This is a genomic window from Aquimarina algiphila (assembly GCF_947494415.1).
Taxonomy (GTDB): domain Bacteria; phylum Bacteroidota; class Bacteroidia; order Flavobacteriales; family Flavobacteriaceae; genus Aquimarina; species Aquimarina algiphila.
The window spans coordinates 57,672-115,342 of sequence record NZ_CANLVC010000009.1; the positions used below are offsets into that span (position 1 = coordinate 57,672).

The following is a 57,671-nucleotide window of genomic DNA, read 5'->3' on the forward strand; positions in this document are numbered from 1 at the left end:
GTAAAACTAGCTTCACTACGTGAGATATTTAAAGGCGCTGGGGATATTACACAAAAACTTTTTGATACTTTAGTTCAAAACAAAAGAGTTGATTTATTAGGGGATGTAGCAAAGCAATATATCGTTTTGTTTGACCAATTAAATAATACTCAGGTAGCAAAAGTGACTACGGCTGTTCCTTTGGATAAAGGATTAAAGGCTAAAGTTTTAAGCAAAGTAAAAGAATTGACAGGTAACGAGGCGACAATAGAAAATATAATCGACGAAGCTATTATTGGTGGATTTATTCTAAGAGTTGGTGATTTACAATATAATGCTAGTATAGCAAATAAGCTTACGAATTTAAGAAGAGAATTAAGCAATTAATACATACGTTTTAAAATATAAATTTAATAATAAGAGAATGAGAGTTTGTACTCGTTCTCCTAAACTATTATAAAATGGCAGAAGTGAATCCTGCTGAAGTATCAGCAATATTAAAACAACAATTATCTGGATTTGAAGCATCAGCTTCATTAGAAGAGGTAGGAACAGTATTACAAGTAGGTGATGGTATCGCTCGTGTATACGGATTGTCTAATGCTCAATATGGAGAATTAGTAGAATTCGAATCAGGACTAGAAGGTATTGTACTTAACCTTGAGGAAGATAATGTTGGGGTAGTACTTTTAGGTTCTTCAACAGAAGTTAAAGAAGGGGTAACTGTAAAACGTACTCAGCGTATTGCATCTATCAATGTTGGAGAAGGAATCGTAGGTCGTGTAGTAGACACATTAGGTAATCCTATTGATGGTAAAGGTGCTATCGAAGGTGAAACTTTTGAAATGCCATTAGAGCGTAAAGCTCCTGGTGTAGTTTTTCGTCAACCGGTAAACGAACCACTTCAAACAGGGATCAAGTCTATTGATGCTATGGTGCCGATCGGAAGAGGACAACGTGAGTTGGTGATTGGTGACCGTCAAACTGGTAAGACAACAGTTTGTATTGATACTATCCTAAATCAAAAAGAATTTTATGATGCTGGTGAGCCAGTATATTGTATATATGTTGCTATTGGACAGAAAGCGTCTACAGTAGCGCTTATTGCTAAAGTACTAGAGGATAAAGGTGCATTGGCATATACAACTATCGTTGCTGCAAATGCTTCTGATCCTGCTCCTATGCAAGTATATGCTCCATTTGCAGGTGCTGCAATCGGAGAGTATTTCCGTGATACAGGACGTCCAGCTTTGATTATCTATGATGATTTATCTAAGCAGGCCGTAGCATACCGTGAGGTATCTTTGTTATTACGTCGTCCACCAGGTCGTGAGGCATATCCTGGAGATGTATTTTATCTTCACTCAAGATTATTAGAGCGTTCTGCAAAAGTAATTGCAGATGATAGTATTGCTAAAGATATGAATGACCTTCCTGATTCTTTAAAAGACAAAGTAAAAGGAGGCGGATCTTTAACGGCATTACCAATTATTGAAACTCAGGCAGGTGATGTATCAGCATATATCCCAACCAATGTAATTTCTATTACAGATGGCCAGATTTTCTTAACATCAGATTTATTTAACTCTGGGGTTCGTCCTGCAATTAATGTAGGTATCTCTGTATCTCGTGTGGGGGGATCTGCTCAGATTAAATCAATGAAAAAAGTTGCAGGTACGTTAAAACTGGATCAAGCACAGTTCCGTGAACTAGAAGCATTTGCTAAGTTTGGATCTGACCTTGATGCTGCTACCTTAAATGTAATTGAAAAAGGGAAGCGTAACGTAGAGATTCTTAAGCAAGCTCAAAATGATCCATATACTGTAGAAGATCAAATTGCGATCATCTATGCAGGTTCTAAAAACTTGTTAAGGGACGTACCTGTAAATAAAATAAAAGAATTCGAAAGTGATTTTATTGAGTATCTTAATGCAAAACATAGAGACACCTTAGACACTTTAAAGGCTGGAAAATTGACAGACGAAGTAACAGATGTATTACTTTCTGCTTGTAAAGAGATTTCAGCAAAATACAAAGCATAATTAAACGCTGAATAAAGAATTCTGAATTCATAAGTATAAAAAATGGCGAATTTAAAAGAATTACGTAGTAGAATCACCTCTGTATCATCAACGATGCAAATTACCAGTGCCATGAAAATGGTATCTGCTGCAAAGTTGAATAAAGCACAGATGGCGATTACTGCAATGCGTCCTTATTCTGATAAACTTACTGAGTTGTTGCAGAGTTTAAGCGCTTCTTTAGAAGGAGATAACGCTAGTACATATGCAGAACAACGTGAAGTAAATAAAGTGCTCATTGTGGCAATTGCTTCTAATCGTGGTTTAGCTGGAGCATTTAACTCTAATATCGTTAAAGGTGTAAGAGAGCTTTATGAGAATGAATATGCTGGTAAGCAAGTAGATTTTGTGACGATTGGTAAAAAAGTTAATGATGTAGTTTCTAAAACGCATACTGTAATTGCAAATAAAAGTGAGGTATATGATGATCTTACTTTTACTAATGTTGCAGCAATTGCTGAAGAATTAATGGAACATTTTACTAATGGTTCTTATGATAGAATCGTAATTGTATACAATAAATTTAGAAATGCTGCTTCTCAAGATGTTACTACAGAACAGTTTTTACCTATTGTGCCTGTAGCTGGTCAGGAAACTGCAAATTTGGATTATATTTTTGAGCCTTCTAAGGAAGAGATTGTAGAACAATTGATACCTAAGTCGCTTAAAACACAATTGTATAAAGCGTTACGTGATTCGTTTGCATCAGAGCATGGTGCGCGTATGACTGCAATGCATAAAGCGACTGATAATGCTACAGAGCTTAGAGATGCACTTAAATTGTCATATAACAAAGCAAGACAAGCTTCTATTACCAATGAAATCCTTGAGATTGTTGGTGGTGCAGAAGCATTGAATAACTAATACTATATTAAGTTTTTAGTATAATAATAAAGCCCACCCTTTTTTGGTGGGCTTTATTATTATACCTGTGACTGTATTTTATGATTTCCTTTTACGCAACCATTTGTATGTATTTAAGACTATTTAAATGAAAAGACTTAATACGTAATCAAAATGGTTAGCATGAAAAAACATAATAAATCAGCAATAATTAACCCTCAGCCAAAGACAACATCTCGATTAAAAAATAAGGTAGTTTTATTGATCATCTTTCAATGTTGTATGGTTTTTCTTCTTTCTTGTTCTAATGATGATGGCAGACCTTTACGTGGATCAATCATTTTAGGAGATGCAGGCATATCCGGTACAGTGTATTGTTCATTGGATTTGGATAAGAGTTCTGTACAAAATATAGATGAAATTAGGATCTATAATGGGAGTGAAGATAATGTGGCTAGTAGCGAAATCACTTGGGGGTTTTCTACGGAAGAAATAAATTTAAATACCGAATTTATTAAAGAAGAAAACTTAATAGATTTTGGAATCGAAATTATTAGTTTATCAGAAGATAGGAGGGTTTTTACTATTAAATATTTACAAGGATTCAATGGGATATTTTTGGGATATAAGGTTGTATCACAGAAAAAGGCTTGGTGCAATACCTCATTTTACCAAGAAAGTGCAATATAAATATCCAATATACCTTGATACCTGAAAAATTTGAAGACTTTATCCTTAAGCTTTACTTTGGGTATTATACTGCCGTTTTTCTATCTTTATCAAATGTTAAAATAATTTTGGCATTAAATTTGTCTTTAAATAAGATAAATAAAGAATACTATGAAAAACTTTGAAACATTATGCATTAAGGTATTGATGCTTTTGGTAGTAGTTACTTTTACACAATGTGCAAGTAGTCAAAAAATAGACATGAAAGCTTCTCTACAAATCAAAGACTCTTATTTTCAAGAAATTCCTTCGGGAATGGCTGATGGCCCCACCACCTTGTTCGTAAGTTTTGAAATTGAAAAAAACAATGAAGTTGAGCTTACTTATGCTTTTTTTAGAGGTAAAAAAATTGAATTGAAGAAGACGAATTCAAATCCAAATATATATGAAGGGAATTACGTGTATCCGGCTAAAATGCAAGACCTGATTATGAGCGGTGATTCTAAAGAAGAGTTTAAAAACCAATTACCAGAAATAGAAAGGAAAATCCCTTTCGAGCTTAAAGCAAATGAATGTATGCTTCAATACATCCAAAACAGAGAAGAAAAACTGTTCAAAATAGAGAACCTCAAACAAATAGTTTTAAAGAACTTTCCTATGTAAATTAGGCGATAAAAAATTGTACTTTTACGACTACAATTAGATTCACCAATTGAGCATATTTCAAAAACTTTTTAAGCAGACTTTTATCTATGGAGTAGCGACAGTGCTTCCTCGTATGTTGTCATTTTTATTAGTTCCATTATATACCGATGTATTGCCGACAAATGAATATGGAAAAGTTTCTATCATATTTTCATACTTCGTTTTATTCAATGTGATACTAGCCTATGGCATGGAGACTGCTTTTTTTCGTTTTTTTAATAAAGAATCAGATAAACAAAAAGTTGTTAGTACTTCGACAATATCTCTCTTGATATCTTCTTTTGGCTTTTTTGCATTAGCGCTGTTATTTAAGGACCAAATTGCGATGTTAACCGGGATAAAAGAAGATTATATTGTCTTAGTTATCTGGATACTCTTGTTAGATGCTTTAGTGATTATTCCTTTTGCTTGGCTAAGAGCAAATGAAAGACCGATGAAATATTCATTTATAAAGATTTTAAATGTATTTATTAATCTTGGATTGAATGTTTTTCTATTGATATATCTAAAAAAACTATCTGATGATTTTTCAAGCTTAAAAAGTATTGTCATTGATAATTATGAGATTAATTATATTTTCATTTCAAATTTGGTGGCAAGTGGATTAACACTTTTGTTATTGGTTCCTTTTTATATCAATCTTAAATACCGTTTTGATAAAGCATTATGGAAAAGGATGATGAAGTATTCACTTCCAATTTTAATAGCTGGAGTTGCATTTTCAATTAATGAAACATTTGATAGAATTATACTTGACTATTTGTTACCAGAAGATACTGCAGAACATGTTGTTGGAGTGTATTCGGCCTGTTATAAACTGGCATTATTTATGACGTTATTTTCAACAGCCTTTAGACTGGGAATAGAACCTTTTTTCTTTAACTATTCTGAAAATAAAAATGCTCGAGAAACGTATGCGAGAATTACAAAATACTTTGTGGCCTTTGGAGCCCTTATCTTATTAGGAGTGGTTATTTTTGTTCACATCTTAAAAGTGTTCATTATTAGAGACCAGGCATATTGGGAAGCTGTAAAAATTGTTCCTATAATAGTATTAGCTAATTTATGCCTTGGTATTTATCATAATCTTTCGGTATGGTATAAAATTACGGATCGAACTAAATTTGGCGCCTATATTTCTGTTGTAGGAGCAGGACTTACATTGCTTTTAAATTTTATTTTAATACCAAGGTATAGTTATCTTGGATCAGCAATAGCGACATTGGTTGCTTATGGTTCTATGATGTTATTATCATGGTATTTTGGAAGAAAATATTATCCAATCCCCTATAATTTAAAAAAGATAGGAATGTATCTTACGCTTTCTATCAGTTTTTCGATTCTTTCGTTTTACATTTTTGATAGTAATTATATGATTTCTATTCCATTGTTACTCGTGTTTTTAGTAATTTTGTACGCCTCAGAAAAGAGAGAGTTAAAACAAATTCTAAAAAAATAAACAACCTCTGGTTGAAAGTGTAAAGTACCTATGCAAATAAAAATTATTAACCGATCATCACATGATTTGCCTCATTATGAAACTATCGCTTCTGCAGGGATGGATTTGAGAGCCAATATAACAGAATCTATTACGTTACAACCTTTGGAGAGAACGATTGTAAAAACAGGATTGTTTATCGAGCTACCAGTAGGTTATGAAGCGCAGGTTCGACCTCGTAGCGGATTAGCAGCCAAAAAAGGAATTACTGTACTTAATGCACCAGGAACTATCGATGCTGATTATAGAGGAGAAGTAGGGGTGATTTTAGTAAACCTTTCTAACGAAAATTTTACCATCGAAAATGGAGAACGGGTTGCTCAAATGGTAATAGCCAAACATGAACGTGCAGAATGGCAGGTTGTAGAAGAACTTTCTGAGACATCAAGAGGTGAAGGCGGTTTTGGTAGTACTGGAGTTAAATAATTAAAAACTGTTTATTCTAGACGTTTTTAGTACTGATCTCTCGACTCTGTTCTAGATGACAGAATACAAAATGTATCGAGAATAGGTTTTTGAATTAAAGAAAATAGTTTAGCATATAGGTATATGTTATGTATGCCATAAGACAAAAAATAATAACATTAAAAAAATAATCAAGTGAAAATCATAGTACCCATGGCAGGAAGAGGCTCTAGACTAAGACCTCATACACTTACTGTTCCTAAGCCTTTAATTCCGGTAGCCGGGAAACCAATTGTACACAGATTAGTATCTGATATTGCTAAGGTTTTGGGAGAACCAATTGATGAAATTGCCTTTGTACTTGGTGATCCTGCTTTTTTTGGAGAGGATGTTGTATCGAGTTTAACTAAATTAGCAGAAGAACTGGGGGCAAAAGCATCTATTTACAGACAGGATCAACCTTTAGGAACCGGACATGCAATTATGTGTGCTGCAGCATCCCTCTCAGGCCCTGCAGTAATTGCATATGCAGATACACTAATTAGAGCAGATTTTAATCTCGATAAAGAGGCAGATGCTGTAATTTGGGTTAAACAGGTAGAACAACCTGAAGCATATGGGGTGGTAAAACTTAATGAAAACAAACATATTGTAGAACTGGTAGAAAAACCTCAGAAGTTTGTTTCGGATCAGGCAGTGATCGGAATTTATTATTTTAAAGATGTAGCAGTGCTAAAGAATGAACTGCAATATGTATTGGATAATAACATTATTAATGGAGGTGAATATCAGATTAATGATGGTATCAAAAGAATGATGAGTAATGGTAAAGTTTTTGTAACCGGACAAGTAGATGAGTGGATGGATTGCGGAAATAAAAATGTTACTGTAGAAACCAATACAAGGATGCTTGGGTTTTTACAGAATGATGGAGAGCAATTGGTCAGTGATCAGGTAGAACAGGAAAATTCTACCATTATTAGTCCATGTTATATAGGAGAAGGAGTAACCCTGAAAAATGCAACAATTGGACCGAACGTTTCAATAGGGAATGGATGTGTAATCGAGAATACAGCTATCAAAAATAGTTTGGTTCAAACCAAAACTGTCATAAAAAATGCTAACTTAGACAATGCTATGATAGGAAATAATGCTGTGTATGATGGAAACTTCACTACAGTAAGCATAGGAGACTATTCTATTTTGGAATAATTTGTGATGAAGTAAAAGTACTTCAGTAAATTTTATATGATTAATTATTGGAAACATATTTGTATTTTGAGTATACTCTTTGTATTAGGGTATAATGTTGGTTATACTCAGGATATAGAACCCAAACAAGAGATTAATATTGATGATTTGGGGAATGTTTCAGATGAGTTTCAAGAATCTTTTTTTGAAGCATTAAAGCAAAAAGCAATCACCAACTATGATAAGGCGATTGAAGCTTTAGAGAAATGTATTGCTATTGATCCAGAACCGAATTACCTGTATTTTGAACTGGGAAAAAATTATTTAGAGTTAAAGTTATACCAAAAGGCAGAAGATAATTTTAAGAAAGTAATAGAGGTAAAACCTAATGATAAATTTGTATTGGAACTATTGTTTCAAGTGTATTTTCAACAACGAAAATACAAAGAATCTACAGGAGTTGTAGAAAAGCTGGTTACTTTTAATTCTATGTTTAAAGAACAGTTAGCAAATCTTTATTTTCTTGAAAGACGTTATGATGAAGCTTTGGTTTTAATTGATGAGCTGGATGAAGAATATGGTGTTGATGGGTATAGAAGTAGATTACGAAAACGCATTTCTTCAAAAATAACAAACCCAAATAATCAAATCTCCAGATTAGAAAAGATGATAAAAGACAAGCCTAAGGTAGAACAAAACTATCTTAATCTTATCTATCTTTATAGTCAAAGTGGGGAAAAAGAAAAAGCATTTGAGGTTGCAACTTTATTATTAAAGAAAAAGCCAAAATCAGAATTGGTACATTTGGCATTGTATAAGTTTTATCTAGAAGGAAATAAAACAGAAGAAGCGATTCAATCTATGAAAATTGCACTAAAAAGCAATAAAATAGATATGGATTCTAAATTTAAAGTGGTCAATGATTTTCTTCTCTTCATTGATAAAAATCCACAGTATGCATCTCAATTAACCGATATTATTGCTTTGCTTTCTAATGGTCAGGAGAATGGAAAAGTATTTACAGAACTTGGAAATTATTACTTTAAAAAGGACGATAAAGAACAAGCACTTAATTTTTATGAACGAGGTATAAAAAGTAATGCTAATGATTTTTCGTTATTAAGAAGAATTCTACTTTTACAATTGGATCTAAAACGATACGAAAAAGCAATGAGTGGAAGTGAATTAGCTTTAGAGTTATTCCCTGCACAACCTATTTTCTATTTGGTAAATGGAGTATCTCTTATTCATCTTGAAAAAGCAGAAGAAGCGATCGAAATTCTCACTACAGGTATAGATTATGTAATAGATGATCTTAAAATGGAATCAGATTTTTATCAACAAATTAGTGCAGCATATCAAAAACTTGGAGATGCAACAAAAGCTTCAGAATATCAAGAAAAAGTAAATCAACTTCAGAAAAAATCATAAGAGTTAATGAACAGAATATTTTTTGGTCTATTGTTTTTTTCTTTGATTGCCCTCAATTCTTGTAAAGGTACCAAAAGTGTGACCGAATCAGGTGTAAAAAGATTAAGCGCAGAAAAAATCATTGCAAATCATTATAACCGATCTTTCAATTTTGAAACACTTAATACCAAGGTAAAGGTCAAATATGATGATGGGAAACAATCCTTTAGTCCTATCGCCACTTTACGTCTTGAAAAAGATAAAAGAATATGGGTTAGTGTAAAAATGTTAGGGATCACACTTGCAAAAGCATTAATTACACCAGAAAAAGTAAGTTATTATGAGAAAATCAATAGCACCTACTTCGAAGGAGATTTTAGGTTGTTAAGTGAATGGTTAGGAACAGACTTAGATTTTAAGAAAGTACAACAAATGCTTTTGGGACAAGCATTATTTAACTTAAGGGATGATAAGTATAAATCATCCATTATGAATCAATCCTATCAATTACAGCCTAAAACAGAATTAGCTTTATTCGAGCGATTGTTTTTAGTACGACCAGATACTTTTAAAATGGCTCAACAAAAACTTAAACAACCATCAGAAAATAGAGATTTAACAATCTATTATAAAACATATCAAAAGGTAGGAAATCAAGAATTTCCTAAAGAAATTCACATAGAAGCTTTACAAGATAAAGGGAAAACAACAATTGAAATAGAATATAAAACGGTAGATTACAATGCTAAGGTAAGTTTTCCGTTTAAAATACCATCAGGATACAAGCAAGTTACTATTCAATGAGATTTTTAAAAGTCATATTTTTTATTGGTTTATTATTGGTTTGTGGTCCCTTGTTTTCTCAAAGTACCAAGCAACAACAACTAGAAGAGGAACGTCAACGCTTAAGAGAAGAAATTGAGCAAATGAAACAATTGCGGGCTGATAATAAACTTAAAGAGCGCTCTGTTTTGGATGAAGTTGAAACGATCAATTCACAGATTAGTACACGTCAGAATTTGATTAAAATTACAAACCAGCAGGCAAACTTGTTGACTCGTGAGATTAATACAAATTTTAAGAAGATAGATGCATATCGCAAAGAGCTTAAGGCTCTTAAAAAAGATTATGCTAAGATGATTACCAAGTCATATAAAAGTAAATCTCATCAAAGCCGAATAATGTTCTTACTTTCTTCTGCAGATTTTGCTCAGGCCTATAAACGACTGCAGTATATGAAGCAGTATAATGAGCATCGAAAAGAACAAGCAGACCGGATTGAAAATAGTACGATAGAGCTTCAGGCACTTAATACTGATCTTTCAAGACAAAAAAAGGATAAGCAAGGGTTGATTGAAGAAAATAGACAGGCACAACAAGATCTTAAAGAAGAGAAGAAGGAGCAACAAATATTAATGGCTTCAATTAGGAAGAAAGCAGGGACGTATACCAAACAAATTAAGAAAAAACAAGAACAAGCTAGTGCGATTGATAAAGCAATCGAAAAACTGATTAGAGAAGCGATTGCCAGAGCAAATAAGAAAGCGGGTAAAAAGGTAACCAAAAAAGGTTCAGCAACGACCTTTGCTCTGACTGCAGAAGCTAAGATATTGGCTGATAATTTTACATCGAATAAAGGAAAATTGCCTTGGCCCGTGGGAACAGGAAGAATAACTAAGAAGTTTGGACGTCAGCCACATCCTACATTACCCAATATACAAATTAATAGCAGTGGAGTCGAAATAGAAACAAGAACAGGAGAGAAGGCGAGAGCTATTTTTGAAGGAGAAGTAATCGCAATACAAAAACTTAGAGGAGCCAGCCGATTAGTTCAGATACGACATGGTAATTATATCACTACCTATTATAATATAGAAAATATAACAGTTAAAGAGGGTGATAAGGTCGCAACCAAACAGTCTATAGGTGCAGTACGTACCAATCCAACTACAGGTAGAGCAATCATGAAATTTTTAATCTACCAAAATGCAAAGCGATTGAACCCGCAAAGTTGGATTTATAAGATGTAATCTATTAAATGGTCAGTATAAAAAAGTTGTCAAAGTTAAGTTTGATGGTTTTTTTGAAATATAAACTTAATTTTTAAAGTTGCATACTTACTGATAAGTAAGTATATTTGGAACTATGTCTGATAAGAGAATTGAGATACTGAATCTGGCTGAAAATTTGATTAGAACCAAAGGGTATAATGCATTTAGCTATAGAGATATATCAGGACCATTACAAATAAAAAATGCTGCTGTACATTACCATTTTCCAAAAAAATCTGATCTGGGAGAAGAAATTATTCAAAGAACAAGAAAGAAATTTCAATTAAAAAATAAAGAATGGAGCCATTATTCACCACAGAGAAGATTAGATAATTTTATAGCTTTATATGAAGAAAATCAATCACTCAATCTGGTTTGTTTAGTTGGAGCTTTGGGATCATCCTATGAATCATTACCAGAGAATATGCAAAATAACCTTTCAGAAATGAGTCGAGAGATTAGGATATGGATGATGGAGTTGCTTAAAGAAGGACTTGCCAAAAAAGAATTTAATTTTGCAGAAAAACCTAATGAAAAAGCAGATCTTATCATAGCATCACTACTTTCTTCTCTTATCCTTGATAAAGTAATTCGGGAGAATATTTTTAAATCAGTAAAAGCCTCCATATTAAAAGGAGTATAATTTTTTTTAACTCATAAAACTTACTTATTAGTAAGTATAATTTATGCAAATATGAACGAAAAAAGAGTAGTAATAACAGGTTTGGGAGCAGTGACTCCTCTAGGAAATTCTGTTGAAGAATTTTGGAATAATGCAATCCTTGGTCAAAGTGGAGCTTCAAAAATTACAAAGTTTGACCCCTCTTTGTTTAAAACTCAGTTTGCCTGCGAAATTAATGACTTTGAGCCACAAAAGTATCTGGAACGAAACGAAATCAGAAAAAGTGATCTATTTACTCAGTATGCACTTTATGCAGCATCAGAAGCATTTGAAGATTCGGGAATTGACATGGATAAGATTTCGCCATTTGACGTAGGTGTCATTTGGGGAACAGGACAAGGAGGGATGAATACTTTTGAAAATGAAGTAAAAGAGTATGCATTAAACAATAAAAATCCTCGGTTTAATCCATTTTTTGTGCCTAAGCTCATTGCTAATATGGCTTCGGGTATGATCTCTATGAAATTTAATCTAATGGGTATTAATTATACTACGGTTTCGGCATGTGCAACATCAAATTCTGCTATAATGGATGCATATAATTATATAAAATTAGGGAAGGCCAAAATATTTGTCACAGGAGGTTCTGAAGCGCCTATTACAGAAGCTTCTATAGGAGGGTTTAGTTCGATGAAAGCAATGTCAAAAAGGAATGATCATCCAGAAATAGCTTCAAGACCTTTTGATAAAGAGAGAGATGGTTTTGTAATGGGAGAAGGAGCTGGAGCTGTTATTCTAGAAGACTTTGAGCATGCAAAACAAAGAGGAGCAAAGATTTATGCAGAAGTTGTGGGAGCTTCAATGACTGCCGATGCGTATCATATGACCGCTACCCATCCAGATGGTCTTGGAGCTGCAAAAGCCATGGAACTGGCATTACAAGAGGCGCAGATTAATCCGCAAGAAGTTGATTATTTAAATACTCATGCGACTTCGACTCCAGTAGGAGACCTAAGCGAGGTTAAAGCAATTTCCAAAGTATACGGTAGTGCACCTGAAAATCTTGTGTTAAGCGCAACGAAATCGATGACAGGGCACTTACTTGGCGCCGCTGGAGCTATAGAAAGTATATTATGTATTAAAGCTATCACAGACGGAATTATACCACCAACAATTAATACAGATCATATTTCAGATGAAATTCCTCAAAACCTAAATATCATAACACAAAAAGCAATATCCAAGAATATTGAAATTGCTATGAACAATACATTTGGTTTTGGAGGGCACAATGCAATAACAGTTTTTAAAAAAATGTAAAAAGATTATGATACAAAGAGCGCCTTTAACTCGGTAGCATCATCAGGTTTCATTTTTCCTGCAAGCACCAAACTTAATTGTTTACGACGTAAAGCAGCATCATATCGTTGTTTTTCTAAAGTTGTTTGCGGGTTAATTGAAGGCACAGCAACAGGGGTTCCACTTTCGTTTACAGCAACAAAAGTATAAATCGCCTCGTTTGCTTTAGTTTTTTCTCCACTCTGACGATCTTCTACCCAAACATCAATATAAACTTCCATAGAGGAAGTAAAAGCTCTGGAAACTTTGGCTTCAACAGTGACAACACTTCCTAACGGAATTGCCTTGTTAAATGCAACATGATTTACCGAAGCGGTTACCACAACACGTCTAGAATGTCTGCCAGCAGCGATTCCAGCAGCACGATCCATACGTGCTAAAAGCTCTCCCCCAAACAAATTATTAAGTGAGTTGGTCTCTCCAGTTAATACAAAGTCGGTTAGTATTGCAAGAGATTCTGAAGGGGTTCTAGCTTCCATAGGCATTTTAATTTTTGACAAAGATATGAGGTAATACCGTAATGAGAAAATAAGTTATAGGGTATTTAATCCTTAGCTTTAAAGTAAATACTTAGAGATAAGAATAGATAGAGAATATACCTATTTGGATAGGCATAAAATGCAGTAAAAAACTAATGTTAGAATAATTTTTAATTTCCCTGAATGAATAACCAAGCTTTTGGGCTTTCCTGATTTTTAATTTTTCTTAATGCTTGTAGTGCTTCAGATCTGTTTTCATAAGTTTCATACACTACTTGGTGTAATCCATACTTGTTAACTCCAATTAAACGAGCATTAAAACCTTGAGCTTTTAAGCTTTCAACTTTTTTATTAGCATTAGATTCAATTCTAAAAGCACCAGCAACAATATGATATTTTCCAGATAATACTTCTATAGATTCATTAGTACTAGCCGTTGTTGTGTTTTGTTCTTCTTTAACGATATTGAGACTAATGGTAGGTAAGGGATTAGATATTTCAAAAGTAGCCTCTTGAATTCTGTTTTCAATCTCTTGATTGGCTTTTTGCCATTCTTGATTATTATAGCTTACTGTATTGTCACTAATTTGTTTTAGACCAAAGAATCCACCAATACCTAATACTATGGCTGCAACGGCTGCATATTGTAAATATGGTCGCTCACGACGTTTTTCTGGAGTGAAGGTAAGAGGAGTGACTTCTTCAATTGCTTCAACTTCTTTTTTATAAACTTCTCTGGCGATTTCAATTTCACGATTGATCTCTGGAGAAGCAAATGAATATAATCCAAAAGCTTCACTTAGATAATTTACTTCCTGAGAAGGTTCGAACTGAAGCGTATTTTCTACAGAAGTAAATAAAGAACCAATTTTATCTAGCTCTATACGCTGACCTTGAGCCATTTTTTCCTTAAGCGATAATACATAACGTTGGATTTTAGCCACAGCATCTGTATAAGAAATGTTTTCTGCAGAAGCAATATAGTTGGCTAACAGGCCATCATTATTCTGTAATTGACTATTAAAAGAAATCAGTTTTTGAGGAGGGTAAAATGCATTTGTAGATTCGTGAATCATAGCTGGTTGACGTCTTGTTAAAAACGCACCAAAACCTGGCATGATTACACATTCATATCTATATAATAATTCACTTATGTATTTGGCTGTATTATTCATTGCCCCCTTCTAAAATATGCTGTTTCTTCAACGTGATTAGTCATTTCAAAGGTATGAAAAAATGGAGTCCATCGAAACTATAGTTTCTGAATTTATCAACAGTTTGGTTTTTTTTTGTTTCTTGCACTGACTTATAATGCATTACATGATCATCGAAAAACTTCTGGCGTTACTAACGCTTAAAAAGGTAGCAAATTTAGGAGATAACTCTATCAAAAGATTGATACGTGAGGTGGGTTCTGCGGAAGAAGTACTCACTGAAAAAACTAGTAACTTACTTAAGATAGATGGTATTGGTACTGTAAAGATCAAAGACTTGCATAATCCACAACATCGCAAAGCAGCAGAAAATGAATTAAAATTTATAGAAGAAAATAATATTAATTACCAAATATATGATCAGGAAGGATACCCAGAGAAGTTAAAACATTGTATTGATGGTCCTGTAGTATTGTTTTCTTCGGGAAATATTAACCTTCAACATAAAAAAATATTAAGTATAGTAGGTACAAGAAAAGTAACAAGTTATGGCGCAAAATTCTGCGAAGAATTAATAGAAACATTGGCTCCTATTAATCCCATTATTGTATCTGGATTTGCTTATGGTGTGGATATTATTGCGCACAAAACTGCTATAAAACATAGGCTTCAAACTGTAGGTTGTTTAGCGCATGGTTTAAATCAAATTTACCCCAAAGCGCACAAGAAATATGTAGCACAACTAGAAGAAAATGGAGGTTTTTTTACTGATTTCTGGAGTACAGATGCTTTTGACCGTAAAAATTTTCTGGGGCGTAATCGTATAATAGCTGGCCTTAGTGAAGCAACAGTAGTGATCGAAAGTGCAGATAAAGGAGGTTCACTCGTCACGGCCGAAATTGCAAGTTCGTATAATCGAGATGTGTTTGCTGTTCCTGGTCGCGTAGATGATGCATTAAGTAAAGGCTGTAATATGTTAATAAAAACACAGCGTGCTCATATGCTAACCAGCGCTGCGGATTTGATTTACATGCTTAATTGGGAACTTGATGAAAAAGAACAGCCTGCTATACAAAAACAACTATTTGTAGAATTAGAACAGGACGAAAAGAAAATTTTTAATTTTCTAAATAAAAATGGGAAAGAAATATTAGATGTTATCGCATTGCAATGTGATTTACCCACTTTTAAAGTAGCTTCTGTATTGCTTAATATGGAATTAAAGGGAGTTATAAAACCATTACCTGGTAAATTATTTGAAGTGGCTTAGGAACATTCTTTTTATTCTATAACTAATCATCAAACCAATCAAATTTAACAAACAAAGACTAAAGATTTTTAAGTGAAAAATTTTATAATAAAATCAGTATCAATACGCATAATTATAATGTTTTTGTTTGTTTCTTGCTCAACATCTAAAAAGAAAAATTCTATGACAGATTATCAAAATGCTGAAGAAATTAAAGAAAAAATTGAGAGAGGAGATTTGGTAATAGGTATTTTGGATATCAAAATGGTAGATGAAATGATTGACCTATATACTAGATCAGGAAATTCTGGTAATGCTGAAGGTTGGTACGAGTTAGGTATGATTTATTATAGAGGTATTGGTGTCGATCACGATGCTGAAAAAGCAGTTTCTTACTTCAAATTGGCTGCAGAATTGGGATATGGTATAGATGCGTGGATTAAATATATTAGAATAGCATATTTCGCTAAACTTACTTCTATCCCTGCAGATAGGATTAAGGATTTAGTCGCTGATCTCGAAGATAAAGATACTAGCGGAGAGATTTATTTGCTTAAAGGGTATATGCTAAATCAAGGATACGCATATACCGAAAATTTGGAAGCTTCTTTTTTTGCGCTTCAGCAATCTGTTAAAAAGGGAAATGCAGATGCAATGTTTGAGCTATGTATTTATTATCATTATGGTATGGGAGTAGAGCAGAACTCACAAAAATCAATAGATTGGTGTGTTAAAGCAGCAGAAAATAATAACATTAGAGCAATATATAATCTAGGCACATATTATGCTACAGGATATGAAAGTATCTCTAAAGATATTAATAAGGCAATAGCATATTATACTAAGGCTGCAAATCTAGGCCATGGTAAAGCGGCAGGACAATTGGCAGCAATGTATATTATGGGAGAGGAAGTAGATAACGATGAAGAAAAAGCTAAGATGTTTTATACATTAGCTTTTGAAAATGATTTTGATGTCGATATTTTCTTTGATAGTTTGGGTCTGAAAGAAATTGATATTGAGGATTGAAAATAGTAATTATTGACTCTTCTGAAGGAGTTCTGTAATTTCTAACCATTCCTTTTTATTATACCATGAAATAAATTCTGGTTGTTTAGTTAGTTTAAATCTATTCTCCCATTTCCTCCAGACAAGAACTTTTAGAATGTTTTTACAGATTCGTTTAGAACGTTTATTCTCGAAAGGAGCAAGATATAATGATGCCTGATAGAGTTGGTCATTACTAAGTTCTCCGTAAAATGATATTGCACTTGCAATATGTGTATTTGCAGAATCAATATTTTTCTGAGCTATAAATTTTTTAAAGGTTTTAAAATTTTGTTGTGCTTTTTGATGTGAGGTTGCTAAGGCTATTTTAGCTTCTTCTTGACTAGGTCTTTGATATTCGATGCCATGAAAATAGGCATAAACCTCTATGGGCTCTAGAAGCCCTAATGCTACCCTTCTTTGATCTACATTGGCAGGATCTTGAATAGGGTGAGGGGTGCCTTGCCCCATACTTGCTCCATAGGTTTGTTTCTGCCAAGTATCTCTTGCTATCCTGTCATTGAGCTCTGCATAATGATTGGGATTCATATCTCCTTTTTTCATTGCTTTTTTGATTAAGGATAGGCATTTTTGTTTAAAAAAAACATCGGGGTAATGTTGTGGTATTGCCCAACTGATTTTTGCTCCGTCCTCTCCAACAAGTTCATTTCCGGGCCAACCATGAATATCAATTATACTATCGAGCTTATTTTTATTTATTTCCCATCGATCTTCGACAGCTTTAAAAAGTAATTGGTATTCCTCTACAGAAGCATTACTATCTAGAGATTTTGTTTTTTCTTCGTATTGAGATAATGCAAGTTGATCCTGTGCCCACATTTCTTCCAATTCTTTTAATAACTCAGGATTTTTAATGGACTGTATATATTTCTTTCTATTATTACTTATAGTGTGTAGTAGCGTATTCCATCTTGAGTCGTTTCTTAGGTTGGATAAGCTTGGATAGGTGGCCGTCAATACAGAATCTCTAAGTCCGGCTTGTATTGCTTTATGTAATGATTGAAAGGCTTCTTCATTTTTGTTTTTGGTTGCATACACAGTTGCTGCCATAAAGTAGATCTCCCAGTTTTTTTTGGGCGTAAGCTCTGCTGCTTCATATAGTTGATTAGCAGCTTCAATACTTTGACCATCATTTAGAGTTCTATATGCATTGATTAAACTACGTACCCATTTTGGATTTTGACCGCTAGTAGTATATCCTTCCTTACTAATTTTTTCACTTTCTTTTTTAGGTGTGTTACAACCGAAAATCAAAATCAAAAGGCATATATATACTGCTGATAATGAATTGTTTTTCATACTATTTAATTTAAATAACACTGACAAAGGAAGGTAATGGTTATTTAAAAAAATAGAATAGAATTTGCTTTTGAAATAAATTTAATGATAAAAGAATTGTTCTTTTATAATCTTTCCGTTTGCAACTTCATACACAATAATTTCGTCTATACAGACATCGGTGTTATTTACTAATGTGACATCAGTTATCATTCTTATGCTAAAGTGATTTGAACTCACTAAAGGTTTAGAAACCTCAAAACGATTCCATTGCTTTATATTCGAAAGAAATGTCTTTTCTTTCTGAATCATGGCTTTTAAACCAATTACAGATCGTTCCTGATACTGTTCTGGTTCGATATTTACTGCATCCAAAGCAAATAACTGCTCTTGAGCCTCTAAAAACTTTTTGTCTTTTAGTAAACCTACTAGTTGATTAGCTATTGTAATAGTCATATGTTGTTTTTTTTAGATTGCTTAAAATAAGGAGGTCTCCAGATAAGATTTCCAAAAATAATTCTGAATCTATCTTTCCATGTATTACATTGTTTTACATCCTTCCAGATATTTTTGTATTCAATAAAATTAATTGTGATGGGATTATTGGTGTGTATATTTTTTGTGAGTCCATAAACTACTTTTTCTTCTTCTCTTTGAAAAGTTCCGAATACCTTATCCCATAGTATGAGAATTCCGCCATAATTCTTATCAATATAGATATCATTAGAACCGTGATGTACTCTATGTACAGAAGGAGTATTAAATATTTCATCGAGCCATCCAAGTTTGACAATTCTTTCTGTATGTATCCAGGTTTGATATTGGGCTACAAAAACTAAACACACTATAGCCTGAAAAGGATTAAACCCTATCAATATCATCGGAATAAGAAAAATCCATTCTATTGCGCTTTCGACAATGCTTAATCGCATTGCTATAGATAAGTTATAGTCTTCTGAGGAATGATGTACACTATGATTTGCCCATAAAATACGATGTTCGTGTTCTAATCGATGCATCCAATAGTATGTAAAATCGGCAACTAATATACCTAAAGCCCATGTCCAATTATTCATTTCGATCTCAAATGGAGAAAGATGATAAAAGGGTAAAAGGCAAATGATTCCTATAGAACCCAAAATTGTTTTTTCTAATAATTGTCCAAGAAAAAAGATAATAATGTTTGCTCCGGTATCTTTCCACCTGCGTTCTTTGGCAGTAAAAATATCCAGAAAAATTTCGAACAGAGTAAGCGTAATATTTAGAATAAAGAAATATCCTATATATGTCAATACTTCCGAATTTTCAAAAAGAGTTATTATTTCTTCGATATTCATAATTTATTTTTATTGTTTTTTTGAGGAAGAAAATATAAGAACCAAAGGAACCACAATAGGCTTAATAATTCCCAGACAGAACCATTACCATGATAAAAATCGATTACATCTTGAAAGGAGTAGAAACCAATACATCCTAAAACTCCTAAATACCAATGCTTTTGAAATGTAAGATTATTCATATTATTCTTGCTTATTAAGCAAAAATAATAGGAAGATCAATCTGTGTGTTTGTCAATTTTGGACAATCCTTTATTTAATAGGAATATAAATTTCGGTCAGTAATTGATCTGCGGGAGTATCGGTTTCATCATTCAGGAAAAATTCTATAGTTGGTTTGTCAACAAGTTCGAATTGTATGTCGGTCATCCAATGGGTATAGATATAATCATAAGTAATTAGAGAATCTTCATGACTGCCTTTATGGAGGAATTTGATATACTTTTGTGGTGCTATTGTTTTGGTTCTAAAAAGCCCTTCTACCTCAAATTTTAATGGTAGTTCTATAACAATTGCAGCATTATATCGACAATGAATTGTGTCGGTAATATCATTATCATCCAAAATCTCTGCCACGCAAATAGTATCATCATCGATGAGATTATTTTTTAAGGCATAATCAACAAGTTGTTCCCAGGTATTTTTGATACCATCGATATTTTCATAGGTCCCATGATAAGTCAAGTAAAGAATATCAAGACTTGGTAATTCTTCTATTTCAAATGTTATTGAAGGTTTTTTATGTATGTAATCTGTATCAACAGCTCTTTTTTGTATTTGCAGTTTGAGTTCCTGAGTTTCTCTAAATTGAGAAGGAGAACAATTAAATTGATTTTTAAATGCCTTACTAAAGGCTGCAATATCGCTATACCCAATATTAAAGGCAATATCAGAAATAGAAGTGTCAGAATACTTTAGATATTGTGCTGCTTTTTCAAGCTTGATCCTTTTGATATATTTTCCTATGGTTTCGTGGTGTAGGGCAAGAAAAATTCTGTTGATATTTCTATAAGAGTAAAATGATACTTCTTCTATGTCCTTGATGGTAATATCTTCCTTAAATCTTTTGTCCAAAAAGTTTAATAGAGATTTATATCTTTCGAGTTGTGTAGGATTACTCATTATACATCATTTTTAAGAAAGATACGAATAGAATATCATTTGATAGTTGTCTGTTTTGGACAGTTATGAGATAAATATTTATATACTTCGCAGACCAAATAGACCTGCGAAGTCCTGAATTTATAATTAGAATAGAAATCTAATTTTGTTCTAGTTGTTTTATTATTTCTGAAATAGCTCTGTCTAATTGTGGTTGAGTACCCTCCATTCGATTTTTAAATGTTTCTTTTATATAGATATCTGGTGCAACTCCAGTCTTTTCTAAATTTTTACCATCTAATGTATAACACCCCCATGAAGGTAAACGATAAAATGAACCGTCAACGAGTCCTTTGCCAGAAGTAAAAATAATCCAACGATAGGACTCTGTTCCAATAACTTTACCTAACCCCAGTTCTTTAAACCCTGCAGAAGTCATTTCTGCATCACTCAATGTCTGCTCATTGATTAGGATTATTATGGGTTTTGCTGCTGGTCCAAAATTTGGTTGTGAAGTCGTTTTCCCTCCTCTATATTTCCATTTGAGATATGGTTTTTGAGATAAGAATTGTAATACTTCATCATGAACATTCCCCCCTGTATTATTCCTTAAATCCAGAATCAAAGCATCCCTCTTATACCCTTCAGACACCATTTCTTTTTTAAAATTAAGGAGTTCATTACCACCCATGTTTTTCATATGAACATATGCAATTTTTTTATTACCCTTTTGGTCAACATATGCTTGATTATTATCTACCCATTCATCATAAAGTAACCCTCTTAGGCTGTTTGATTGGATCGGGTGAAGATCTACAAGGATTTTTTGAGCATTACGTTCAAAAGTTAATCTTATTTCCTTATCCAAAGTGGGTTGAGTAAAATAAGATTCACGATTATTTTTTGGATTAATCTTTTGAGTATTCACTTGCAGTAAACGATCTCCAGGGAGAATGTTTTTATTTGCAACATCTGCAGGGCTATCGGTAATAATCCTTTCAACCAGATATGGATCTTTTTTTGAGAACACAATCCCAGTAGCCAGTGTGTTAGTTTTGTAAAAGCCTTCCTCTTCTTTACCTGTTGATCTAAAACCAAAATGTGACGTATTAAGTTCACCCAACATATCGTTAAATAATAGCCTTAAATGAGAACGATTACTAATATAGGGGAGGTATACTTCATACTGATTTTTAAGCTTTTTCCAATCTTCTCCATGAAAATCACCATCATAAAAATTCTCTTCAAAACCAGCCCAGGCTTCTTGAAACATTTGTTTAAATTCATTGGATAATGTTTTTCTAAATTTAAAGTCGATTTTTATTTTTTCTACTTTATTACTTTCGATATCCAGAGTATGAATGTTACCATCTAGTAGTATATATTGTTTTTCTTTTCCAGAAGCAATTTGAAAATAAGAGATTTTATGATCCCCAACTTTTTCGGTTTTGTTTTCTTCAAAGGGTTTAATAGTTGTTTTCCATAATTTGGTATCTCCTTCATCATGATTAGATACATAAAAGATGTATGAAGTTTCTTCTTTATCAATTACATAAGCCCCACCTTGATAACCAAAAGATGGACTTATACGCTCAATACGATCCATTAACCCTTTTTTGTTGATATTGATTTTAATAGCTTCGATTTTATCTTTTGTCTTCTCTTTTTCCTTCTCCTCTTCATTATCTTTATTTTCTACAAAAAGTTCTTCGAATTTCTTAAAAGTATATGGGGCTTCATACTTATCTAATGGCATTCTATAAATATTAGCTTCATTTAATCCATAAGGATAACTGGGTTGTGTTGGATTGGAATCAAAATAAATATACTTGCCATCTTTTGACCAAAATGGACTGTTTTCGGTTACTCCCGTTTGAGTTAGGTTTATTATTTTTTTTGATGGTATGTGATAGGTGAAAATATCATTCTCAAAATTGCGAATTGCATTATATACAATGTACTCATCATTAGGAGAAAACCTTGGTTGTGGAGCATATAAAGCCCAAAATTCATCTTTTACGGCTGTAGTGCTTTTTAGGTTTTCGAGATTGAGAATCCGTAATTCGTCTCTACCGCTTATGTATACTGCTTGTGTATGTTTGGCACTTATTTCGATATTTACATTGTTTCTTAAATCAGAAGTGACTTGTTTTGCTAAACTTTTTCCTTCGGCAGAAATGGTGAACAAATTAAGGTAACCACCATCAGTTTGATTAAATAGCAAATTACGATTATCCTTTAACCATTTTACTTCTACTACTCTTTCTTCTGAGTTAGTAGGTATTTGTTGAATAAATTTGCCTTTTATATCTGAAACGAATAACTGACCTCTAGACACAAAAGCTATTTTTTTGTTATCAGGAGAAATATCAAAATATGAGATTTTATCTTTAACCTGAAAATCCTGGGTTTTACCTAATGTGTTGTTGAGATAGATACGTATAGGGACTTTTTTTGTCGTATTAGTAGTGATATTATACAAATGGATTTGATAATCCTTTATAAAAACAATATTTTTTCCATTTGCACTTACATGGGGTCTTTTGATAGAGGTTTCAAATGCAGTAAGTCTTGTTTTTTGATCACTTTTAAAGGTGTACAAATTATACTCACCATTATCTTCATCAGAAACAAAATAGAGGTTACCATTTTGATCTATAGTAGTCCAAAAATCTTTTCCTCTATAGGAAGTGTATTGTTTATATTCTTTTGTTTTTGGATTATAAGATTTAATGTCTGGATTGTAATCTCCTTTATACCGTTTTCTATGGGTGAAGTTTTTACTCTCCCAACTCTCATTAAAGAAGATTTCACCAGTTTTTGGATGAGCTTTTACATTATGCACGGTATTAAAATAATGATTAAATAAACGATTAGGAGTTGCTCCTTCAATGGATACTTCATAACCACTAAACCGATTTTCTCTGGAGGAGGTGAAATATATTTTTTTAGAATCCCAAGACCAACTATCCATATCATCTGAAGAATCATGAAAGGTAAGTTGCCGAATTTCTCCACCATTCATTGGCATAATGTAGATATCTTTATTCCCATATTGAGTGGCGCTAAATGCTAACCATTTTCCGTCTGGAGAAACACTAGGTAGTGTTTCATTACCCTGCATACCGGTTAATCTAGATGCTTCCCCTCCTTTGGAAGGAACTTTCCATAAATCACCATCATAACTAAATATTATAGTTTGACCATCTGGAGTTAACGTAGGGTCCATGGTGAAATAAGCTTCTTGAGAATATATTATCAACGTACATACTAAGCAAAGAATTGAAGTTAAAATTGATTTGATCATGAAGAAGTTTTTGATTGAAGGAGGAAAGATACTAAACTTGAGCAATATTAATTTTAGAATAAAACGTTAAAAAATAGATGATTGTGTTGATGTATAAGCAGAATAGGAATTTCATTATTTCTATAGGTTATATTAAAGAAATAAATCATTTTGTAATGATCTTAAAAAACAATAAATTTGTCAAACTTTGACAAGTCAAATGAAAGAAACTTTTGGAGAATATATAAGATTACTTAGAACAGAGAAGGGTTTAACGTTGACTCAGCTAGCTGCTCAATTGGATCTGGACTCTGCTAATCTCAGTAAAATTGAAAATGGAAAACGCGATTTTGATGAGAAGAGACTTGATAGATTAGCAATGGTTTTTGAGTTAAACCCAAAAGAATTGCACAATGAATATATAAGTGATCGACTTGCAAAACAGATCTATGAGATGAATTGTTCTACAGAAATTCTAAAAGTGGCCGAAGAAAAGGCAGAATATCGTAGAACATTAAAAAAATAGCAAAGATGATTTGAATTTTACTCCTAAAATACTGAGGAGTATTTTTAAGATAAGATATTTTTCTTGATAAGAGTTACATTTCCTACCCGGTAATTCTTGTTGGTATTTCTGACCATGCGAAATAATAAAATATAAACTAATGAAAATAGACCTAGAAACTCTGAATTTTCCAAATTTTAAATTGTCAACACATCAGGATTTGATCTTGTTTTTGATTAGAAATGAATTACTAGGAAATAGGTTTATGAATCAATTGAATACATTAGGCTTTGACACCTCTTTTTTTAATGTAGAACTTGGCACGGCAATTTTATCATTAATTGGTTTTGATAATCGAACCGATATCTTATTAGAATGGTATCATAAGACTTTAAGTAGTTATTCTATAAAGGTAAACGCAGAAGATAGTGCTGCTACAGACGAAGTTGTTTTTGATTTTTATATAGCATTACGAATTAGACTTCAGACTCAGCAAAAAAATATGCTTTAAGGCCAATGCCAGACTAAAAACTCAGTTTTTTTTCATATTTTCCAGAAACTCACCCATTTTTTGATGTACGATCTGTATTGCTTTTAAAGGACGAATCATAACTTTAATGTCTGCTAATTTTCCATCTTTATCAAAAGTAAGCATATCTACACCTTCTACAATTACTCCATCAATCACAGTAGTAAATTCAAGAATACTATGCAGTCCATTTGTTATTTCACGAACATATTGAAAATGGTCATTGGCAATAATATTACCAGCGGCAATAAGGTACATACACACAATTTTCTTTCCTTTTTGAGGAGTCCAGACTACTGGCGAATGTAATACAGCATCATCTGCAATAAGGCTTTCTAAGGCAGCAAAGTCTCGATTTCTAACAAATTGATGCCATTGTGATAATCCTGTTGAGGTACTCATAAAGTACTTGTTTTATTGGTTTTCATCTTTAATTAACTTGCTTCCAAACATCTCTATTTGTTCTATAATAGGCAGAATTTCTTTACCGATAGTTGTCAAAGAATATTCCACTTTAGGCGGAATCTCTTTATACGCTTTCCTGTTTAAAATTCCATAAGCAGTTAAATTTTTAAGCTCCTGAATTAACATTTTTTCGCTAATGGCAGGAATCAATCTTTTCATTTCACCAAACCTTTTCTTTTCTTCTCCTATTTCGTGTACTATTTGTAACCTCCATTTTCCTCCAATAACCTTTAATGCTTCTTTTACAGGGCAAACTTCAATATTTTTTTCATCTTTTTCCATTGATAACATTTTGATAATCAGTATTACATACTTTTATGTAAGTACCATACATAAAGGTAAGTACTTGTGAAAAATGCAGTACTGCTGTAATTTTGCCAAAGATATTAAAAAAATCATGTGTCGTAAAGACACCTAAAAAAATAAATATTATGAAAATTTTTGTTTCCGGAGCTTCCGGGTTTCAGGGGGGTAACATTGCACAACAGTTGATTGCAAAAAATCATAAAATTTCTACGCTTAAGAGGACAATAGGAGAAGGAGTACCGGTGAGAGAGGGAATAGATATAATAGAGGGAGGGTTAGGAGATAAAGAAGCTCTGAACAAAGCTTTGCAACATACAAATGTTGCTGTGTATACGTTTCCGCTACTTTTTGATATGAAACTTGCAAAAGAATATACATCGAATTTTATTGCTGCAGCAAAAGAACAAAAGGTTGATCTTGTTATTTTTAATGCAACTTTTGATTTACCAAAGGAAGAAACAGAATTATTGGCGCTTAATCTAAAGGTAGAGATGAAAAGGTTATTTGATGCCTCAGGGTTAAATGTAATCACCTTAGTACCGGATATTTATATTGATAATCTGGCAGCACCATGGTCTATCCCTGTTATTTTAAATGATAATATCTTGCCTTATCCTGTTACTTCTGGTACAAAAGTTCCATGGATAAGTCATATAGATTTAGCAAAATATGTAGTATCTGCTATCGATAAACCTGAATTAGCAGGTCAGACATTACCTATTGGAGGCAATTTATTTACTGGAGAAGAAATCGCAGCTGCAATTTCAGATAAGATCAAAAAACCAGTAAATTTTGTAGGAGTATTACCTGATGATTTTGAAAAACAACTTGCTCCGGCATTTGGAGAACTTGCAGCAAGAGAAATCTCTAATTTATATCGTTATGTAGAGCAAAACCAAACAGAATTTTTGAAAAAAGATTTTAAAAATACAAATAAACTTTTATCTGTGACACCACAGACACTTGATGAATGGGTTGATTCTGTGAGTTGGGCTAACTAACCTTTCAAAAGTCTTATTGTGATCAGTGAGGCTTTTTTTATTTTTCCATTCGGAAATGAAATTAAAAAAATGAAGAAATATAAAATTACATATTACTATGATGCCCTATGTGGATGGTGTTATGGATTTAGTCCGGTAATGAATAGAATCTACATGAAATATAAAGAAAAAGTAGATTTTGAAATACTAAGCGGAGGTTTATTTATTGGTCATAGAGTAGGGGCAATTAATGAAATTGCACCTTATATCAAAGAAGGAGCCTATAAAACAGTAGAACAGAGAACAGGGATAGAATTTGGAAAGAAGTTTTTAGAAAATGATGCAATGATACTGGACTCTTTGCCTCCAGCAATTGCCCTTTGTATTATAAAAGAGAATTATCCAGAAAAAACAATAGAATTGTCACAGGTGCTACATAAAGCTATTTATTTTGATGGGATAGACCCAAGCGATATTGGTATGTACTCGACTATTTTACAAGGAATTGGTGTAAATATTGAAGATCTCAATTTAAAGATGAGAGACGAAAAATATATAAAAATGGCCCAACAAGAGTTTACATATGTTGCTTCCCAAGAAGTTGGAGGATTTCCATCTGTAGTATTAAAAAATGGTACAGATGATATTATTCTATCCAGAGGATATGTTGATTTTGATATGCTTGATACAAAGTTAGACCTGATAATACATTAAATGACTCCAGCACAAATTTTTAATCGTAGAACTTTTTTTACAGATTGCATGACTTGTTTTTTATAGTCAGGATTGGTTTTTGTTTCTGCAAGAATAGCATTAATCGTTTTTATTTCATTTTGTGGCATTAGGATCAAGTCACAACCAGCTTTAGAAGCAAGTAAAGGTGCGTTATCTAAAATTGTGACCGCTTTCATAATATTTAGTGCATCAGAAATGACAATACCTTTAAATCCCATTTTTTCTTTTAGAAGGCCAGTAATAATTTTTCTAGAACAGCTAGAGGGCAATCCATCGGTGCCATATTCTGTATTATTTTGTATTGTAATATGTGCGACCATAATAGAAAGTACTCCATCTGCTATAATTTTTTTATAATTATCTACTTCCTGTAAAGGTCCGTCTATATATACACTCTGTTTATGTGTATCTCCTTTTACAAGACCATGACCAGGGAAGTGTTTTGCAGTAGCAATAATTCCTCCTTCCTGAGTACATCTTATAAATTGATTTGCCAGATTAATTACAGAATCTTTATTGCTTCCGTAGCTTCTGGATTTGATAGCCTCGTTATTTGGACTAATATCCAAAACAGGGGCATAGTTATGATGGACTCCAATATCTCTAAGTTCTTGGTTGATAATGCTAACAACAGAATCTGATTGAGTATCATTTTTAATATCAATAGTTTTACCTACGTCTTTGGCTCCTTTAATTCTACTGGCAAACAGACTTGGCTCTGCATCCATACTAAACAGTAGTGGTAGGGTTTTATTTTTTGAGGCAATAGCATTAAGGGTATTTATGTTTTCGGTATGCTTTTTCTTACTGCCTTTTAAGAATACTACACCACCAATAGCATCCTGTGACGCTAACTTTTGAACAGTAGCCTCTGATTTGCCTAATTCTCCAGCAGAAGTTATGATCATTTGCGCCACTTTTTGTCGATCACTAAGTACATCGAATATAGAATCAACAGTACGATCTAATTCTATATTATTAGTGTAAAAGTCCTGTAAACCAAATTTAGGTATTTCCTGGGCAGAAGTATGTATAGTTATAAGCCCAAAACAAAAAGCAAATCGAAAAAAATAATTCATAGTATATAATTAAGCAGGTACTTTTGATTTGTATTTAACATTCTATGGGTACACCATCTAGTTGCCCCCATTCGCTCCAGGAACCATCATATATGGATACCTTATGATATCCCACAAGTTCTGAAGCTAACATAAGTATACAAGCGGTGATTCCTGATCCGCATGTAAAGATCAGTTTTTTATTTTCAATAGAAAAGGGTTTTAATATTTCTAATAATTCTGAAGTAGGTAGCATTTTACCATTGTTAAGCACTTTGGTGTAATATAAATTGATAGAATTAGGGATGTGACCTCCTTTGAGACTCTTTCTTGGTTCAGGCTCGATACCTGTAAACCTACCAGGAGAGCGAGCATCCAGAATTAGAATGTCATTATTATTCATTGCATTTACTATGGCGTCTGCATCCTGAATTAGATTGGGAACTAAAGTGGCTTCAAAATTTCCTGATGCTGTAATCTTTATTGAGTTTTCCTCGGGTTCACACGGTAATCCTGCTTTTTGCCAAGAAGGTAAACCACCATCAAGCACTGCTACAGCATTATGCCCCATTGCTTTAAACATCCACCATACCCTGGGGCTAGAATAGATCCCTAATTTGTCATAGATCACAATTTTATGATGAGAGCTAATCCCTAATGCTCTACAAGCTTCAGAAAATGTTTCTGGAGAGGATAGCATGTTAGGGATGTCAGTATTTGTATCAGAAAACGTGTGTTTAATATCAAAAAAACGAGCATTTTTTATATTTACATTCGGTTTTTTGATAGTATCATGAGAGGTTACCTTTTTGATGGTAGCATCAAGAATTATTAAGTCTGGATGATCTAAATGTTTAGAGAGCCAACTAACAGAAACAAGAGGTGTTGTGATTTCTAAGTTTTTCATTGGTTTTTACGAGTCAATATGAAATTTATCAAGTAATCGATTCGATCTATGTTGTATTTTTTTTCTAAAATATGAAGTACCCCCTAAGACTTTTCCCTTCCAACCCATAGCTTGAGAAGCCCATTGTTTTAAACTAAAATGATCTAAATGCTTTATAATCTTACCATCTTTAAATTCAAAATAAGAATTTACTCTATTAAGAACGGGTCTTTTTCTATCACCAAAAGTATATCGCGCTTCCCAGTATGCAGATCCTTTTTGATCTTCAATTTGTATATCAGAAAATTTTGCAGTCAGGTCTTTTCCATTCTCACAAAGCCAATACCAAACTTTTTTAGCTTTATCAGGTTGTAATTTCCCAAAAATAGGATCCTCAAAAATGATTTCATCATGATAGCATGACATCATAAGATCGACATTATGATCATTTAGTGAAGTATAAAAAGTTTTGATAAGCTCTTTCATGTTTTTGTATTACGATCGGGAAGCTATAAATTTATCGAGCATTCTATTTGTCTGTTGTATGAGTTTTTTCCTAAAAAAACCTGTGCCGCCTAGCAAGTTTCCTTTCCAACCCATAGCTTGAGAGGCCCATCGATGTAGACTAAAATGATCTATATGCTTTATGATTTTACCATCCATAAATTCGAATTGAGCATCGATTTTGTTATGAACAGGTCTGCCAGTTTTACTAAAGGTATACCAAGCTTCCCAGTGCGCTTTTCCTGTGTTTTCATCTGCTTCGACTTGAGAAAATGCAATTTTGAGATCTTTTCCATTTTTACAAAGCATTCTCCACATGTTTTTTGCCCGATCACTTTTTAATTCTCCAAAAGCAGGATCTATAAAAATGATATCCTCATGATAGCAAGAGATCATAGTATTAGCATCGCGATTATTTAAGGCTGTGTAGAAAGTTTCAATAAGTTCCTTCATAGATTGTATAGTAAAAATAGGAGCTATGAAGATAAGAATAATTAATCTAGCTTATCCGCGAGTTTCTTAAATACTTTTTTGGGATTTTTATTTTCATATAATACAGCATGAACAGCATCAATTATTGGTGTTCGAGTGGTTTTTGTAGCATCAAGTTCATATGCCGTTTTTGCAGCATAATATCCTTCGGCAACCATATTCATCTCCATTTGGGCACTTTTTACAGTATATCCTTTACCGATCATATTACCAAACATTCGATTACGAGAGAACGTAGAATACCCCGTTACTAATAAATCTCCCAGATAGGCCGAATTATTAATATTACGTTTCATTTTATGTATTTTTTTGATAAAACGTTTCATTTCACGAATCGCATTACTCATTAAAACACTTTGAAAATTATCGCCGTATCCAAGTCCGTGTGCAATACCAGCAGCAACAGAATAAATATTCTTTAATACAGCGGCATATTCTGTACCAATAATATCATCGCTTACTTTGCATTTGATATAGTAACTGCTTAGATGATTGGCCATGATTTTGGCTTTTTCTTCATCATTAGAGGCAATGGTTAGATACGATAAACGCTCTAGTGCTACTTCTTCTGCGTGACATGGTCCTGTGATTACACCAATATTGTTAAAAGGAATTGCATATTTATCATGAAAATGTTCTCCTACGATTAATCCGGTTTCGGGTACGATTCCTTTAATGGCAGAAAAAATAACTTTATCTTTTAGAGAAGAAGTAAGTTTTTCGAGTTCACTATGTAAAAATGCAGAAGGGATTGCAAAAATCAAATAATCTGCATTTGCTACTGCTTCATTAATATCATTAGTTAGATTAAGTTGTTCGGTTTTAAACTCTACAGAACTTAAATAGCTAGGATTATGTTGCTGTCTTTTGAGATGTTCTATTGCATATACACTTCGCATATACCAACCAACTTCATTTAGATTTTCGGTAAGCATTTTCACAATAGCAGTTGCCCAACTACCACCACCTAAGACTGCAAATTTCGGATTTTTTTCCATAAAAAAGATTGAGGCGTCAAAAATAAGGAAAATACATTTCAAAATAAAAGCTTGATAATCAATTTATTATAAGTTTGGCACATGTTTTGGTTCTTCATAAATGAAATTGAAAACACACAGCTTATGAAGACGTTAAAATTACTTTCGGTTATTTTTTTAGGTTCAATGGTACTAACTTCTTGCGTTGCAGAGGTAGTTGTCGAAGAAGATGTTTATATAGAAGAACCTGTAATTAGTTTGAATACTGTATTGAGCTCTTATGAGATTTGGTATGTAGATATCGAACGTACAAAAGGAACGGGTGAGATTCCATTTTTACAAAAGGCATTTACAGTTTCTTTTAGGAACGGAACATTTTTTGCCAATAATAACTTGGTAGGGTTAGGAAATAACGGAAATGGCTTTGGATTGGATGTTGGCTCTTACGATACTTTTCGAATGAATTTGGATATTGCTCATGATATTGATGGAGTGTATGAGCTTGAAGTTACGCAATTTGCAGACGATGAGATAGAAATATACGATAGAGTCACAAATACAAGTTATTACCTTGTTGGTTATCAGCGTAATGGTTTTGATTATGATCAGGTGTTTTATGATAATATTCATTATTTCCTTCAGGAATATGAAACATGGGAAAAAATATTTACAAGTGAGTTTGGGGTATTGAATGAGTTTGATAATGAAAATTATTTAAAGTTCGAATATTTCGGAGCAGGAGAAAATTTTAAAAGTTCTGAGGATGCAAATGGAATTCCGATTAATGATATCTTCTACGATTATAGCGGTCATTACGAGATTAATGACATTATTAACACTTTAGATAGGAAAACTTTAACACTTGATTACGATTCTCCGGACAATGAATTCTTTGAATTATCCGTTATCAATGACAACAAGATAGAATTGTTTCATCCAAGTTCTGAAACTGTATACCGATTTGTGGGTAGAGGACATATACAGTTTAAGAGTGCTGAGAAAGGTAAACCTACTCAGAATGAGAGAAAAAGAATTAAAAAAGCTGACTTTATGAAGCTTACAAAATAAAAAGTAAGGTTAGCACTTAAACAATATTAAACTTTTTGGTTGGTTATTTAGTTGGGAATCGCTCTACAAGATGAATCTTGTTTGAGCGATTTCTTTTTAATGACAGCTTCGTTAGTTCATATTAAATGCAGTAGGTAATTAGTTGTGGGGAAAAGTTATCTTACAATTTTAGAAGAACCCATAATAGTTGATAAGTTCAATAAGTGCAGTTTCACATATTATAGCATATATATTGGTTACATCATTCAGAAAAATTATAAATAAAAAGAAGAGTTAATCAAGTCGAATTAAACGAATCAGATTCCGTCCCAATTCCGTATTTTTATATTCCTAAAAAAGTAGCATATATGGCAATTCAAAAACCGTTCAACCTTAATCAGTGGATTGAGGAAAACAGAGATACATTAAAACCTCCTGTTGGGAATAAAAATTTATATAAAGAAGCTGGTGATTACATCGTAATGATTGTGGCTGGACCTAATGCTAGAAAAGATTATCATTATAATGAGACAGAAGAACTTTTTTACCAATTAGAAGGTAATATCGAAGTTCATATCCAAGAAAATGGAGAAAAGAAAACAATGAGTCTTGGTCCAGGAGATATGTATCTACACCCTGCCAAAGTTCCTCATTCTCCGGTTCGTCATGAAGGTTCAATTGGTTTGGTGATTGAAAGAAAACGAGTAGATCTAGAAGCAGAAGATGGGTTATTATGGTTCTGCGACAATTGTAATTCAAAATTACATGATGTTTATTTTAAGCTTGATGATATAGAAAAGGATTTCTTAAAACATTTCAAATATTTTTATGAAAATGAAGGCTTAAGAACTTGTGATAATTGTGGAACTATAATGTCTGTGGATAAACGATTTGTATCTGAAGAATGAGAAGTCAAATTTATTAGGCTTTGTGTGTTTTATTATTAATTTGATTTTTTTGAAACCTTTTTTTTGAAAAATCATTCAAAATCAACTTTAGAATCGACCAAAATTTAATTTATCTGTAAAAGACAGTATCTTTACCTTTTCAAAAAGCAACATATCATGGCAACAGCAATATTAGATTTCGGAATTGAAAAAGCACTGGAGCAATTAGGTGTTTCAAATCATAATAAAGGAACATCTACAGGTTCTGATTGGTTCTCTTCCGAAGAGAAAATTTCATCATATTCTCCGGTAGATGGTGAGTTAATAGGTACTGTAGAAACTACTACAGCTGCAGATTATGAAAAAGTAATTCAGACTGCAAGTGAGGCCTTCAAATCATGGAGGGTTATGCCGGCGCCTCAAAGAGGAGAAATTGTACGACAGTTTGGTGAAGAACTACGAAAACTAAAAGAGCCTCTTGGGAAATTAGTCTCTTATGAGATGGGAAAATCATATCAAGAGGGCTTAGGAGAAGTTCAGGAGATGATCGATATCTGTGATTTTGCAGTAGGATTATCACGTCAGTTACATGGATTAACGATGCATTCAGAACGTCCGGGACATAGAATGTATGAACAATATCACCCTCTTGGGATTGTGGGAATCATTTCTGCATTTAACTTTCCAGTGGCGGTATGGGCATGGAATACAGCTTTAGCTTGGATATGTGGTGATGTGTGTGTTTGGAAACCAAGTGAGAAAACACCACTTTGTGGTATCGCTTGTCAGCATATAATTGCAAAAGTCCTAAAAGAAAATAACCTTCCAGAAGGAATTTCTTGTTTAATCAATGGAGATTATAAGGTTGGAGAAATGATGACTAAGGATAAGAGAGTTCCTTTGGTTTCTGCAACAGGATCTACCAGAATGGGTAAAATAGTAGCAGCTACCGTAGGAGAACGTCTTGGAAAATCTCTTTTGGAATTAGGAGGAAACAATGCAATTATAGTAACGCCTGATGCTGATATTAAAATGACAGTAATTGGTGCTGTTTTTGGAGCAGTAGGAACTGCAGGGCAGCGCTGTACCTCTACACGTAGATTAATTATTCATGAATCTATTTATGATAAAGTAAAAAATGCAGTTGTTGATGCTTATGGACAATTAAGAATAGGTAATCCATTAGATGAAAATAATCACGTAGGACCACTTATTGATAAAGATGCTGTAAAAGGATATCAAAATGCACTAGAAAAAGTAGTAGAAGAAGGAGGGAAAATCGTAGTCGAGGGAGCAGTGCTTTCTGGAGAAGGATATGAGAGTGGCTGTTATGTAAAACCAGCAATTGCAGAAGCCGACAATTCTTTTAAAATTGTACAACATGAAACCTTTGCACCTGTATTATATCTTCTTAAATATAGTGGCAATATCGAAAATGCAATTGATGTTCAAAATGGAGTAGCGCAAGGATTATCCTCTGCGATTATGACCAATAACTTAAGAGAAGCAGAGCGCTTTCTTTCTCATGCAGGATCAGATTGTGGTATCGCAAATGTAAATATAGGAACATCAGGAGCAGAGATTGGTGGTGCTTTTGGAGGTGAGAAAGAAACAGGTGGAGGTCGTGAGTCGGGATCAGATGCCTGGAAAGTCTATATGCGTCGTCAAACCAATACTATAAATTACACTACAGAATTACCTTTGGCTCAAGGAATCAAATTTGATTTATAGCTCGATATTTTATAATAATATAGTAAAAAGCACTCCGTGTATGGAGTGCTTTTTTGTTGATCATTTTCTATTTAGTAACTTCATAAAAACAAATGGGTTTATTATGAAAAGAAGAGAATTCACTAAAAAATTAGGGGCTAGTGCGGGACTATTAGGAATTTCGGGTATTTATGCTTGCAATACAGAAACAAGTGTATCCAAACAAGAAAGGGAACTTGATTGTCATCCAGAATTTAAAATTACTCCAGAATTATCAAAACAAATGTATGATCGAGCACTAGAAATCACAAAAACAAAAGTGAGAGGCGGAGATACCGAAGAGTTTTTTAAAAAACCGTTTATAGATGCTGCTTTTTCTAAGAACATCTTCCTTTGGGATACTTGTTTTATGGTATGTTTTGCAAAATATCATTTAGATGAACTTCCCGTTTACCAAGCTCTGGATAATTTTTACGATCAAATGGATGAAGATGGGTATATATGTAGAGAATATCGGCATAATGGATCACCACTTTGGTCAAAGAAACATCCGGTTTCAATAAACCCTCCATTACTGGCATTTGCAGAGCTTGAGATCTATTCTATTACAAAAGATAAAAAACGATTACGGAAAGTATATCCAACGCTGAAAAAGAATTTTGAATTTCTTGTTAAGACTTATCAAACAGAAGATCATCTATTTTATGCCGATACTCTAGGAATGGGAATGGATAACATTCAGCGTTATCCAGAGGGATGGAACAATGATGGAAACGGAATGACACACCACGAACTTGGAGAAAAGATCGGTAAGATGAATGTTAGTAGTGAAGCAAGCTTAACTATGTTTATCACAGAATACCCAAAAACTTTACAAGGAGTATGGAACAAACAAGGAAGACTTGTTGATTTCTCTTGCCAAATGGCTATGCTGGCCGACCAGCTTAAAACTATTGCGGGATTAATTGAAGCCCCGTCTGAAGATATAAATAAGTATACAGAAATTCATAGTATGATTGCTAAAGCTGTCAATGAACATTGTTGGAATGAAGAAGATCAAATCTATTATGATCTGGGTTTTGGAAAACAAATACAACGTAAACATATCGGAATGTACTGGGCACTATTAGGAAAAATTATTCCTGAAGATAGAATGGATAAATTTCTATCCCATCTCGAGAATCCAAAAGAATTTGGAAGACGAACACCATTGCCTGCTCTTTCTGCAGATGATCCTGACTATAAAGGTTGGGGAGATTATTGGCGTGGTGGAGTTTGGGCTCCTACCACCTATATGGTGCTAAAAGGACTAACAGTTTGTGGTCAGGATAAATTGGCAAAACGACTGGCTGAAAAAACATATCAATCTATAGCAGAAGTTTTTAAAATGACTAATACTTTTTGGGAAAACTACGCTCCTGATTTGGTTTCTTATGGGATGCCGTCCAAAAATGATTTTTGTGGATGGACTGCATTGATCCCTATCGCAGTATATAAGGAGTATATTTCCTAAAACATTAAAAGAACGCAACCTTAACTTTTAAAATGCATCTTAATATATACAAGTACTATTGTATAAAAATATAAAATAGATGAGGAAGCTTTTATTACTAATTAGTATTATTTTATTGTCTTGTAATGATGATGATAAGACTGAAGATCCCGTATTATGTACATTAGAAGCGAGACCAGGGTTAGAAATTACCGTTAAGGATGCTATGGATGATATTTTCTTGGTAGAAGAGGTAGAAGTAGTAGCAACTGATAATGAATATGTAGAAACCCTTGAGAATATAATAGGTACTAATGTCTTTGTGGGTGCTTATGAGCGTAAAGGAGCGTATATGATTGTGATCAATAAAACTGGATATACTACGAGTACAAATGGTCCTATTATTGTCAACGAAGATATCTGTCACGTTATTACCGAAAGTCTGGAGGTTTTATTAAGAAAAAACTAATAAATTGCTAAATTTCCTTAAATTTTAAGAAAAAAAGTCGAAATTTTACGTTAGATTTGAGAATTACTCACAAATCAGCTTAAAAAAATGAAAAAATTACTATTCTGCCTCAGACGTTCTGTCTGGGCGGTTTCAATCGTTGGAACCATTATTTCAGTTAATGCGCAGCAGCTTCATACGCAGGCTAATCAAGACAAAAAAATTCAAAAGGGTCATCAACTTTATAAGATGACTAAACTTCATGACAATCTTAAAGGACCTAAACAGGTAGGTGACAATGCCATAGAAAGGATGGAGTATGATTTTGAAAGGTTTAGAAATCCTAATACAAATTCGATTCCTTCTAATATTAAAAGAGCAGAGGATGAATTTTCTAGCAAAATTGCTATAGGAGATGATTCAAAACAATTACTTAACAATGCAGCAAAATCTTCAAATTCGAAGAGCTTTTCGTTTTGGAAAAACAGAGGGCCTTGGAATGTAGGAGGTCGAACAAGAGCATTAGCTATTGATCGAACAAACGAAAATGTAATCCTTGCCGGTGGTGTTTCAGGAGGGTTATGGAGGTCTACCAATGGTGGTGAATCTTGGAGAAAAGTAACGAATCGTAGACAATCTCCTAGTATTACTTGTATTGTACAAGACCCAAGACCAGGTCAACACAATACTTGGTATTATGGATCTGGAGAGGATACTGGTAATTCTGCGAGTGCTGGTGGAGCATTTTTTGGAGGTACAGGAATTTTTAAATCTACCAATGGAGGAAGAACATGGAGACTTCTTAATGCTACTAATGATGATGATATTAATACACTCTCAGCTTTTGATATTATAAATTCTATAGACATTAATCCTGTAAATGGAGATCTTTACATAGGAACATGGGACGGCGTATTTAGATCTCAAAACGGAGGAAGCTCATTTGAAGAAGTATTGGTAGGAGGAAATGATAATAGAACAGAAGTTGAAATTACATCTACGGGTAGAATTTATGCTACAATAAGTTCTGGAGGAGATCCTAATAATGGGTTTTTTACAACAACTGATGGAAATACATGGACAGAAATTACTACTGACCTTTTACCAGCGGCTTATGGTAGAACGGTGATGGAAATTGACCCTTCTAATGAAAACATAGTATACTTTTTCACCCAGAATCAGAGCGGGGGAGTGCCAGCATTTTTATTCAAGTATGATGCTACAGCTGCACCAGAAGAAGCGTATACTGATCTAACAGCTAATTTACCTACAACGATAGGTGGAGATGTTGGTAGTCTAAACCTTCAAGGAGGGTATAATATGGTAGTTAAGGTTAGTCCCGCAGATTCTAATTTGATGTTTATTGGAGGGACTAATATTTACAGATCTACAACTGGATTTACAACCCCTGCAGGTCAAGAAAGCTGGATTGCAGGATATTCTCCATTAAATGATATTAGTGTATATCCAGATCAACATCCAGATCAGCATGAATTTCTTTTTTACCCTTCCAATCCCAATAGAGTATTATCAGGTAATGATGGAGGAGTATTTGTAACAGAGGATATTACAACTTCTACTTCTGCAGAAGAACCTGTAGATTGGATTTCTTTGAATAACGGATATGTAACTACGCAACCGTATCATGTTTCATTTGATCCGGATGCAAATAGTGATGATTTATTAGCAGGCTTTCAAGATAATGGTACTTGGTTTACAAATTCTACAAATGGAACTGAGCCTTGGGTAGAAGATTTTAGTGGAGACGGGTCGTATAATGCTATCGCAGATGGTGGAAGAACACGATACGTATCTGCACAAAGAGGAGTGGTATTCAGATTTAATTTTAATGAGGCTGGAGAATTTGAATCATTTACTAGAGTACAACCAGCAGGAGCAAGTGGATTTGCATTCGTTACACCATTTATCCTAGACCCTAATAATGATAATATCATGTATATGCCTGTTGGCAATAGAATATGGAGAAATAACGATTTAGATGAGATTCCACTTTTTTCAAATGCAAATACTAATGTAAATTGGGTAGAACTTAAAAACACAAGTGCTCCTGCAGGTTCTAATGTAGTATCGCTAGATGTTTCTAAGTACCCAGTAGCTAATAGGTTATATTTTGGAACGAATAACGGTGGTGTTTATAGAATGGATAATGCAAATCTTGATAATCAAGATGTAATTGATATCTTTTCGGGTAAAGGATTGCCAGAAGGATTTGTGAATGATATTAATGTTGATCCATCTGACCCAGATAGAGTTATCATTACATTTTCTAACTATGGTGTCATAAGTTTATTTCTTACGACTAATGGAGGAGATACCTGGACTAATATTAGTGGTAACCTAGAAGAAAATCCTGACGGATCAGGAAACGGTCCTTCTGCAAGAAGTACTGCTTTTTTTGGAGGTAGTCAAGGCTTTTTTGGAGCTAGATTACAAAAAGTATACGCAGCGACAAGTACTGGATTATATTACACAAATAGATTAAATGGAGAAAGAACACGTTGGATTAAGGAACCCATTGTTATTGGTAATGCTGTTACTGATGAGGTAAAGACTCGTAAAGATGGATTTATTGCTGTATCAGCTCATGGTAATGGATTATTTAGTGCAAAATTCCCTGTGTTTAATGAATTACCAGAACCTACATTAAGTGTTGCATATTTATTAGATGATATTCGAGTAGTAAAAGAATTTGATGAAGCTTTAGAAGATTTAGAAGTAGATGTAACAGATTTGTTTACTAGTTCTAATGGAGCTGCTATTGATATTGAATTAGTGAATTCTAACCCTGAATTGGTCACTGCAACATTAAATGGAAATACAGTTACACTTTCATTTAATGAAAATATTCCTGAGGTGACTGAAGCTACAATAGGGCTTATTGCAACATCAGGAGAAGAGCGTGTCGCTGAAGGGTTTACAATATCAGTTTTCGAAAGAGGAATCTATAATCAAATAGAAGAAAACGTATCTACATTACCATCTCAGTTCTTTTTAGATTTTGGTGGTTTAGCTCAATCGGCAGATGATTTTAGTATTCCTGAGGGAGCCTCATGGACTATTGAGAGAATTTTGACTTTTGGTACTGTAAGAGGAGGGCCTCAATTAACTAGTGCTAATGTTGTGATATATGGAGACAATGCCGGGGTTCCTGGAGAGGAGATATATAGCAGTGGGACAATTGCTCCAATTTCTGATCCTAATGATGCTAATTTAAACTTAGTACTTCCAGAAGCAATTGTATTAGAAGGAGGAAATTATTGGATTTCTGTTTATGTTGATTTAGCATTTTTACCAGATGTGACGCAGTGGTTTTGGGCTTCTCAAGAAGGAGGAATTGGCCAAGAATCGCATTTTAGGGATAGTATTGATTTATTTGGAACAGGAGCTACAGACTGGACGTCTGCTTCAGCTGCGTTAGGAAGACCTTTACTAGATCAAATATTTGTAATTTACGGTTCTAATAATGACACTGATGGAACAACAACTCCAGAGGCTGTAGAAGAGCCATTAGCTACTATAGAAATATCGAATACAGTTGCACCAAATCCGTCCACTGATATATTCTCATTTAATTTTAAAGACACCTCATTAAAATCTAATGAAAATGAACCTAGAGTTATCGAAATTTATGATGCTATTGGTAATATGATATATTCAAATAAGAATGCAAGTACTAATGAAATATGGGATGCATCAAATGCAAGATCCGGACTATATTTTGCAAGAGTTACTAATGGTAATACTAAAACTACTCATAAGCTTATTAAAAATTAATTTTTTAATAATGATAAACTTAAAAGGAGTTGAAAATTTCAACTCCTTTTTTATTTCTATAGAATGAATAAAATATTATATATTAATATTCATAGGACTATTTTCATGTAAGTCAAATAGTGTTGCCAAAGAAAAAGAAACAGAAAAGGGCCAACAGAAACCTAAAGTAGAAAAACCTAAGTTTAGTGATCTTAAGCATCATGATGCTCTAGAAACTAATACAGTACATTTGGTTGCAGTAATACAAGATGTAAATAGGAATATCTCCATTTGTGGTCAAAAGTATAATGCAGTTACTACAGTAAAGGTAAAAAGTATTACAGGTTTAGGTTCGAGCATTGTAAATATGATTTCTGCTGGACAAGAAATTACTTTTGCTTTTATGAAATTACATTCGAAAGACTTTGATGCTCTTAAACAAAAATTGGCCAAAGACCAGAAAGTTTCGTTTAAAGTTAGAGAAGGACTGTGTTTTGACTCTGCAAAGACGGTATATGAGATTATTATTTTTAAGATTATAAATTATTAGTGAAGATTTTTAGCTTAGGAACTCAGTTATCCAATATATTGAAGGAATAACAGCAAGTATAAACAATAAAAAAAGAAGATTTTCCAAAAAGAATAGAGTCTGCTTCCTGGGATTTTTCTGATTTGTCCATTAATAAAAAAATTATATTTCTTACTATTAAAATGGCCCTGTTATTGTCTAGGAAGATATATGTCACGTTATTACCGAAATTCTAGAGGTTTTATTAAGGAAAAACTAATAAATTGCTAAATTTCCTTAAATTTTAAGAAAAAAAGTCGAAATTTTAATTTAGATTTGCGGATTATTCACAAATCAGCTTAAAAAATGAAAAAATTACTATTCTATCTCAGACGTTCTGTCTGGGCGGTTTCAATCGTTGGAACCATTATTTCAGTAAATGCGCAACAACCAAAACTTTCTGTAAAGGAAAACGAAAAAAAATCTAAACCAGATGCTCACAGGCTTTATAAAGAAGCTAAAATGATTTATAATAGTAGAGCAAAAAAGAATGGAGGAAAACTTATAAACAAAGAGGATGATGCTATTGCTCGTGCAGAATTCGAATTTGAAAGACTTAAGAATCCTTATTCTAATGAAATTCCTCAAGGAATTAGAAATGCTGAAATACAGTTTTCTGGCAAAATACAAGTTGGTAATGATTCAAAACAATCATTAAACAGTATTGCTAAATCATCCAATGCTAAGCGTTTTTCATATTGGGAAAACAGAGGGCCTTGGAATGTAGGAGGTAGAACAAGAGCCTTAGCTATAGATCGTAACAACGAAAATGTAATCCTTGCCGGAGGAGTTTCAGGAGGGCTATGGCGCTCTGAAAACGGAGGACAAAGTTGGCGAAAAGTGACCAGACGTTTCCAAAGTCCAAGTATTACCACTATTGTACAAGATCCAAGACCCGGTCGTAGTTTTACATGGTACTATGGATCAGGTGAAGATATAGGTAACTCAGCAAGTTTAGGGACAGGAGCTTTCTATCAAGGAAATGGTGTATATAAATCACAAGATGGTGGACGTACCTGGGAACAATTAAGAGCTACCGTTAATACTGACCCCGGTGCTTTTAATTCGCCTTTTAATATTATAAATTCTTTGGTGGTAAATCCTGTTAATGGTGATTTATTTGTAGCTACCTTCGACGGACTTTTGAGATCTCAGGATGGAGGAAACTCTTTTACCGAGGTACTTGAATCAGGTTTTGATAATAATGTAGAGATTAGTGTAACCTCTACAGGGATACTATATGCAAATATAGATTCTGAAGGAGATCCAAATGCGGGATTTTTTACATCTGTAGATGGTGGAGATACCTGGGAAAATATTACCCCACAAAATTTTATACCTGCCTATGGAAGAACTAAGGCGGGAATTGATCCATCAAACGAAGATATAGTTTACTTTCTGACCAGAGATCTTAATCCAGGAAATGAAGCAGTACTATACAGATATGATGCATCTGCAGAAACTCCAGAAGAAGCTTGGACAGATCTTACAGCTAACTTACCCACAACAATTGGAGGCCGAGTTGGAAATTTAAACCTACAAACTGGGTATAATATGGTTGTAAAGGTAAGCCCAGCTGATCCTAATTTGGTATTTGTAGGAGGGACTAACTTATATAGATCCACAACAGGATTTACCACTCCAGCTGGACAAGAAAGCTGGATAGCTGGTTATTCTCCATTAAATAATGTTACTGTATATACTGATCAGCATCCTGATCAGCACGAGTTAGTATTTTATCCTTCTAATCCAAATAGAGTATTAACTGGTAGTGACGGAGGGGTAGCAGTAACCGAAGACATTACTGCAACTAATGCAGGAGCAGAACCTGTAGATTGGACCTCTTTAAATAATGGATATTTAACTACACAACCCTATCATGTATCTTTTGATCCAGAAGCGAATAGCGATGATTTATTAGCAGGTTTTCAGGATAATAGTACATGGTATACCAACTCTACAGATCCAGAGGCTGATTGGGAAGAGTTGTTCGGTGGTGATGGAGGTTATAGCGCCATAGCCGATGGAGGGAGAACAAGATATGTTTCATCTCAGCGAGGAAATATTTTTAGACAGAATTATAATGAAGCTGGAGAGTTTGTTTCATCTGTAGGTGTGACACCACCTAATGCTACAGGGTTCTTTTTTATTGCTCCGTTTATCCTAGATCATAATAATGATAATATTATGTATTTGCCTGCTGGTAATAGAATGTGGAGAAATAATAATTTAGATGAATTAGAGGATAATTGGGTAGAACTACCAAATTCTGATACACCAGCTGGGACTAGAATCTCTTCATTGGACGTATCAAAATATCCTGTTGCTAACAGATTGTATTATGGCACAAACCAAGGTGGTGTATACAGAATGGATAATGCAAATATTGATGATCAAGAGGTTATAGATATTACTACTGGAAAAGGATTACCTATAGGAACTGTTAATGATATTAATGTAGATCCATCCAATTCAGATAGAGTTATTATTACTTTTTCAAACTATGGTATTATCAGTCTGTTTTTAACTGAAAATGCAGGTGAAACCTGGACCAATATTAGTGGTAACTTAGAAGAGAATAGAGACGGGTCTGGTAATGGTCCATCAGTGAGAAGTACTGCATTTTTTGGTGGTAGTCAAGGGTTCTTTGGTTCTAGATTACAAAAAATCTATGCAGCTACAAGTACAGGGCTTTACTATACGAATAGGTTAATGGGTGAAAATACCGTTTGGAGAAAAGAACAATTTGCAATTGGTAATGCAGTTACTGACGAAGTTGTTACCCGTAAAGATGGATTTATTGCAGTTGCAGCTCATGGTAATGGATTGTTTAGTGCTAGATTCCCAATTATTAACGAATTACCAGAATCTGCGCTAAGCGTATCTTATTTATTGGATGATTTAGATTTAAATATAAATAATGTTGCAGCTTCACCAGAAGAAATTGATATAACTGATTTATTTGTTCAATCAAATGGAGAGGCTATCGATATCGAATTTGAAAATTCTAACCCTGGTTTAGTTACGGCAACGCTTGAAGGTAATACCATTAAACTAGTATATAGTGAGGAGTTGACTGTAGGTGACCAAGCAACTATTTCGTTAGTAGCTACTTCTGGCAATGAACAAGTAGCCGAAGGTTTTACTATTACAGTGGTTAATACGATTTATGATCAAGGTGGTGCAAGCATAACGTCAACAATTTCTCAATTTTTCCCTGATTTTGGAGGATTAATACAGTCTGCAGACGACTTTGTAGTACCTACAGGAACTACGTGGAATATCGAAAGGATATTAGCGTTTGGAGGTGAAAATAATCGCCCTGCACTTACAAATGCTACAGTAGTTATATACCAAGATAACGAAGGTGTGCCTGGTCAAGAAATATTTAATAGTGGGCAAATTGCCCCAATTTCTGAGCCAAATGATACTACGCTTAATTTGGCACTAGCAGAACCAGTAGCTTTAGAAAGCGGAAATTATTGGATTTCGATTTATGTAAACTTAGCTTTTAATCCTGGAGCAAGACAATGGTTCTGGTCAGCTCAAAGTGAGATTACTGGTAATGAGGCATTATTTAGAGATGAATTAGGTGTATTTGGTTCTTTGGATTGGACATCTGCAGGTGCTGCCTTCGCAGGGATTCCTATAGATCAAATATTCCAAATTTTTGGAACAGTTCAAAATCCAGAATCTAATCAAACTAATGTTTCTGAACCTCTGGCAACTATTGATACCAGATCAGATAATACGGTTTCGCCTAACCCATCTGCCGATAGGTTTACTTTTAACTTTGATACGCTTAACAAAAAAACAAGTAAAAAAGTTAATGTAGATGTGTATAATCTTATGGGAAGTAAAATTTACTCACAGTCTGGAGTGGATTTAAGTTCTGGTTTTGTTTGGGATGCAACAAGTAATGCACCTGGAATTTATTTTGTAAATGTTGTTGATGAACAGAACACAACACAACAATTCAAAGTGATCAAAAAATAATTTTGAAAGTATAATAAATAAAAATATAAAAAAGGAGTTGAAAATTTCAACTCCTTTTTTTAATTTAACCACTATGGATAAAGTAGTATACCTTTTATTGATGATGGTCTTATTTTCTTGCAAAACAACAGGTAATACGCAGGAGAAAAAAGAAGAACAGAACCATCAAAAAAAAGAAGTAAAAAACCAAGGGTCTAACGTTAATACACCAATTATTAAAAAACCAACATATATTAGTTCTCAGGACCCAATTAACCCAGGAACGGTGCACCTTATAGCTTCTGTAACTAAAATTACTAAGGATGCTTCTATTTGTGGGAAATCATATAAAGCTATAGTAACAGTAAAAGTTAATAGTGTTAAAGGTTCGGGTTCTGGAATTGTAAATATGATTTCTACTGGTCAAGAAATTACATTTGGGATAAGAAAATACATGGCCGAAGATTTTGAAGTATTAAAACAAAAACTTATTAAAGACCAAGAATTCTTTTTTATTGTTGAAGAAGGATTATGTAGGAATATGAGCCAAACAGCTTATGTTGTTTCAAGCTTTAAAGTAATTAACTAATTATTTTATTTATTAGACAACCACAATAAGATTAAAATAATACTAAGTATAAACAACACCAAAAAGAAGATTTTCCAAAAAGAGTAGGGTCTGCTTCCTGAGATTTTTCCGGTTTGGCCATTAATGAAAAAATTATATTTCTTACTATTAAAACGATATGCGCTAATATATACCGGCAATAAGATATGCTTAAAAGTTTCTTGGCTTAAACGCATATCAATACTGTGTACCCTTTGAGTATCTCCACCAATATCTTGTCGTGCCCAGGATCTTGCAATACGTTCTGCTTCTTTAGTAGAAGATAGATGCCCGTCTTGCAGAGGAATAGTATATTTTTCAGTAACAAAACCTGCCAGATAACTTGTATTAAAAGGCTCAAGAGCATCGAGATTCCAATGTGATAGTTTTTTTGGGATAGCGTTATTACGTTGATGTGAAGCCTTGATCAAAGTATCATCTACAAATCCGGTTATATTTCCGCTTGTTGGTGACCATCTCGTTCTTCGTTCTTGTCTTGTTCTTGTAACTGTTTTACCATTTACCGTTGTTGTATATGGGACACTAACATAATAATATGTTCCTCGCTCTCCTGTATAATCGGCATATAACTGTGCATCAAATGTCCAGTAAGGTAAATACAACCCTTTGGTGTTTTGTGGATCTAAGGCTGCTTTTTTTAGTTTATTAGGAGCAAACCACAATCCTTTTACCCATTTTGAAAATATCTGATGAGATTTCTTCTGGTCAAACTGAAAAGGAAGAACAGCTCCTGGCAAAATCCAATCTTCTTTATAGGCGTCCTCTATAATCAGGGGCATGGTACAATATACACAGTGAAGTGATTTGTAATTCTCTTCGACGTGCTGATTTGCACCACAGTTTTTACAATGAAGCATCATGATCTCTTCAGAATGGGATTGAGAACCCATAGCAGAAAGGTAAGGTTTAAGTTCTAATTCCTTAAACCCATCCTCATCTTGTGTAATGGTTTCCTGATGACCGCAATATTCGCAGTTAATGTTTGTGGTTCCAGGCTTGTATTTTAATTCTGCACCACAATTAACACAGGACCTTTTTTGTTCTGAAATTGCTTTTTTTTCTTCTTCTTCCATAAAATGATTACCCCGGTATGTATCAAGATCGATTAAATATTTTGAGAAGTTTTCTTAGTTACCAGGTAATGGAGGAGGAGTATTGCCCCCTAAAAATGACTTTAACTCTTCAACGTCTTTTAGAGGAGTCCAATTTGCCATTCCTTGTTTCCAAACCAAAACATCTTTATTGATGGTTCTGTTTGCAAATAATACTTTGAGTTGATCAAAAGAAACTGGTCCGGCTTGTTGTCCTTCTAATGCATAAAAATACTGTACTTGAACAGGCATCGGTGGAGGAGTAACAGGTGCGTTTTGTTGTTGCTGTACCTGTGCTTGTTGCCCTGCCATAGGGCTCATCATACCTCCCATTTGTTGAGCAAGGACAAATCCCATTCCCATACCCATTCCAGCACCAGCTGTACCTCCTTCGTTAGCAGCAGCAGCTTCGATAGCTTTCGCGGTTTTGAACTTGGTTAATTTGTCAAGATCGAGCTTATCAATTCTACTGTATTCGAAGATTTCTTTTTTAAGTTCTTCTGGCATTGAGACATTCTCGATAAAGAATTTTTCTAACGAAATACCAACAAAATTAAATTCTGGTTGCATCACTTCGAGACAAGTTTCTGATAATTCTGTAGTATTAGCAGCATACAACTCTATAGGAAGATTAGCTTCACCAATGGTGTCTGTAAAACGTGTAGAAATTAAACTTTTAAGGTGTTCGTTGATTTCAAAATTGGTAAAATTTGCATCCGTTCCTACGATATCAACAACAAATTTTCCTGCGTCGCTAATTTTAAACGCATAGGTTCCGAAAGCACGAACTTCTACCAGGCCAAATCGATCATCGTTAAGTGTAATTGGGTTTTTGGTTCCCCATTTTTCATCAGTAAACAGATGAGTGTTGACGAAGTATACTTCGGCTTTAAAAGGGCTGTTAAAACCATATTTCCATCCCTTTAGCGTAGCTAAAATGGGTAAATTTTGTGTGTTTAATGTATAAGTTCCAGGTGTGAATACATCTGCTAATTGTCCTTCATTTATAAAAACCGCGGTTTGCCCTTCTCTTACGATAAGTTGTGCGCCATTTTTTATTTCGTTTTGATATCTTTCAAAACGGTGTACAATGGTGTCATCAGTATAATCTAACCATTCTATAATATCGATAAACTCGTGGCTAAGCTTTTCCTTTATTTTGTCAAAAATTCCCATTGATGAGTTGATTTTAAATTCGTGTTTTAAAACTACAAAATATGCTATAATAATTTAAGTGAATATTCACTTAATTAACTTAGGACAATTTCATATGGCATTAAAAATAATAAATATGATAGATGAATATAAAATACGTGAAGTTTTTTTTTGAAAATATCAAAAGTACATAACCATCAAAATTAGAATGTATGGTGCAAAGTATACTTCTAATTCTGACACTTTATTAAAGAATAAATCTTCTAAATAATTGAATTAGAATGAGTATAAATAACTATTTGAATTTTGAGTTTTCAAAAAAAGGAATATTTTTGCATCGCAATAGTCATAAAGACATTGTCTAAAAAACTAAAAAAATGTTCAAGCTACATACATATCAAATAAATCCTGGAGTGCAAAGGCAGCTCATGGTTAGATATTGTAGTTAGTGAATATTCACGATACTTTTCAAAATTGAAACCCTGAGCATTAAAACTCAGGGTTTTTTTATGGATCAATATTTTCGAGACGTCGAATGAGATCAACTACTAATCTTAAATTTTTTTATGAAACGAAATGTAAGTCAATAAAATTGGCTGTAGACTCGGGAGTGTGTTTTCAGCTATAAAGTTTAATAAAAACAAATACTAAAAAATACTCAATGAGTTTACAATCATGGGAACATATAAAAGAAGACATCTATCCAAAAAAAATAGAATAGATGAAATTAAAAAAGCTTCAGAAAGAGAAATTCGGCTTCAGGAAGCTTTAAAAAATCATAAGAGAGTCAGACGAATTCCATTTGAAATAATCATAGAAGAGTTCTACATTAATGGGACTAGTGATCATCAGGGAATAGTGCCGTTTACGAGTCATTATCATGTTTATTTTAAGAACTTGAGTCGAAGGAGATATATGATGAGAAGAACTCGATTTAAGGAGTTATTATTATTTCTTTATAAAAACAAATGCTATCGTTTACTACAAGAACAACGATATATTAATGTAGTATTTAATATGGCATGGTATACGAATCATTTTGAAAATGATTATAGAACTTGGAAAAGAAAAAGCCATAACAGTGATAAACAAATACTATCCTTATTAGAACATTGTTTTGAGAAGTATGAAGTTCCTAAATTCTTATATAGCACTTGGTTTACCAGCGATAAAAAGCAGATCAGTTGGTTTATTGAATTAACAAATGGTGGTAGTATAAGAAGTTTAAAACTCCCTATTCAACTGACTAAAAAAGGAGCGCATTTTTTTAGAACTGCTCCAGATGATTATAATGTCTTTATGGCATTAAGATGGGCACAGTCTTTATCATACGGAGCAGATGAGGTTTTTGCGGACTATATAGCAAATACTTTTTTGAGCAGAAATCATTTTGAAAATGAATTTTTCTGGGATAAAGTAATTCAGTTTATGTCGAAACAAACGATGTTAGATCTTCAAAAAACAGGGGAACTGCTAGATTATTTATATCACTGTATAGACGAAGATGATTCTTATGTTATTAAAGGTAGAACTATTACCTCATTAATGAGAGCTTCTGATCAATGGCATATTGAGATCAACAGAACTTCCAAACAAGGTAAGGATTTGATTTGGGAAGCAAGTTCAATTTCTCCTTTGACAGTTATTGAAGGAAAAGAAGAAAAAAGAGTGACTTATAGGTTAAGTGAATTAAGAAGTACAAAAGAACTTAGAATTGAAGGAAGAAGAATGAACCACTGTGTGGTTAGTTATGCATCCTCCTGCTACAGGAAAAGGACTTCTATTTTTACTTTGAGAAAAGAAAGTGTATTGAATTATGAGGAGATTTTGGCAACAATCGAGGTGAACATATCGAATAGAATGATTGTGCAGTCAAAAGCAAGATTTAATAAACCAATTAGTAATAAAGCAAAGGAAATTATGGGCAAATGGGCAGTTGCAGAAGGTCTTACAATTTCAAAATGGCTTTAAATTTAAAAATTATGGCAAAATTAAAATTAAGAGGAAAAGATCTCATAGCAATAGGATATCCACAAGGAAAAGTAATTAGTATCGCAATTGATATCATGTTAAGGCATTATAAACGTGACCGAAAAGACAAAGTGGTACAGCGATTAAAAACCGTACTCAAAACTCCCGAAAAATACATAGGAGATGGTATTATGGGAAAAATCGCAGAAGAATTAATGCAACCGGTAAAAGTGGAAGCTCAAAAACTGAATACTCAGCGAGCACCTTTTACTATTTTTGGAGAAAATGAGATTCAGGAAGAAGCAAAACACCAGTTGTATACTGCGCTGAAACTACCAGTGGCCAAAGCAGGGGCTCTAATGCCTGACGGGCACTCGGGATATGGATTACCTATTGGAGGTGTACTAGCTACAGAAAATGCAGTAATACCATATGGAGTAGGAGTTGATATAGGATGTAGAATGTGTTTGAGTATTTATGATATTAATGTTTCCTATCTAGAAGGACATAAGGATAAATATATACAGATGCTTCAGGATCATAGTAAGTTTGGAGGCTATGAGGTGCATAAAAATATTCCTATGCATGAGATTTTTGAACATAAGGGGTTTAGTGAAATTCCGACAGTAAAAAAATTAAAGGATAAGGCCTTTAAACAACTGGGAAGCTCTGGAGGAGGAAATCACTTTGTAGAATTTGGTAGTGTAGAAATCACTGATCCTGATAATGAATTTGATATTCCACCAGGGAAATATCTTGGTATTTTATCCCATAGTGGTTCACGAGGGTTAGGAGCAAACATTGCTAAGCATTACACAAAATTAGCGATGAAACAAAATCCTTTACCTAAGGAAGCGAAGCATTTAGCATGGTTAGACCTTAATACTCATGATGGACAGGAATATTGGATTGCAATGAACTTAGCAGGGGATTATGCATCTGCTTGTCATGATGATATCCATAGACGATTATCCAAGGCATTAGGATCAAGACCGCTAACTGTCATCGAGAATCATCACAATTTTGCCTGGAAAGAAGAAGTAGAAGGCAAAGAGATGATTGTGCATCGTAAAGGAGCTACTCCTGCAGGAAAAAATGTTTTAGGTATCATTCCGGGTTCAATGACCGCTCCTGGATTTATTGTACGGGGTAAAGGAAATGAGGCTTCGTTAAATTCTGCTTCACATGGAGCGGGAAGACAGTTATCACGCCGAAAAGCAAAAACAATACTCACAGGTAGTGAAGTCAAAAAAATGTTACAAGATCATGGAGTAACGGTGTTAGGTGGTGGATTAGATGAAGCTCCTATGGCGTATAAAGACATTCATAAAGTAATGGCTAATCAGACTGAATTGGTAGAAGTTGTTGGAATGTTTACTCCTAAAATTGTACGAATGGATAAAAATTAAATACAGATTGCATTAGGGATAAGAGTGGCATCCTTTTTTGCGTGGGTTCGATGCAGTCGAGAATACGTAAAAAAGATATAACGGATAGCCCGACCACTCTGCTTAAGCAGAGTGGTAATGCTCTAATAATAAAAACAAATAAAATGGCAATAGATACACAAGAAGTATTGTATATACAAGCATTGGATAATTATCCTTTTGATATAGAACAATGTATTGAGAAATTACAATATGTAATCGGAGCAAATAATACTCACGTAGGGGCTCATTATTTAATGGGTAGAATCTACATGGAGCAATTGGATGATTATAAAAATGCAAAATTTTATTTTCAGATGGCATTGCATTTGGATCATACCTTTACTCCAACATATTATTACTATGCAGAACTTTTAATTCTGTTAAATAACTATCAGGAAGCAGAAAGAGTACTTGATATTGGGATTACAATTCCTGGATCAGATAAAGCATCTTTAGAGTTTTTGAAAGGAATCTTATTCGAAAAGTATGAGATGTATACTACTGCTAAAAAATGTTTTAAAGCAGCTAAACGTTCTGCATTAAATACTAATTTTAGAAGTTTCCTTGATAAAGAAATTGATAGAGTTACATCTAAGAAAGAAGAAGTAAAGAAGGCATCAAAATCTAAGAAGAAGAAAAAGAATAAAAAATAAGATAGGTTTGGATATGTTGTAAAAACAGCCTGTTATCAAATGATTGTGATAACAGGCTGTTTTACTTGTTTTTTTGATTATCTTATATTGTCTAAAAATAATTCAGAAATTAATATTAGGGTTAATTTGATTTAGAATCTGATTTCTGAAGTACACCTAATTTTTCTGATGCAATTATAAAAATTAAGGAAAAAGCCATCATTAAGTACGCTAAAAAATTTATTATTGTTTTCATAGAATATAAACTTTAATCATTTATTGTATATAGAAGATGCAATTATTATAATAACGTCTATCAAAAATGATACCCTACTTCATTATTTTTTTTAACGAGCACTAGAACTAGCTTGTTTGAAAAAGAACTATTACGTCATTCTACTTGATTGTGAATGAAATGTAGAATTAATCCCCAAAATTTTTATATCACATTGAATTTTTTAGTGTGAAACTTTAGTTTCTCCCATTTTCATTAGGATATAATTGGTATACAGGATCGCTTTGCCAAAATTGTTTGGTTGCAATATCCATTAAGGTTAATGGTCCTTTGAAAGCTGCTCCTGTATCCATGTTCCATACACAAGCGGCTTGTACAGGTGTGGTTTTATTAATCCTGGTAACAGGGGTGTGACCAATGTAAACTTCATTAAAAAGGAGTAGTCGTTTAGGATAGTTTAGATCGGTTTTTTTAAGATTGAGATCTAGAGCAAGGGCAGTTTCCCATAAAGTTCTATCCCAATAAAATAATTTACTAAAAAATTCTCTGTCTGGTCCATTAAGATTAGTGAATCCAGCATGTAGGAATAATCGATTATGATCGTCTATATGATAATTGATCAAGTTTTTGTAGAATAGAAGATGGACATTGATTTCTTCCTGAGATAATTTTGCATACGAGTCCATTGTGGCTTGACCACCATGTTTCATCCACTCGGGATTATACGTTTTTTGAGTTAACCAGGTATAGCAAAGTTCGTCATGATTTCCTCGAATAAAAATACAATTATGGGTTTTTTTAAGTTCAATCAAGAATGAAATTAGTGGAGCGCTTTGACTCCATCCATCTACATAATCTCCCAAAAAAACAAGTGTGTCATCCTGATTTACGTCTGCCTTGACGAGTAGTTGTTTTAATGCTTTTAATGCGCCGTGTATATCTCCAATTACTAAGGTTCTACCCATGTTTGGTCTGTGGTTATTGATTTGTATTAACTATATCGTACTTTTCTTAATATTCTAATGCTCTCTTTGCAAAGTGAATATATTGTATCGTTATAGGATTTTAAATATGGTTTTGCTTCTTCCAGTTTTTCCTTTGCTTCGCTAAAATCATTAAAATAACACAACAAATAGGTAGCAGGAAGATTTACAATATCTTTTGCTTCGTTTTTTGATAACGGAATTTTATTTTTTATTTTTTCAATGAGTGCATTATTGCTATTATATAAATGAAATAATGTCTTTCGATCAAACTTAGGAGGTTCAAAAAGAAGTTTACTCTCTATATCATAACTAGCATTGTCTTTAAAAGTAATTACAACTTCTTCTAAAGGGTAATACTGAAATGTGTCTTGTAAACCTAATTGTACATATTCTACAATTTTAAATCGATCATCGGTTAATGATATACTTACTTCATCCAGCTCTGAGTAGAATAATTTTACATGTTCATTAATTAGCTCAATATCCACTCGTGAATAGTATGTTTCTCCATTTTGTCTTTTTTCTTTACCAGCCCAACAAACAACAAAATATTCTTTAAATACCTTATAATTAGGGTTGTAGTCTGTTCTTGAGTTCATGAAATGAAAGACCCCATCCAAAGTAAGTTCTATATTATTTTGAGCATGGCTTTCTATGGCGTTCACAATTTCAGAATTAACATCTTTGATCTCAAGATCAAACACCTTGGGCATACTAATACTTCCGTCTCTAAAAAAAACTGCTCCGCCGTAGTATTTCCATATATTTTTACGAAGAGAGCACATTTTATTTCCTTGGGATCTAATAGAAACCAGACCAACTACTTTGTCGCTGGGTAAGTGTGGAAATGGAATGTTTTCATAGGTTACTATTGGGGGATTAGCCAGATATGCATTGACTAAATTTTGAATTTTACTATCATCAAAAAAATCAACTCCAATAATTTGATTATCCTCATCTTCAACTCCAATTACGATATAAGAATTGTTCTTAGGATTAGAGTTTGAAAGTGCACAAATATGCTTTAAGAATTTGGCTTTACCTTCTTTTTCGCCAATATTAAGCTTACGCTTCTTATCATAAAAACTATTCTCGTCATTATGTGCAAGTAGGTTTTTAATAAGGAGGCGTTTATTGATCATTCCTTTCGTAAATAGCAATTTAGACTTTTCCCAAGATAAACTTAGCCATTTTTATCGGGCTAGCAATACAATGAGAATAAAGAAATTATAAAGTTTTGTTTACAATCGTGCTGGTTGCCTGTGCCGTTGGGAGAACAATAAGGTCTGCAATATTAACATGATAAGGCCGTGTAACTACAAAAGCAATAATATCGGCAATATCTTCTGGAGTTAATGGATCAAATCCTTTATAAACATTATCGGCTTTTTTGTCATCTCCTTTAAAACGTACATTACTAAATTCTGTCTCCACTAGTCCGGGATGAACAGCTCCAACTCTAATGCCATGTGTATTAAGATCTATACGCATCCCCTTATTGATGGCATCTACTGCATGTTTACTAGCACAATACACATTTCCGTTTGGGTATACTTCTTTTCCTGCGGTAGACCCAATATTAATAATATGACCAGATTTTTGATTGATCATTTTTGGGATGATAGCTTTAGAAACATATAATAATCCTTTTACGTTTATATCCATCATAGCATCCCAATCCTCAAGTTTTCCGGTTTGTATAGGATCAAGACCATGTGCATTTCCGGCATTATTAATAAGAATATCAATGGAGTCGAATGTTGATGGAAGACTTTCTATCGCAGAAAAAACTTTTTGTTTATCTCTAATATCAAAACATAATGTATGTACATCAACAGTTTTGCTTAGTTCATTTTGTAATTGATCTAATCGATCCTGTCTTCGACCACAAAGAATAAGATTGATGTTATGTTTTGATAATTCTATAGCGGTAGATTTTCCGATTCCACTAGTAGCTCCTGTAATTAATGCTGTCTTTGCCGGCATGTATTTATTGTTTTAAAATTTGCAACACGACTATGTGTATTTCGTCTTTTTGTAAACTCATCATGAAAATGATGAATATTGGTATGTCCAATTTTTTGCAAAAGAGGTTTAAATATACTGTAAAATTTGTGCTTATTGTGGGTTTTTCGGGGTACATTTAACCAAGAATTAACAGGAGTGCGAAAATTATTTCTACAATTTGCAATGTTGGATTATGAGTATTAAATTCACGCCTTTAAAAAAATAAAATAGATGGAAGAGAATAGTGCTATTGATATTGCTTCAATCAATCAGAAAATAGAAAAAGAATCTGCTTTCGTGGATTTACTAACCTTAGAGATAAACAAGGTAATTGTAGGTCAAAAACATATGGTCGAGCGATTACTAATTGGATTATTGGGTCAGGGACATATCTTATTAGAAGGTGTTCCGGGGTTAGCAAAAACATTAGCAATTAATACCCTGTCAAAAGCTGTTCATGGTAGTTTTAGTCGTATTCAGTTTACACCAGACTTATTACCGGCAGATGTAACAGGGACTTTAATTTTTAATATGAAAGAGAATGATTTCTCGATCAAAAAAGGACCTATTTTTGCAAACTTCGTATTAGCAGATGAAATTAACCGAGCTCCTGCAAAAGTACAGAGTGCTTTGCTGGAAGCGATGCAGGAGAAACAAGTAACTATTGGTGATGAGACGTTTACCTTGGATAAACCATTTTTGGTAATGGCAACTCAGAACCCGGTAGAACAAGAAGGTACATATCCATTACCAGAAGCACAGGTTGACCGTTTTATGTTAAAAACGGTAATTGATTATCCAAAATTAGACGAAGAACAACTTATTGTCCGAGCAAATCTAAAAGGATCTTTTGAGCAGGTAAATGCAGTAGTTTCGATAGAACAGATTCTTACTGCACAGAAAGCAGTGAGAGAAGTATACATGGATGAAAAAATAGAAAAGTATATCCTTGATATTATTTTTGCTACTCGTTATCCAGAGAAATATGGACTAGAAGAATTAAAACCTTTAATCAACTTTGGAGCTTCTCCTCGTGGTAGTATTAATTTGGCTACTGCAGCAAAATGTTATGCGTTTATAAAACGAAGAGGATATGTAATACCAGAAGATGTACGTGCAATTATTCATGATGTACTTCGTCATCGTATTGGTATTACTTATGAAGCAGAAGCAGAAAATGTAACTTCTGAAGATATCATTAATAAAATTGTAAATGAAATTGAAGTACCATAGAGATTTTGGATTTTAGAATTATGATTTTCGAATCATAAATCACTTTATCATAAATCGTAAATCAAGACAATGGATACCAAGGAGTTATTAAAAAAAGTTCGAAAAATTGAGATCAAGACACGTCGTCTGAGTGATCATATCTTTGGAGGAGAATATCATTCTACTTTCAAAGGGCGAGGTATGACTTTTAGTGAAGTGCGCCAGTATCAATTTGGAGATGATGTTCGTAATATTGATTGGAATGTAACCGCTAGGTATAATGAGCCCTATATAAAGATTTTTGAGGAAGAGCGAGAACTTACAATGATGTTAATGGTAGATGTTTCGGGATCCCAATTGTTTGGTACTCAAGAGCAATTTAAAAAAGGAATTATTACCGAGATTGCAGCTACTTTAGCTTTTTCTGCAACTCAGAATAACGATAAGATTGGCCTGATTTTATTTACAGATGAAATAGAATTATTTATTCCTCCCAAAAAAGGCAGGTCTCATGTATTGCGCATTATTAGAGAATTATTAGAATTCGAACCCAAAAGCAAAAAGACGAATATTACCAATGCACTAAAGTTCTTGTCGAATGTGATGAAGAAAAAGGCGATTGTCTTTATTCTTTCGGATTTTATGACAGAAGATTATCAACAAACATTAAAGATTGTTGGAGGAAAACATGACGTAACAGGAATACGTGTGTATGATAGAAGAGAAGAAGAAATTCCAAACCTAGGAATTGTACAGGTAGAAGATGAAGAAACAGGAGAACTTCTATTAGTGAATACAAGTTCAAAAAAGACGCGTACAAATTATAGTAAATATTATCATGAGAGAGTTGATTATTTTAAAGATAGCTTTACTAGAAGCGGAGCTGGTTCACTAAGCAGTAGAATCGATGAAAGCTATGTAAAAAAATTATTAGGATATTTTAAAAGAAGAGGATAAGGCAGATTTTAAGAATGACGAATTATAAATTAAGAAGTATACATATGAGATTTTCTATTCCGCTTTTTAGTGCGTCACGACCATGGTTGTGTGCGAACAAAAATGAGGTAGGAAAGTTTTTTCTAGTATTTTTCTTCCTGATTATAGGGTTTAAGGGGAGCGCACAGGTTTCAGCAACGATCGATTCTACCACAATAGATATTGGAGACGAGATTCGATATAGAATGCAGGTTGAAGTAGACTCAACTCAAATTGTTGTTTTCC

General features: G+C 33.5%; 54 protein-coding genes (2 of these 54 cut by a window edge). 34 read left to right on the forward strand and 20 right to left on the reverse strand.

Going from position 1 to position 57,671, the window contains the following annotated elements; genetic code table 11:
- The 13 genes from atpH to fabF form a co-directional block, all read left to right on the forward strand.
- On the forward strand, nucleotides 1-366 hold the 3' portion of the coding sequence (gene atpH, locus PQF96_RS21730; RefSeq protein ID WP_271768307.1) for an ATP synthase F1 subunit delta. It extends 162 nt beyond the left edge of the window; the window shows 366 of its 528 coding nt (coding positions 163-528); the start codon falls outside the window, past its left edge; its stop codon occupies nucleotides 364-366.
- 74 nt (nucleotides 367-440) lie between these two features.
- Nucleotides 441-2,021: a F0F1 ATP synthase subunit alpha gene (gene atpA / locus PQF96_RS21735; protein ID WP_109436168.1), complete on the forward strand. Its 1,581-nt coding sequence runs from the start codon at nucleotides 441-443 to the stop codon at nucleotides 2,019-2,021.
- A 42-nt stretch (nucleotides 2,022-2,063) separates the two neighbouring features.
- Complete coding sequence (gene atpG, locus PQF96_RS21740) at nucleotides 2,064-2,924, forward strand: ATP synthase F1 subunit gamma (RefSeq protein WP_109436167.1); 861 nt, start codon at nucleotides 2,064-2,066, stop codon at nucleotides 2,922-2,924.
- 162 nt (nucleotides 2,925-3,086) lie between these two features.
- Nucleotides 3,087-3,593 (forward strand): hypothetical protein, encoded by a 507-nt coding sequence (locus PQF96_RS21745; RefSeq protein ID WP_271768311.1) that lies wholly within the window; start codon nucleotides 3,087-3,089, stop codon nucleotides 3,591-3,593.
- 150 nt (nucleotides 3,594-3,743) lie between these two features.
- A complete protein-coding gene (locus PQF96_RS21750) occupies nucleotides 3,744-4,235 on the forward strand; it encodes a hypothetical protein (protein ID WP_109436165.1) in 492 nt (163 codons plus the stop codon).
- Between the two features lie 49 nt (nucleotides 4,236-4,284).
- Nucleotides 4,285-5,736, forward strand: a complete 1,452-nt coding sequence (locus PQF96_RS21755; RefSeq protein WP_271768314.1) for an oligosaccharide flippase family protein — start codon at nucleotides 4,285-4,287, stop codon at nucleotides 5,734-5,736.
- 30 nt (nucleotides 5,737-5,766) lie between these two features.
- On the forward strand, nucleotides 5,767-6,201 hold the full coding sequence (gene dut / locus PQF96_RS21760; protein WP_109436163.1) for a dUTP diphosphatase: 435 nt from the start codon (nucleotides 5,767-5,769) through the stop codon (nucleotides 6,199-6,201).
- Nucleotides 6,202-6,375: 174 nt separating this feature from the next.
- Nucleotides 6,376-7,392 (forward strand): sugar phosphate nucleotidyltransferase, encoded by a 1,017-nt coding sequence (locus tag PQF96_RS21765; protein WP_271768316.1) that lies wholly within the window; start codon nucleotides 6,376-6,378, stop codon nucleotides 7,390-7,392.
- A gap of 66 nt (nucleotides 7,393-7,458) precedes the next feature.
- Entirely contained in the window at nucleotides 7,459-8,802 is a 1,344-nt protein-coding gene (locus tag PQF96_RS21770; protein WP_271768319.1) for a tetratricopeptide repeat protein, read from the forward strand.
- A 6-nt stretch (nucleotides 8,803-8,808) separates the two neighbouring features.
- A complete protein-coding gene (locus PQF96_RS21775; RefSeq protein ID WP_271768322.1) occupies nucleotides 8,809-9,585 on the forward strand; it encodes a DUF4292 domain-containing protein in 777 nt (258 codons plus the stop codon).
- The gene (locus PQF96_RS21780) at nucleotides 9,582-10,811 is read left to right on the forward strand and encodes a murein hydrolase activator EnvC family protein (RefSeq protein ID WP_109436159.1); all 1,230 of its coding nucleotides are present in this window, start codon (nucleotides 9,582-9,584) and stop codon (nucleotides 10,809-10,811) included. Before PQF96_RS21775 ends, PQF96_RS21780 begins: the two co-directional genes overlap by 4 nt.
- Nucleotides 10,812-10,926: 115 nt before the next feature.
- Entirely contained in the window at nucleotides 10,927-11,475 is a 549-nt protein-coding gene (locus PQF96_RS21785) for a TetR/AcrR family transcriptional regulator (RefSeq protein WP_271768324.1), read from the forward strand.
- Between the two features lie 51 nt (nucleotides 11,476-11,526).
- On the forward strand, nucleotides 11,527-12,774 hold the full coding sequence (gene fabF / locus PQF96_RS21790) for a beta-ketoacyl-ACP synthase II (RefSeq protein WP_271768326.1): 1,248 nt from the start codon (nucleotides 11,527-11,529) through the stop codon (nucleotides 12,772-12,774).
- Between the two features lie 5 nt (nucleotides 12,775-12,779).
- Here fabF and PQF96_RS21795 read toward each other — a convergent pair whose 3' ends face one another.
- Both PQF96_RS21795 and PQF96_RS21800 read right to left on the reverse strand, forming a co-directional pair.
- Nucleotides 12,780-13,292 carry an acyl-CoA thioesterase gene (locus PQF96_RS21795; protein ID WP_109436450.1) on the reverse strand — a complete coding sequence of 171 codons (513 nt, stop codon included), beginning with the start codon at nucleotides 13,290-13,292 and terminating at the stop codon, nucleotides 12,780-12,782.
- Nucleotides 13,293-13,462: 170 nt separating this feature from the next.
- Entirely contained in the window at nucleotides 13,463-14,467 is a 1,005-nt protein-coding gene (locus PQF96_RS21800; RefSeq protein WP_271768328.1) for an HU domain-containing protein, read from the reverse strand.
- A 145-nt stretch (nucleotides 14,468-14,612) separates the two neighbouring features.
- Between PQF96_RS21800 and dprA the strand changes: the two genes are divergently transcribed.
- Nucleotides 14,613-15,716: a DNA-processing protein DprA gene (gene dprA, locus PQF96_RS21805; RefSeq protein WP_109436155.1), complete on the forward strand. Its 1,104-nt coding sequence runs from the start codon at nucleotides 14,613-14,615 to the stop codon at nucleotides 15,714-15,716.
- Nucleotides 15,717-15,878: 162 nt separating this feature from the next.
- A complete protein-coding gene (locus PQF96_RS21810; RefSeq protein WP_271768331.1) occupies nucleotides 15,879-16,724 on the forward strand; it encodes a tetratricopeptide repeat protein in 846 nt (281 codons plus the stop codon).
- A gap of 9 nt (nucleotides 16,725-16,733) precedes the next feature.
- Here the strand turns inward: PQF96_RS21810 and PQF96_RS21815 are convergent, their stop codons facing one another.
- The 6 genes from PQF96_RS21815 to PQF96_RS21840 all read right to left on the reverse strand — a co-directional run bounded on the left by PQF96_RS21815 (nucleotide 16,734) and on the right by PQF96_RS21840 (nucleotide 23,786).
- Complete coding sequence (locus PQF96_RS21815) at nucleotides 16,734-18,062, reverse strand: DUF6624 domain-containing protein (RefSeq protein WP_271768333.1); 1,329 nt, start codon at nucleotides 18,060-18,062, stop codon at nucleotides 16,734-16,736.
- Between the two features lie 81 nt (nucleotides 18,063-18,143).
- Complete coding sequence (locus PQF96_RS21820) at nucleotides 18,144-18,497, reverse strand: SnoaL-like domain-containing protein (protein WP_271768336.1); 354 nt, start codon at nucleotides 18,495-18,497, stop codon at nucleotides 18,144-18,146.
- A complete protein-coding gene (locus PQF96_RS21825; protein WP_271768339.1) occupies nucleotides 18,494-19,378 on the reverse strand; it encodes a sterol desaturase family protein in 885 nt (294 codons plus the stop codon). Before PQF96_RS21825 ends, PQF96_RS21820 begins: the two co-directional genes overlap by 4 nt.
- The gene (locus PQF96_RS21830; protein ID WP_109436150.1) at nucleotides 19,375-19,560 is read right to left on the reverse strand and encodes a hypothetical protein; all 186 of its coding nucleotides are present in this window, start codon (nucleotides 19,558-19,560) and stop codon (nucleotides 19,375-19,377) included. Before PQF96_RS21830 ends, PQF96_RS21825 begins: the two co-directional genes overlap by 4 nt.
- Before the next feature lie 70 nt (nucleotides 19,561-19,630).
- Nucleotides 19,631-20,500 (reverse strand): AraC family transcriptional regulator, encoded by an 870-nt coding sequence (locus PQF96_RS21835; RefSeq protein WP_271768342.1) that lies wholly within the window; start codon nucleotides 20,498-20,500, stop codon nucleotides 19,631-19,633.
- Between the two features lie 139 nt (nucleotides 20,501-20,639).
- Complete coding sequence (locus PQF96_RS21840; RefSeq protein ID WP_271768345.1) at nucleotides 20,640-23,786, reverse strand: S41 family peptidase; 3,147 nt, start codon at nucleotides 23,784-23,786, stop codon at nucleotides 20,640-20,642.
- 199 nt (nucleotides 23,787-23,985) lie between these two features.
- Between PQF96_RS21840 and PQF96_RS21845 the strand changes: the two genes are divergently transcribed.
- Complete coding sequence (locus PQF96_RS21845) at nucleotides 23,986-24,291, forward strand: helix-turn-helix domain-containing protein (RefSeq protein WP_109436148.1); 306 nt, start codon at nucleotides 23,986-23,988, stop codon at nucleotides 24,289-24,291.
- A gap of 139 nt (nucleotides 24,292-24,430) precedes the next feature.
- Nucleotides 24,431-24,781 (forward strand): hypothetical protein, encoded by a 351-nt coding sequence (locus tag PQF96_RS21850; RefSeq protein WP_143918640.1) that lies wholly within the window; start codon nucleotides 24,431-24,433, stop codon nucleotides 24,779-24,781.
- Nucleotides 24,782-24,802: 21 nt separating this feature from the next.
- Here the strand turns inward: PQF96_RS21850 and PQF96_RS21855 are convergent, their stop codons facing one another.
- Together PQF96_RS21855 and PQF96_RS21860 are read right to left on the reverse strand one after the other, a co-directional pair.
- Nucleotides 24,803-25,201 (reverse strand): nuclear transport factor 2 family protein, encoded by a 399-nt coding sequence (locus PQF96_RS21855; RefSeq protein ID WP_143918639.1) that lies wholly within the window; start codon nucleotides 25,199-25,201, stop codon nucleotides 24,803-24,805.
- Between the two features lie 12 nt (nucleotides 25,202-25,213).
- A complete protein-coding gene (locus tag PQF96_RS21860; protein WP_271768348.1) occupies nucleotides 25,214-25,546 on the reverse strand; it encodes a winged helix-turn-helix transcriptional regulator in 333 nt (110 codons plus the stop codon).
- A 149-nt stretch (nucleotides 25,547-25,695) separates the two neighbouring features.
- Between PQF96_RS21860 and PQF96_RS21865 the strand changes: the two genes are divergently transcribed.
- Together PQF96_RS21865 and PQF96_RS21870 are read left to right on the forward strand one after the other, a co-directional pair.
- Nucleotides 25,696-26,571: an SDR family oxidoreductase gene (locus PQF96_RS21865; protein ID WP_143918637.1), complete on the forward strand. Its 876-nt coding sequence runs from the start codon at nucleotides 25,696-25,698 to the stop codon at nucleotides 26,569-26,571.
- A gap of 69 nt (nucleotides 26,572-26,640) precedes the next feature.
- Nucleotides 26,641-27,264 (forward strand): DsbA family protein, encoded by a 624-nt coding sequence (locus tag PQF96_RS21870; protein ID WP_271768351.1) that lies wholly within the window; start codon nucleotides 26,641-26,643, stop codon nucleotides 27,262-27,264.
- Here PQF96_RS21870 and PQF96_RS21875 read toward each other — a convergent pair.
- Genes PQF96_RS21875 through PQF96_RS21895 form a run of 5 tightly spaced genes read right to left on the reverse strand, consistent with a single transcriptional unit; the run spans nucleotide 27,261 to nucleotide 31,223 of the window.
- Nucleotides 27,261-28,364, reverse strand: a complete 1,104-nt coding sequence (locus PQF96_RS21875) for a glycoside hydrolase family 3 N-terminal domain-containing protein (protein WP_109436143.1) — start codon at nucleotides 28,362-28,364, stop codon at nucleotides 27,261-27,263. The genes PQF96_RS21870 and PQF96_RS21875 overlap by 4 nt on opposite strands.
- Nucleotides 28,365-28,398: 34 nt before the next feature.
- Nucleotides 28,399-29,250 (reverse strand): sulfurtransferase, encoded by an 852-nt coding sequence (locus PQF96_RS21880; protein WP_271768355.1) that lies wholly within the window; start codon nucleotides 29,248-29,250, stop codon nucleotides 28,399-28,401.
- Nucleotides 29,251-29,256: 6 nt separating this feature from the next.
- Complete coding sequence (locus PQF96_RS21885) at nucleotides 29,257-29,715, reverse strand: nuclear transport factor 2 family protein (RefSeq protein ID WP_271768357.1); 459 nt, start codon at nucleotides 29,713-29,715, stop codon at nucleotides 29,257-29,259.
- Between the two features lie 9 nt (nucleotides 29,716-29,724).
- On the reverse strand, nucleotides 29,725-30,186 hold the full coding sequence (locus tag PQF96_RS21890) for a nuclear transport factor 2 family protein (protein WP_271768360.1): 462 nt from the start codon (nucleotides 30,184-30,186) through the stop codon (nucleotides 29,725-29,727).
- Between the two features lie 41 nt (nucleotides 30,187-30,227).
- Nucleotides 30,228-31,223: an NAD(P)H-dependent glycerol-3-phosphate dehydrogenase gene (locus tag PQF96_RS21895; protein ID WP_271768362.1), complete on the reverse strand. Its 996-nt coding sequence runs from the start codon at nucleotides 31,221-31,223 to the stop codon at nucleotides 30,228-30,230.
- 123 nt (nucleotides 31,224-31,346) lie between these two features.
- On the opposite strand from PQF96_RS21895, the gene PQF96_RS21900 reads away from it, so the two are divergent.
- The 9 genes from PQF96_RS21900 to PQF96_RS21940 all read left to right on the forward strand — a co-directional run bounded on the left by PQF96_RS21900 (nucleotide 31,347) and on the right by PQF96_RS21940 (nucleotide 45,692).
- Nucleotides 31,347-32,270 (forward strand): nicotinic acid mononucleotide adenyltransferase, encoded by a 924-nt coding sequence (locus tag PQF96_RS21900; protein WP_271768364.1) that lies wholly within the window; start codon nucleotides 31,347-31,349, stop codon nucleotides 32,268-32,270.
- Nucleotides 32,271-32,617: 347 nt separating this feature from the next.
- Entirely contained in the window at nucleotides 32,618-33,157 is a 540-nt protein-coding gene (locus PQF96_RS21905; RefSeq protein WP_271768366.1) for a 3-hydroxyanthranilate 3,4-dioxygenase, read from the forward strand.
- Between the two features lie 156 nt (nucleotides 33,158-33,313).
- On the forward strand, nucleotides 33,314-34,867 hold the full coding sequence (gene amaB / locus PQF96_RS21910; RefSeq protein ID WP_271768369.1) for an L-piperidine-6-carboxylate dehydrogenase: 1,554 nt from the start codon (nucleotides 33,314-33,316) through the stop codon (nucleotides 34,865-34,867).
- A gap of 103 nt (nucleotides 34,868-34,970) precedes the next feature.
- The gene (locus PQF96_RS21915) at nucleotides 34,971-36,359 is read left to right on the forward strand and encodes an MGH1-like glycoside hydrolase domain-containing protein (protein ID WP_271768372.1); all 1,389 of its coding nucleotides are present in this window, start codon (nucleotides 34,971-34,973) and stop codon (nucleotides 36,357-36,359) included.
- 79 nt (nucleotides 36,360-36,438) lie between these two features.
- Nucleotides 36,439-36,807 (forward strand): hypothetical protein, encoded by a 369-nt coding sequence (locus tag PQF96_RS21920; RefSeq protein ID WP_271768374.1) that lies wholly within the window; start codon nucleotides 36,439-36,441, stop codon nucleotides 36,805-36,807.
- A gap of 87 nt (nucleotides 36,808-36,894) precedes the next feature.
- The gene (locus tag PQF96_RS21925; RefSeq protein WP_271768377.1) at nucleotides 36,895-40,581 is read left to right on the forward strand and encodes a T9SS type A sorting domain-containing protein; all 3,687 of its coding nucleotides are present in this window, start codon (nucleotides 36,895-36,897) and stop codon (nucleotides 40,579-40,581) included.
- Nucleotides 40,582-40,810: 229 nt separating this feature from the next.
- Nucleotides 40,811-41,110 carry a hypothetical protein gene (locus PQF96_RS21930; RefSeq protein WP_271768380.1) on the forward strand — a complete coding sequence of 100 codons (300 nt, stop codon included), beginning with the start codon at nucleotides 40,811-40,813 and terminating at the stop codon, nucleotides 41,108-41,110.
- A gap of 324 nt (nucleotides 41,111-41,434) precedes the next feature.
- Nucleotides 41,435-45,124, forward strand: a complete 3,690-nt coding sequence (locus tag PQF96_RS21935) for a T9SS type A sorting domain-containing protein (protein WP_271768383.1) — start codon at nucleotides 41,435-41,437, stop codon at nucleotides 45,122-45,124.
- A gap of 73 nt (nucleotides 45,125-45,197) precedes the next feature.
- Entirely contained in the window at nucleotides 45,198-45,692 is a 495-nt protein-coding gene (locus tag PQF96_RS21940) for a hypothetical protein (protein ID WP_271768385.1), read from the forward strand.
- A 5-nt stretch (nucleotides 45,693-45,697) separates the two neighbouring features.
- Here PQF96_RS21940 and PQF96_RS21945 read toward each other — a convergent pair whose 3' ends face one another.
- Both PQF96_RS21945 and PQF96_RS21950 read right to left on the reverse strand, forming a co-directional pair.
- Nucleotides 45,698-46,804 (reverse strand): DNA helicase PriA, encoded by a 1,107-nt coding sequence (locus PQF96_RS21945; protein ID WP_109436129.1) that lies wholly within the window; start codon nucleotides 46,802-46,804, stop codon nucleotides 45,698-45,700.
- Between the two features lie 54 nt (nucleotides 46,805-46,858).
- Nucleotides 46,859-47,998 carry an SPFH domain-containing protein gene (locus PQF96_RS21950; protein ID WP_109436128.1) on the reverse strand — a complete coding sequence of 380 codons (1,140 nt, stop codon included), beginning with the start codon at nucleotides 47,996-47,998 and terminating at the stop codon, nucleotides 46,859-46,861.
- 654 nt (nucleotides 47,999-48,652) lie between these two features.
- Between PQF96_RS21950 and PQF96_RS21955 the strand changes: the two genes are divergently transcribed.
- The 3 genes from PQF96_RS21955 (at nucleotide 48,653) to PQF96_RS21965 (ending at nucleotide 52,031) form a co-directional block, all read left to right on the forward strand.
- Nucleotides 48,653-49,948 (forward strand): PcfJ domain-containing protein, encoded by a 1,296-nt coding sequence (locus PQF96_RS21955; protein ID WP_271768388.1) that lies wholly within the window; start codon nucleotides 48,653-48,655, stop codon nucleotides 49,946-49,948.
- Between the two features lie 11 nt (nucleotides 49,949-49,959).
- On the forward strand, nucleotides 49,960-51,357 hold the full coding sequence (locus PQF96_RS21960; protein ID WP_271768390.1) for an RtcB family protein: 1,398 nt from the start codon (nucleotides 49,960-49,962) through the stop codon (nucleotides 51,355-51,357).
- A gap of 143 nt (nucleotides 51,358-51,500) precedes the next feature.
- Nucleotides 51,501-52,031, forward strand: coding sequence for a tetratricopeptide repeat protein (locus PQF96_RS21965; protein WP_160114147.1), 531 nt, complete (start codon nucleotides 51,501-51,503; stop codon nucleotides 52,029-52,031).
- Between the two features lie 450 nt (nucleotides 52,032-52,481).
- Here the strand turns inward: PQF96_RS21965 and PQF96_RS21970 are convergent, their stop codons facing one another.
- From PQF96_RS21970 to PQF96_RS21980, 3 genes are all read right to left on the reverse strand, one after another.
- Nucleotides 52,482-53,210, reverse strand: coding sequence for a metallophosphoesterase (locus tag PQF96_RS21970; RefSeq protein ID WP_109436125.1), 729 nt, complete (start codon nucleotides 53,208-53,210; stop codon nucleotides 52,482-52,484).
- Nucleotides 53,211-53,236: 26 nt separating this feature from the next.
- Nucleotides 53,237-54,373, reverse strand: a complete 1,137-nt coding sequence (locus PQF96_RS21975; protein WP_271768392.1) for an ATP-binding protein — start codon at nucleotides 54,371-54,373, stop codon at nucleotides 53,237-53,239.
- Between the two features lie 85 nt (nucleotides 54,374-54,458).
- Nucleotides 54,459-55,217: an SDR family NAD(P)-dependent oxidoreductase gene (locus PQF96_RS21980; RefSeq protein ID WP_109436123.1), complete on the reverse strand. Its 759-nt coding sequence runs from the start codon at nucleotides 55,215-55,217 to the stop codon at nucleotides 54,459-54,461.
- A gap of 252 nt (nucleotides 55,218-55,469) precedes the next feature.
- Between PQF96_RS21980 and PQF96_RS21985 the strand changes: the two genes are divergently transcribed.
- The 3 genes from PQF96_RS21985 to PQF96_RS21995 all read left to right on the forward strand — a co-directional run.
- Nucleotides 55,470-56,471 (forward strand): AAA family ATPase, encoded by a 1,002-nt coding sequence (locus PQF96_RS21985; RefSeq protein WP_109436122.1) that lies wholly within the window; start codon nucleotides 55,470-55,472, stop codon nucleotides 56,469-56,471.
- Nucleotides 56,472-56,540: 69 nt separating this feature from the next.
- Nucleotides 56,541-57,407, forward strand: a complete 867-nt coding sequence (locus tag PQF96_RS21990) for a DUF58 domain-containing protein (RefSeq protein ID WP_109436121.1) — start codon at nucleotides 56,541-56,543, stop codon at nucleotides 57,405-57,407.
- A gap of 44 nt (nucleotides 57,408-57,451) precedes the next feature.
- Nucleotides 57,452-57,671 carry the start of an LPXTG cell wall anchor domain-containing protein gene (locus PQF96_RS21995; RefSeq protein ID WP_160114146.1) on the forward strand. The gene runs 1,445 nt beyond the window's last position, so 220 of the gene's 1,665 nt are visible here — the first part of the coding sequence; its start codon is at nucleotides 57,452-57,454; its stop codon lies beyond the right edge, outside the window.

What these genes read in the sequence shown, in the direction of transcription:
- dprA (WP_109436155.1), top strand. Translation starts at nt 14,613, where the DNA reads ATGATCATCGAAAAACTTCTGGCGTTACTAACGCTTAAAAAGGTAGCA.
- PQF96_RS21990 (WP_109436121.1), top strand. Translation starts at nt 56,541, where the DNA reads ATGGATACCAAGGAGTTATTAAAAAAAGTTCGAAAAATTGAGATCAAG.
- PQF96_RS21900 (WP_271768364.1), top strand. Translation starts at nt 31,347, where the DNA reads ATGAAGACGTTAAAATTACTTTCGGTTATTTTTTTAGGTTCAATGGTA.
- PQF96_RS21775 (WP_271768322.1), top strand. Translation starts at nt 8,809, where the DNA reads ATGAACAGAATATTTTTTGGTCTATTGTTTTTTTCTTTGATTGCCCTC.
- PQF96_RS21850 (WP_143918640.1), top strand. Translation starts at nt 24,431, where the DNA reads ATGAAAATAGACCTAGAAACTCTGAATTTTCCAAATTTTAAATTGTCA.
- PQF96_RS21840 (WP_271768345.1), bottom strand. Translation starts at nt 23,786, where the DNA reads ATGATCAAATCAATTTTAACTTCAATTCTTTGCTTAGTATGTACGTTG.
- PQF96_RS21915 (WP_271768372.1), top strand. Translation starts at nt 34,971, where the DNA reads ATGAAAAGAAGAGAATTCACTAAAAAATTAGGGGCTAGTGCGGGACTA.
- PQF96_RS21975 (WP_271768392.1), bottom strand. Translation starts at nt 54,373, where the DNA reads ATGATCAATAAACGCCTCCTTATTAAAAACCTACTTGCACATAATGAC.
- PQF96_RS21845 (WP_109436148.1), top strand. Translation starts at nt 23,986, where the DNA reads ATGAAAGAAACTTTTGGAGAATATATAAGATTACTTAGAACAGAGAAG.
- PQF96_RS21890 (WP_271768360.1), bottom strand. Translation starts at nt 30,186, where the DNA reads ATGAAGGAACTTATTGAAACTTTCTACACAGCCTTAAATAATCGCGAT.
- PQF96_RS21955 (WP_271768388.1), top strand. Translation starts at nt 48,653, where the DNA reads ATGGGAACATATAAAAGAAGACATCTATCCAAAAAAAATAGAATAGAT.
- PQF96_RS21800 (WP_271768328.1), bottom strand. Translation starts at nt 14,467, where the DNA reads ATGAATAATACAGCCAAATACATAAGTGAATTATTATATAGATATGAA.
- fabF (WP_271768326.1), top strand. Translation starts at nt 11,527, where the DNA reads ATGAACGAAAAAAGAGTAGTAATAACAGGTTTGGGAGCAGTGACTCCT.
- PQF96_RS21830 (WP_109436150.1), bottom strand. Translation starts at nt 19,560, where the DNA reads ATGAATAATCTTACATTTCAAAAGCATTGGTATTTAGGAGTTTTAGGA.
- PQF96_RS21825 (WP_271768339.1), bottom strand. Translation starts at nt 19,378, where the DNA reads ATGAATATCGAAGAAATAATAACTCTTTTTGAAAATTCGGAAGTATTG.
- PQF96_RS21780 (WP_109436159.1), top strand. Translation starts at nt 9,582, where the DNA reads ATGAGATTTTTAAAAGTCATATTTTTTATTGGTTTATTATTGGTTTGT.
- PQF96_RS21860 (WP_271768348.1), bottom strand. Translation starts at nt 25,546, where the DNA reads ATGGAAAAAGATGAAAAAAATATTGAAGTTTGCCCTGTAAAAGAAGCA.
- PQF96_RS21960 (WP_271768390.1), top strand. Translation starts at nt 49,960, where the DNA reads ATGGCAAAATTAAAATTAAGAGGAAAAGATCTCATAGCAATAGGATAT.
- PQF96_RS21950 (WP_109436128.1), bottom strand. Translation starts at nt 47,998, where the DNA reads ATGGGAATTTTTGACAAAATAAAGGAAAAGCTTAGCCACGAGTTTATC.
- PQF96_RS21745 (WP_271768311.1), top strand. Translation starts at nt 3,087, where the DNA reads ATGAAAAAACATAATAAATCAGCAATAATTAACCCTCAGCCAAAGACA.
- PQF96_RS21750 (WP_109436165.1), top strand. Translation starts at nt 3,744, where the DNA reads ATGAAAAACTTTGAAACATTATGCATTAAGGTATTGATGCTTTTGGTA.
- PQF96_RS21945 (WP_109436129.1), bottom strand. Translation starts at nt 46,804, where the DNA reads ATGGAAGAAGAAGAAAAAAAAGCAATTTCAGAACAAAAAAGGTCCTGT.
- PQF96_RS21875 (WP_109436143.1), bottom strand. Translation starts at nt 28,364, where the DNA reads ATGAATTATTTTTTTCGATTTGCTTTTTGTTTTGGGCTTATAACTATA.
- PQF96_RS21795 (WP_109436450.1), bottom strand. Translation starts at nt 13,292, where the DNA reads ATGGAAGCTAGAACCCCTTCAGAATCTCTTGCAATACTAACCGACTTT.
- PQF96_RS21965 (WP_160114147.1), top strand. Translation starts at nt 51,501, where the DNA reads ATGGCAATAGATACACAAGAAGTATTGTATATACAAGCATTGGATAAT.
- PQF96_RS21970 (WP_109436125.1), bottom strand. Translation starts at nt 53,210, where the DNA reads ATGGGTAGAACCTTAGTAATTGGAGATATACACGGCGCATTAAAAGCA.
- PQF96_RS21820 (WP_271768336.1), bottom strand. Translation starts at nt 18,497, where the DNA reads ATGACTATTACAATAGCTAATCAACTAGTAGGTTTACTAAAAGACAAA.
- PQF96_RS21905 (WP_271768366.1), top strand. Translation starts at nt 32,618, where the DNA reads ATGGCAATTCAAAAACCGTTCAACCTTAATCAGTGGATTGAGGAAAAC.
- PQF96_RS21815 (WP_271768333.1), bottom strand. Translation starts at nt 18,062, where the DNA reads ATGAAAAACAATTCATTATCAGCAGTATATATATGCCTTTTGATTTTG.
- PQF96_RS21865 (WP_143918637.1), top strand. Translation starts at nt 25,696, where the DNA reads ATGAAAATTTTTGTTTCCGGAGCTTCCGGGTTTCAGGGGGGTAACATT.
- PQF96_RS21940 (WP_271768385.1), top strand. Translation starts at nt 45,198, where the DNA reads ATGGATAAAGTAGTATACCTTTTATTGATGATGGTCTTATTTTCTTGC.
- amaB (WP_271768369.1), top strand. Translation starts at nt 33,314, where the DNA reads ATGGCAACAGCAATATTAGATTTCGGAATTGAAAAAGCACTGGAGCAA.
- PQF96_RS21785 (WP_271768324.1), top strand. Translation starts at nt 10,927, where the DNA reads ATGTCTGATAAGAGAATTGAGATACTGAATCTGGCTGAAAATTTGATT.
- PQF96_RS21885 (WP_271768357.1), bottom strand. Translation starts at nt 29,715, where the DNA reads ATGAAAGAGCTTATCAAAACTTTTTATACTTCACTAAATGATCATAAT.
- PQF96_RS21855 (WP_143918639.1), bottom strand. Translation starts at nt 25,201, where the DNA reads ATGAGTACCTCAACAGGATTATCACAATGGCATCAATTTGTTAGAAAT.
- PQF96_RS21810 (WP_271768331.1), top strand. Translation starts at nt 15,879, where the DNA reads ATGACAGATTATCAAAATGCTGAAGAAATTAAAGAAAAAATTGAGAGA.
- PQF96_RS21935 (WP_271768383.1), top strand. Translation starts at nt 41,435, where the DNA reads ATGAAAAAATTACTATTCTATCTCAGACGTTCTGTCTGGGCGGTTTCA.
- atpG (WP_109436167.1), top strand. Translation starts at nt 2,064, where the DNA reads ATGGCGAATTTAAAAGAATTACGTAGTAGAATCACCTCTGTATCATCA.
- PQF96_RS21925 (WP_271768377.1), top strand. Translation starts at nt 36,895, where the DNA reads ATGAAAAAATTACTATTCTGCCTCAGACGTTCTGTCTGGGCGGTTTCA.
- PQF96_RS21895 (WP_271768362.1), bottom strand. Translation starts at nt 31,223, where the DNA reads ATGGAAAAAAATCCGAAATTTGCAGTCTTAGGTGGTGGTAGTTGGGCA.
- PQF96_RS21980 (WP_109436123.1), bottom strand. Translation starts at nt 55,217, where the DNA reads ATGCCGGCAAAGACAGCATTAATTACAGGAGCTACTAGTGGAATCGGA.
- atpA (WP_109436168.1), top strand. Translation starts at nt 441, where the DNA reads ATGGCAGAAGTGAATCCTGCTGAAGTATCAGCAATATTAAAACAACAA.
- dut (WP_109436163.1), top strand. Translation starts at nt 5,767, where the DNA reads ATGCAAATAAAAATTATTAACCGATCATCACATGATTTGCCTCATTAT.
- PQF96_RS21870 (WP_271768351.1), top strand. Translation starts at nt 26,641, where the DNA reads ATGAAGAAATATAAAATTACATATTACTATGATGCCCTATGTGGATGG.
- PQF96_RS21835 (WP_271768342.1), bottom strand. Translation starts at nt 20,500, where the DNA reads ATGAGTAATCCTACACAACTCGAAAGATATAAATCTCTATTAAACTTT.
- PQF96_RS21985 (WP_109436122.1), top strand. Translation starts at nt 55,470, where the DNA reads ATGGAAGAGAATAGTGCTATTGATATTGCTTCAATCAATCAGAAAATA.
- PQF96_RS21880 (WP_271768355.1), bottom strand. Translation starts at nt 29,250, where the DNA reads ATGAAAAACTTAGAAATCACAACACCTCTTGTTTCTGTTAGTTGGCTC.
- PQF96_RS21920 (WP_271768374.1), top strand. Translation starts at nt 36,439, where the DNA reads ATGAGGAAGCTTTTATTACTAATTAGTATTATTTTATTGTCTTGTAAT.